The sequence below is a fragment of the Phenylobacterium sp. SCN 70-31 genome (genome assembly GCF_001724605.1).
GTDB lineage: Bacteria > Pseudomonadota > Alphaproteobacteria > Caulobacterales > Caulobacteraceae > Phenylobacterium.
In genome coordinates this window covers 223,802-279,018 of the sequence record NZ_MEEX01000004.1, presented here as the reverse complement: position 1 = coordinate 279,018, position 55,217 = coordinate 223,802, and the positions used below count along the sequence as shown (strand labels likewise).

General features: G+C 70.2%; 56 protein-coding genes (2 of these 56 running past the window's edge). 33 read left to right on the top strand and 23 right to left on the bottom strand.

Translation table 11 applies throughout. The annotated features are described in order from the left end of the window. Positions 1–769: the 5' portion of a crotonase/enoyl-CoA hydratase family protein gene (locus tag ABS78_RS03665; RefSeq protein ID WP_293375016.1), read on the bottom strand. Its footprint begins 110 nt before the window's first position; the window shows 769 of its 879 coding nt (coding positions 1–769); it begins with the start codon at positions 767–769; its stop codon lies off the left edge, out of view. A 172-nt stretch (positions 770–941) separates the two neighbouring features. Here ABS78_RS03665 and ABS78_RS03660 point away from each other — a divergent pair, with 172 nt between their 5' ends. From ABS78_RS03660 to ABS78_RS03650, 3 genes are all read left to right on the top strand, one after another. Further along, a complete protein-coding gene (locus ABS78_RS03660) occupies positions 942–2,483 on the top strand; it encodes an acyl-CoA synthetase (RefSeq protein ID WP_293375013.1) in 1,542 nt (513 codons plus the stop codon). A gap of 289 nt (positions 2,484–2,772) precedes the next feature. Beyond that, complete coding sequence (locus ABS78_RS03655; RefSeq protein WP_293375472.1) at positions 2,773–2,994, top strand: type II toxin-antitoxin system RelE/ParE family toxin; 222 nt, start codon at positions 2,773–2,775, stop codon at positions 2,992–2,994. A gap of 164 nt (positions 2,995–3,158) precedes the next feature. Next, on the top strand, positions 3,159–3,608 hold the full coding sequence (locus ABS78_RS03650) for a MaoC family dehydratase (RefSeq protein ID WP_293375010.1): 450 nt from the start codon (positions 3,159–3,161) through the stop codon (positions 3,606–3,608). 164 nt (positions 3,609–3,772) lie between these two features. Here ABS78_RS03650 and ABS78_RS03645 read toward each other — a convergent pair whose 3' ends face one another. Beyond that, entirely contained in the window at positions 3,773–4,600 is an 828-nt protein-coding gene (locus ABS78_RS03645) for a serine protease (protein WP_363082601.1), read from the bottom strand. Positions 4,601–4,784: 184 nt separating this feature from the next. On the opposite strand from ABS78_RS03645, the gene ABS78_RS03640 reads away from it, so the two are divergent. The 4 genes from ABS78_RS03640 (at position 4,785) to fixJ (ending at position 9,668) form a co-directional block, all read left to right on the top strand. After that, the gene (locus tag ABS78_RS03640) at positions 4,785–6,866 is read left to right on the top strand and encodes a S9 family peptidase (protein ID WP_293375004.1); all 2,082 of its coding nucleotides are present in this window, start codon (positions 4,785–4,787) and stop codon (positions 6,864–6,866) included. Continuing rightward, on the top strand, positions 6,863–7,408 hold the full coding sequence (locus tag ABS78_RS03635) for a GNAT family N-acetyltransferase (protein ID WP_293375001.1): 546 nt from the start codon (positions 6,863–6,865) through the stop codon (positions 7,406–7,408). Before ABS78_RS03640 ends, ABS78_RS03635 begins: the two co-directional genes overlap by 4 nt. 288 nt (positions 7,409–7,696) lie before the next feature. After that, the gene (locus tag ABS78_RS03630) at positions 7,697–9,091 is read left to right on the top strand and encodes a PAS domain S-box protein (RefSeq protein WP_293374998.1); all 1,395 of its coding nucleotides are present in this window, start codon (positions 7,697–7,699) and stop codon (positions 9,089–9,091) included. Beyond that, positions 9,048–9,668 (top strand): response regulator FixJ, encoded by a 621-nt coding sequence (gene fixJ, locus ABS78_RS03625; protein ID WP_293374995.1) that lies wholly within the window; start codon positions 9,048–9,050, stop codon positions 9,666–9,668. Before ABS78_RS03630 ends, fixJ begins: the two co-directional genes overlap by 44 nt. Before the next feature lie 22 nt (positions 9,669–9,690). Here the strand turns inward: fixJ and ABS78_RS03620 are convergent, their stop codons facing one another. The 4 genes from ABS78_RS03620 to ABS78_RS03605 form a co-directional block, all read right to left on the bottom strand. Continuing rightward, positions 9,691–10,413 (bottom strand): ATP-binding protein, encoded by a 723-nt coding sequence (locus ABS78_RS03620; protein ID WP_293374992.1) that lies wholly within the window; start codon positions 10,411–10,413, stop codon positions 9,691–9,693. 28 nt (positions 10,414–10,441) lie between these two features. After that, the gene (locus tag ABS78_RS03615; protein ID WP_293374989.1) at positions 10,442–11,143 is read right to left on the bottom strand and encodes a response regulator transcription factor; all 702 of its coding nucleotides are present in this window, start codon (positions 11,141–11,143) and stop codon (positions 10,442–10,444) included. Between the two features lie 33 nt (positions 11,144–11,176). After that, positions 11,177–11,593, bottom strand: a complete 417-nt coding sequence (locus ABS78_RS03610; protein WP_293374985.1) for a response regulator — start codon at positions 11,591–11,593, stop codon at positions 11,177–11,179. Between the two features lie 344 nt (positions 11,594–11,937). Further along, a complete protein-coding gene (locus ABS78_RS03605) occupies positions 11,938–12,867 on the bottom strand; it encodes a sulfurtransferase (RefSeq protein WP_293374982.1) in 930 nt (309 codons plus the stop codon). A 125-nt stretch (positions 12,868–12,992) separates the two neighbouring features. Between ABS78_RS03605 and ruvA the strand changes: the two genes are divergently transcribed. From ruvA to tilS, 10 genes are all read left to right on the top strand, one after another. Then, positions 12,993–13,607, top strand: a complete 615-nt coding sequence (gene ruvA / locus ABS78_RS03600; protein ID WP_293374979.1) for a Holliday junction branch migration protein RuvA — start codon at positions 12,993–12,995, stop codon at positions 13,605–13,607. A gap of 175 nt (positions 13,608–13,782) precedes the next feature. Beyond that, a complete protein-coding gene (ruvB, locus tag ABS78_RS03595) occupies positions 13,783–14,811 on the top strand; it encodes a Holliday junction branch migration DNA helicase RuvB (RefSeq protein ID WP_293374976.1) in 1,029 nt (342 codons plus the stop codon). Then, entirely contained in the window at positions 14,808–15,275 is a 468-nt protein-coding gene (gene ybgC, locus ABS78_RS03590; RefSeq protein ID WP_293374973.1) for a tol-pal system-associated acyl-CoA thioesterase, read from the top strand. Before ruvB ends, ybgC begins: the two co-directional genes overlap by 4 nt. A 62-nt stretch (positions 15,276–15,337) precedes the next feature. Then, on the top strand, positions 15,338–16,039 hold the full coding sequence (tolQ, locus tag ABS78_RS03585) for a protein TolQ (protein ID WP_293374970.1): 702 nt from the start codon (positions 15,338–15,340) through the stop codon (positions 16,037–16,039). Then, the gene (locus ABS78_RS03580; RefSeq protein ID WP_293374967.1) at positions 16,039–16,533 is read left to right on the top strand and encodes a biopolymer transporter ExbD; all 495 of its coding nucleotides are present in this window, start codon (positions 16,039–16,041) and stop codon (positions 16,531–16,533) included. The genes tolQ and ABS78_RS03580 overlap by 1 nt, the downstream gene beginning before the upstream one ends. Further along, a complete protein-coding gene (locus tag ABS78_RS03575; RefSeq protein ID WP_293374964.1) occupies positions 16,530–17,372 on the top strand; it encodes an energy transducer TonB in 843 nt (280 codons plus the stop codon). The genes ABS78_RS03580 and ABS78_RS03575 overlap by 4 nt, the downstream gene beginning before the upstream one ends. Before the next feature lie 23 nt (positions 17,373–17,395). Next, on the top strand, positions 17,396–18,676 hold the full coding sequence (gene tolB, locus ABS78_RS03570; protein ID WP_293375470.1) for a Tol-Pal system beta propeller repeat protein TolB: 1,281 nt from the start codon (positions 17,396–17,398) through the stop codon (positions 18,674–18,676). Between the two features lie 68 nt (positions 18,677–18,744). Then, positions 18,745–19,302: a peptidoglycan-associated lipoprotein Pal gene (gene pal / locus ABS78_RS03565; RefSeq protein ID WP_293374961.1), complete on the top strand. Its 558-nt coding sequence runs from the start codon at positions 18,745–18,747 to the stop codon at positions 19,300–19,302. Positions 19,303–19,308: 6 nt separating this feature from the next. Then, positions 19,309–20,175, top strand: coding sequence for a tol-pal system protein YbgF (gene ybgF / locus ABS78_RS03560; RefSeq protein ID WP_293374958.1), 867 nt, complete (start codon positions 19,309–19,311; stop codon positions 20,173–20,175). After that, positions 20,163–21,365 carry a tRNA lysidine(34) synthetase TilS gene (gene tilS, locus ABS78_RS03555; RefSeq protein WP_293374955.1) on the top strand — a complete coding sequence of 401 codons (1,203 nt, stop codon included), beginning with the start codon at positions 20,163–20,165 and terminating at the stop codon, positions 21,363–21,365. Before ybgF ends, tilS begins: the two co-directional genes overlap by 13 nt. On the opposite strand, the gene ABS78_RS03550 is transcribed toward tilS, so the two are convergent. The 4 genes from ABS78_RS03550 to ABS78_RS03535 all read right to left on the bottom strand — a co-directional run bounded on the left by ABS78_RS03550 (position 21,347) and on the right by ABS78_RS03535 (position 26,154). Then, positions 21,347–22,213 carry an alpha/beta fold hydrolase gene (locus tag ABS78_RS03550; protein ID WP_293374952.1) on the bottom strand — a complete coding sequence of 289 codons (867 nt, stop codon included), beginning with the start codon at positions 22,211–22,213 and terminating at the stop codon, positions 21,347–21,349. The two genes, tilS and ABS78_RS03550, sit on opposite strands and share 19 nt — an antisense overlap. Continuing rightward, complete coding sequence (locus ABS78_RS03545) at positions 22,214–23,065, bottom strand: M23 family metallopeptidase (RefSeq protein WP_293374949.1); 852 nt, start codon at positions 23,063–23,065, stop codon at positions 22,214–22,216. A gap of 175 nt (positions 23,066–23,240) precedes the next feature. Then, on the bottom strand, positions 23,241–24,839 hold the full coding sequence (locus ABS78_RS03540) for an EAL domain-containing protein (protein ID WP_293374946.1): 1,599 nt from the start codon (positions 24,837–24,839) through the stop codon (positions 23,241–23,243). Between the two features lie 223 nt (positions 24,840–25,062). Further along, the gene (locus tag ABS78_RS03535; RefSeq protein WP_293374943.1) at positions 25,063–26,154 is read right to left on the bottom strand and encodes a dienelactone hydrolase family protein; all 1,092 of its coding nucleotides are present in this window, start codon (positions 26,152–26,154) and stop codon (positions 25,063–25,065) included. 98 nt (positions 26,155–26,252) lie between these two features. On the opposite strand from ABS78_RS03535, the gene ABS78_RS03530 reads away from it, so the two are divergent. Beyond that, entirely contained in the window at positions 26,253–28,319 is a 2,067-nt protein-coding gene (locus ABS78_RS03530; protein WP_293374940.1) for an acylase, read from the top strand. 12 nt (positions 28,320–28,331) lie between these two features. Here the strand turns inward: ABS78_RS03530 and ABS78_RS03525 are convergent, their stop codons facing one another. Next, complete coding sequence (locus tag ABS78_RS03525) at positions 28,332–29,033, bottom strand: helix-turn-helix domain-containing protein (protein ID WP_293374937.1); 702 nt, start codon at positions 29,031–29,033, stop codon at positions 28,332–28,334. Between the two features lie 111 nt (positions 29,034–29,144). On the opposite strand from ABS78_RS03525, the gene ABS78_RS03520 reads away from it, so the two are divergent. The 6 genes from ABS78_RS03520 (at position 29,145) to ABS78_RS03495 (ending at position 35,081) form a co-directional block, all read left to right on the top strand. Beyond that, positions 29,145–30,275, top strand: coding sequence for an acyl-CoA dehydrogenase family protein (locus ABS78_RS03520; RefSeq protein WP_293374934.1), 1,131 nt, complete (start codon positions 29,145–29,147; stop codon positions 30,273–30,275). Between the two features lie 88 nt (positions 30,276–30,363). After that, positions 30,364–31,422: an alpha/beta hydrolase gene (locus ABS78_RS03515; RefSeq protein WP_293374931.1), complete on the top strand. Its 1,059-nt coding sequence runs from the start codon at positions 30,364–30,366 to the stop codon at positions 31,420–31,422. Positions 31,423–31,500: 78 nt separating this feature from the next. Continuing rightward, a complete protein-coding gene (locus ABS78_RS03510) occupies positions 31,501–31,743 on the top strand; it encodes an aa3-type cytochrome c oxidase subunit IV (protein ID WP_293374928.1) in 243 nt (80 codons plus the stop codon). A 199-nt stretch (positions 31,744–31,942) separates the two neighbouring features. Next, entirely contained in the window at positions 31,943–33,076 is a 1,134-nt protein-coding gene (locus ABS78_RS03505) for a Re/Si-specific NAD(P)(+) transhydrogenase subunit alpha (RefSeq protein ID WP_293374925.1), read from the top strand. A 12-nt stretch (positions 33,077–33,088) separates the two neighbouring features. Continuing rightward, positions 33,089–33,412, top strand: a complete 324-nt coding sequence (locus ABS78_RS03500; protein ID WP_293375468.1) for a proton-translocating transhydrogenase family protein — start codon at positions 33,089–33,091, stop codon at positions 33,410–33,412. 256 nt (positions 33,413–33,668) lie between these two features. After that, positions 33,669–35,081 (top strand): NAD(P)(+) transhydrogenase (Re/Si-specific) subunit beta, encoded by a 1,413-nt coding sequence (locus ABS78_RS03495; protein WP_293374922.1) that lies wholly within the window; start codon positions 33,669–33,671, stop codon positions 35,079–35,081. Positions 35,082–35,240: 159 nt separating this feature from the next. Here the strand turns inward: ABS78_RS03495 and ABS78_RS03490 are convergent, their stop codons facing one another. Together ABS78_RS03490 and ABS78_RS03485 are read right to left on the bottom strand one after the other, a co-directional pair. Then, entirely contained in the window at positions 35,241–36,614 is a 1,374-nt protein-coding gene (locus ABS78_RS03490; protein WP_293374919.1) for a calcium-binding protein, read from the bottom strand. Between the two features lie 25 nt (positions 36,615–36,639). Beyond that, entirely contained in the window at positions 36,640–37,005 is a 366-nt protein-coding gene (locus ABS78_RS03485) for a helix-turn-helix transcriptional regulator (RefSeq protein WP_293374916.1), read from the bottom strand. Positions 37,006–37,139: 134 nt separating this feature from the next. Here ABS78_RS03485 and ABS78_RS03480 point away from each other — a divergent pair, with 134 nt between their 5' ends. Next, on the top strand, positions 37,140–40,118 hold the full coding sequence (locus ABS78_RS03480) for an autotransporter outer membrane beta-barrel domain-containing protein (protein ID WP_293374913.1): 2,979 nt from the start codon (positions 37,140–37,142) through the stop codon (positions 40,116–40,118). 55 nt (positions 40,119–40,173) lie between these two features. Here the strand turns inward: ABS78_RS03480 and ABS78_RS03475 are convergent, their stop codons facing one another. Genes ABS78_RS03475 through ABS78_RS03465 form a run of 3 tightly spaced genes read right to left on the bottom strand, consistent with a single transcriptional unit; the run spans position 40,174 to position 42,441 of the window. After that, complete coding sequence (locus tag ABS78_RS03475) at positions 40,174–40,581, bottom strand: DUF2177 family protein (RefSeq protein WP_293374910.1); 408 nt, start codon at positions 40,579–40,581, stop codon at positions 40,174–40,176. A gap of 32 nt (positions 40,582–40,613) precedes the next feature. Further along, entirely contained in the window at positions 40,614–41,639 is a 1,026-nt protein-coding gene (locus ABS78_RS03470) for a cyclopropane-fatty-acyl-phospholipid synthase family protein (RefSeq protein ID WP_293374908.1), read from the bottom strand. 7 nt (positions 41,640–41,646) lie between these two features. Continuing rightward, on the bottom strand, positions 41,647–42,441 hold the full coding sequence (locus ABS78_RS03465) for a DUF1295 domain-containing protein (RefSeq protein ID WP_293374906.1): 795 nt from the start codon (positions 42,439–42,441) through the stop codon (positions 41,647–41,649). 142 nt (positions 42,442–42,583) lie between these two features. Between ABS78_RS03465 and ABS78_RS03460 the strand changes: the two genes are divergently transcribed. Further along, positions 42,584–43,921, top strand: a complete 1,338-nt coding sequence (locus ABS78_RS03460; protein WP_293375466.1) for an FAD-dependent oxidoreductase — start codon at positions 42,584–42,586, stop codon at positions 43,919–43,921. Between the two features lies 1 nt (position 43,922). Then, positions 43,923–44,714, top strand: a complete 792-nt coding sequence (locus ABS78_RS03455) for a DUF1365 family protein (RefSeq protein ID WP_293374904.1) — start codon at positions 43,923–43,925, stop codon at positions 44,712–44,714. A gap of 42 nt (positions 44,715–44,756) precedes the next feature. Here ABS78_RS03455 and ABS78_RS03450 read toward each other — a convergent pair whose 3' ends face one another. Further along, positions 44,757–45,524, bottom strand: coding sequence for a class I SAM-dependent methyltransferase (locus ABS78_RS03450; protein WP_293374902.1), 768 nt, complete (start codon positions 45,522–45,524; stop codon positions 44,757–44,759). Between the two features lie 97 nt (positions 45,525–45,621). On the opposite strand from ABS78_RS03450, the gene ABS78_RS03445 reads away from it, so the two are divergent. From ABS78_RS03445 to ABS78_RS03420, 6 genes are all read left to right on the top strand, one after another. Then, entirely contained in the window at positions 45,622–46,248 is a 627-nt protein-coding gene (locus tag ABS78_RS03445) for a LemA family protein (RefSeq protein ID WP_293374900.1), read from the top strand. Positions 46,249–46,354: 106 nt separating this feature from the next. After that, positions 46,355–47,197, top strand: coding sequence for a TPM domain-containing protein (locus ABS78_RS03440; RefSeq protein WP_293374898.1), 843 nt, complete (start codon positions 46,355–46,357; stop codon positions 47,195–47,197). A 15-nt stretch (positions 47,198–47,212) separates the two neighbouring features. Continuing rightward, positions 47,213–47,926, top strand: coding sequence for a TPM domain-containing protein (locus ABS78_RS03435; protein ID WP_293374896.1), 714 nt, complete (start codon positions 47,213–47,215; stop codon positions 47,924–47,926). Between the two features lie 105 nt (positions 47,927–48,031). Continuing rightward, positions 48,032–48,496, top strand: a complete 465-nt coding sequence (locus tag ABS78_RS03430; protein ID WP_293374894.1) for a (2Fe-2S)-binding protein — start codon at positions 48,032–48,034, stop codon at positions 48,494–48,496. A 3-nt stretch (positions 48,497–48,499) separates the two neighbouring features. Then, positions 48,500–50,746 carry a xanthine dehydrogenase family protein molybdopterin-binding subunit gene (locus ABS78_RS03425; RefSeq protein ID WP_293374892.1) on the top strand — a complete coding sequence of 749 codons (2,247 nt, stop codon included), beginning with the start codon at positions 48,500–48,502 and terminating at the stop codon, positions 50,744–50,746. 219 nt (positions 50,747–50,965) lie between these two features. Next, the gene (locus tag ABS78_RS03420; RefSeq protein WP_293374890.1) at positions 50,966–52,093 is read left to right on the top strand and encodes a trypsin-like serine protease; all 1,128 of its coding nucleotides are present in this window, start codon (positions 50,966–50,968) and stop codon (positions 52,091–52,093) included. Here ABS78_RS03420 and ABS78_RS03415 read toward each other — a convergent pair. The 6 genes from ABS78_RS03415 to leuB form a co-directional block, all read right to left on the bottom strand. Further along, positions 52,083–52,847, bottom strand: a complete 765-nt coding sequence (locus tag ABS78_RS03415; protein ID WP_293374889.1) for an SDR family oxidoreductase — start codon at positions 52,845–52,847, stop codon at positions 52,083–52,085. The two genes, ABS78_RS03420 and ABS78_RS03415, sit on opposite strands and share 11 nt — an antisense overlap. A gap of 91 nt (positions 52,848–52,938) precedes the next feature. Then, complete coding sequence (locus ABS78_RS03410; protein ID WP_293374887.1) at positions 52,939–53,211, bottom strand: DUF1080 domain-containing protein; 273 nt, start codon at positions 53,209–53,211, stop codon at positions 52,939–52,941. Continuing rightward, complete coding sequence (locus tag ABS78_RS03405) at positions 53,174–53,713, bottom strand: DUF1080 domain-containing protein (RefSeq protein ID WP_293374885.1); 540 nt, start codon at positions 53,711–53,713, stop codon at positions 53,174–53,176. The genes ABS78_RS03410 and ABS78_RS03405 overlap by 38 nt, the downstream gene beginning before the upstream one ends. A gap of 1 nt (position 53,714) precedes the next feature. Continuing rightward, positions 53,715–54,128 (bottom strand): EVE domain-containing protein, encoded by a 414-nt coding sequence (locus tag ABS78_RS03400; RefSeq protein WP_293374883.1) that lies wholly within the window; start codon positions 54,126–54,128, stop codon positions 53,715–53,717. Between the two features lie 71 nt (positions 54,129–54,199). Continuing rightward, positions 54,200–54,571 (bottom strand): hypothetical protein, encoded by a 372-nt coding sequence (locus ABS78_RS03395; RefSeq protein ID WP_293374881.1) that lies wholly within the window; start codon positions 54,569–54,571, stop codon positions 54,200–54,202. Between the two features lie 93 nt (positions 54,572–54,664). Beyond that, positions 54,665–55,217 carry the 3' portion of a 3-isopropylmalate dehydrogenase gene (gene leuB / locus ABS78_RS03390; protein WP_293374879.1) on the bottom strand. It continues 500 nt past the right edge of the window, so 553 of the gene's 1,053 nt are visible here — the last part of the coding sequence; its start codon lies off the right edge, out of view; it ends in the stop codon at positions 54,665–54,667.

Sequence of the window (55,217 nt, the reverse complement as noted above, 5' to 3'; positions counted from 1 at the left end):
TCGCATCGCCCGAGCGCCCGCGGGACTGGATGGCGCGGCTGTCGGCCCGGTGCGCCTCCATCGGGTGCGACGCGCCGGCCATGCGCCAGATGAGCTGGCGGGTGAGGGCCACCGAGACGGGCGCGGTGTTGTCGGCGATCTCCCGCGCCAGCGCACGCGCGGCGGGCAGCAGGTCGTCGGGCGCGTGGACGGAACGGACCAGCCCCTTCTCCAGGCCTTCCTGGGCCGGGAAGATGCGGCCGGTGTAGCACCACTCCAGCGCCGTCTGGACGCCGACCAGCTTGGGCAGGAACCACGAGGAGCAGGCCTCGGGATTGATGCCGCGGCGGGCGAAGACGAAGCCATAGCGGGCGTTGTCGGACGCCAGCCGGAAGTCCATGGCCAGCTGCATGGTGACGCCTACGCCCACGGCCGCCCCGTTGCAGGCCGAGATGACAGGCTTCAGGCTGTCGTAGATGCGCAGGGTGACCAGGCCGCCGCCGTCGCGGTGGACACCGGCTTCCTGGCGCGCCGCCTGATCCTCGCCGCCCCGCTTGTCGTAGTCGAAGGTGGCGCCGCCCGCCGAGAGATCGGCCCCGGCGCAGAACGCCCGGCCCGCGCCGGTCACGATCACCGCGCGAACCGCGTCGTCGCCGTCGGTCTCGTCGAACGCGGCGATCAGCTCCTTCATCATGGTGGTGTTGAAGGCGTTCAGCTTGTCGGGGCGGTTGAGCGTGATCGTAGCGATCCCGTCGTCCACCGAATAGAGCAGCGTCTCGAACGTGGGCATGGGCGGTTCCTTGTTTCCGTGGCCGCAGTTCGGAACCGTTGACGGTCGGGAGGTCAAGGGGGAGGCGTCATGACCTCGGATGCTCTCCGCTCCGCTTGACGCACCCGACGTCAACGGCCCGTTACTCTCGGACCAAGACGGCGGCAGCTCAGACCGCCAGGGGAGTGACGAGATGCATCCGGCGACCTACGCCAAGACCGACCCTGACCGCGCCGCCTACATCATGGCCGGGTCCGGCGAGACGGTGACCTATCGACAGCTCGACGAACGCTCGAACCAGGCCGCGCACCTGTTCCGCGCGCTGGGCCTGAAGCCCGGCGACGTCATCGCCGTGTTCATGGACAACAGTCCACGCTACTTCGAGATCGCCTGGGCGGCGCAGCGCAGCGGGCTCTACTACACCTGCATCTCGTCCAAGCTGACGGCGGGCGAGGTGGAGTACATCGTCGGCGACTGCGGCGCGCAGGTGCTGATCGCGTCGGCCGGCGTGGGCGCGGTCGTCGACGAACTGCCCGGCGTGTTGCCGAAGTCGGTGAAGCTCTACATGGCGGGCGAGACGCGTGCGCCCTACGAGAGCTTCGAGGCGGCGCGCTCGGCGTTTCCGACCACGCCCATCGCCGACGAAACGGCCGGGTCGGACATGCTCTACTCCTCGGGCACCACCGGGCGCCCGAAGGGCATCAAGCCGGCGCTGACGGGCGGCGCCATCGACGAGCCGACCGCGCTGGGGATGATGGCCCAGGGGTTGTTCGGTTTCCCGCCGGGCTGCACCTACATCTCGCCGGCGCCCCTCTACCACGCCGCGCCCCTGCGCTGGTGCATGAGCGTCCACAAGATGGGCGGCACGGTCGTGGTGATGGAGAAGTTCGATCCCGAGCAATGCCTGGCCCTGATCGAGGCGCACAAGGTCAATGTGGGCCAGTTCGTGCCCACCCACTTCGTCCGGATGCTGAAGCTGCCCGAAGAGGTGCGGGCGAAATACGACGTCAGTTCGATGGTCTCGGCCGTACACGCCGCCGCCCCGTGCCCGGTCCCCGTGAAGGAACAGATGATCGCGTGGTGGGGGCCGGTGATCTACGAGTACTACGCTGGCACCGAGGGCAACGGCTTCTGCTTCATCAGCGCCCAGGAATGGCTGACCCATAAGGGCTCGGTGGGCAAGGCGGTGATGGGCGAACTGCGCATCTGCGACGAGGACGGCGAGGCGCTGCCGCCGCGGAGCGAGGGCGTGGTGCACTTCGCCAACGGCCCGCCGCTCGCCTACCACAACGCGCCCGAGAAGATCGCCGAGGGCACCAACAAGCACGGATGGACCACTCTGGGCGACGTGGGCTGGGTGGACGAGGAGGGCTACCTCTATCTCACCGACCGCAAGAGCTTCATGATCATCTCGGGCGGGGTGAACATCTATCCGCAGGAGATCGAGAACCTGCTGATCGGCCACCCAAAGGTCGCCGACGTGGCGGTGGTGGGCGCCCCTCACGAGGAGATGGGAGAACAGGTGGTCGCCGTGATCCAGCCGGCGGACTGGGCCGAGGCGGGTGACGCCCTGCGCGACGAACTCCTCGCCTTCGCCCGCACCAACCTGAGCCACGTGAAGGCGCCACGGAAGCTGGACTTCATGCAGGAACTGCCGCGGCATCCGACCGGCAAGCTCTACAAGCGCCTCATCCGCGACGCCTACTGGGGCAAGGAGGGCTCGCGGATCGTGTGAGGTCGCGTTTTGTTCTGGCGAGACGGCATGCTAACCTGCCGGTATGACGCAGCGCCCGGTGAAGTCGGCCGCCCTCCCTCGCCACGAACGCGACTCGCTCGAGGCGTCTACCGCGCGCGGCTTGGCCGACGCCGATGCCGGACGCGTCGTGCCGCACAGCGAGGTGAAGTTGTGGCTGGAAAAGCTCGCGCGCGGGGAGCGTGCGCCCCGGCCCCGGTCGCGCTGAGGATTGGCGACCGTCACCTGGTCTGACACCGCGCTTCGCGGCGTCGAGGAAATCTACGACTGAATTGCTGTCGACAGGCCTCGCACCGCAGAGGCTTTCGCGCAGGAAATCCTGGACGCCGTCAACAGTCTTGAGACACTGCCCGAGCGTGGGCGTCCGGCGGGCCGGGGATTGCGCGAACTGACCTTCGTGCGCCCCTGCATCATCCGCTATCGCTACGACGCGGAAGGCGACGCCGTGACCATCATGGCGGTGTGGCACGGCGCTCGCGAGAGAGGCCGCTAGACATCCGGATCCCACATCCGCTGCGCCTCCGGACCCTGGCCAGGCTTGACGGCCGATCCGGGCCTGTCCGGCGATCGCCCGGTATTCTTCGGCCGCGTCCTTCTTGCCCCGATCCAAACAGATGTTAGACGACAGGCTCCAGTTGCAAGCGAGGGAGCGAACGCATGAACCCGGTCGAGATCAAGGACCTGCCCGGACTGGTGGGCCAGGAAGTGGGCGTGTCGGACTGGGTCGAGGTCACCCAGGAGCGCGTGAACCAGTTCGCCGAGGCCACCGGCGACCATCAGTGGATCCACGTGGATGTGGAGCGCGCCACCCGGGAGATCGGCGGCCCGATCGCCCACGGCTATCTGACCCTGTCGCTCATCCCGTTCCTCGGCGCGGGCATGCTGCCCGTGAAGGGCGTGACCCGCGGCATCAACTATGGTTCGGACAAGGTGCGTTTCACCAACATGGTGCGCGTGGGCAAGCGCGTGCGCATGCGCCAGAAGCTGATCGGCGCCGAAGCCAAGGCCGGCGGGATGCAGATCAAGAACGAGTGCACCATCGAGATTGAGGGCGAGGAGCGTCCCGCCTGCATCGCCGAGACGATCTCAGTTCTGTACGGCGGCTGATCGACCGACGGGCGGGCGTTCCGCTTGGGACGCCCGCGCGAGTGGGGCTCGGCCATGGCGCCGCGGCAGACACGGAATTGCGCGGCGCCTTCCGCGTCTTTCCGCGCGCTTTCGTGGTTCTGAAGATTCGGCCTCGCAGACGGGCGCCGGCAAGCCGGGGAAAACTACTCCTGCGCCTGGGCGGCCGCGGCGCGGGCGCCTGCGACCGGCGGCGCTTCGGCCACGATCGCAGGCGCGAGCGGCAGGGGCCCCTGAAGCAGGGCGATCGTCTCGCGGATGTAGCGGGCGTGGGTGACGATGCCGATCTCGAGCCGCTCGTTGTTCAGTTCGACCTGCTGGGTGAGCAGGCCTGCGATGAAGCCCGATCCCGGCGCAGCGTCCGAGATGGGCGTCAGGCCCGTGGCGTTCTGAGCGCGGCTGACGAAGACCGGGCCGCCGGAATTGCCGGGGAACACCGAGAAATCGAGGAGGAAGGTGGGGAAGGCCGCGGCCGGCCCCAGCGGGTAGGACGCCACCCGCCCCGAGCGCAGGATCGGGAAACCCGCCGAATTGGCCGAGAGGCCACGGGGGAAGCCCAGCGCCATCATCTCGTTGCCCGCGCCCACGCGCCAGGCTTCGAAGGTGTCGTCGCCGGCGAGGTAGTTCAGCGGAATGGCCGCACGGGCGAATTCGGGCGGCGCCTTGACCACCATGGCGGCGACGTCGCGGCTGGGATGCTGGGTCCAGAGTTCCGCCCCGTCCTTGTCGCGGATCTTCAGCGGCTTGGGGGCGTACGACCAGCTTCCGTCCGGATTGGAGAGGCGATAGCCGATGCGCGCTTCAGGCTGCTGCATCTTGTGAAGGACGTGGTTGGCAGTGACCAGCACCGTGCGCGGCGCGCCGTCGGGTCCGGGCGCCGAGATCAGGAACCCCGTGCCCACGGTCCGCGTGCCGTCGCCGAGCGGCTGCTCGAGCTGAACGGTCGCGTGGATCAACTCTACCGCAAGGTCCATGACCATTGCCGGCCCCTGATACTCGATGAAGCCCCTCGCGTCTTGATGCGCGAAGTGGATGCACAAACAGTGAATAGCCGAAGACCTCGCGCCAGCAAGGCGCCAATGAGTCTCACCCCGCCCGCCGCTCGAAATCGTGACCGGCCAGCTTGAGCCTGGCGCGGCGGCGGCGCATCTAGCCCACATGACCAAACCCGTCCCGCCCGTCGCGCCCAGGATCCCGCATCGCATCGAACAGCTCGGCCGCGTCCGCGTGGACGACTACGCCTGGATGAAGGACGAGAACTGGCAGCAGGTGCTGCGCGACCCCAAGGCCCTGCGCGCCGACATCCGCGCCCACCTCGAAGCCGAGAACGCCTACACCAAGGCGATGCTGGCGGGGACCGAGGCGCTGCAGGCCAGCCTGTTCGCCGAGATGAAGGGGCGCATCAAGGAGGACGACAGTTCAGTCCCGGCGCCCGACGGGCCGTTCGAGTACTACGTGCGCTACGACCTGGGCGCCGAGCATCCCATCCACGCCCGCCGTCCCCGGGGCGGCGGCCCCGAGACGGTGTTGCTGGATGAAGAGGCGCTGTCGAAGGATCACGCCTACTTCCAGGTGGGCGCCGCGCATCACAGCCCGGACCACGCCCTGTACGCCTGGGCGGCGGATACGCAGGGCTCGGAATACTACCGCATCCACGTGAAGGACCTGGCCAGCGGCGAGACCGTGGGCGCACCAGTCGAGAGCGCCTACGGCGACTTCTGCTTCTCGCCGGACTCGCAGTGGCTGTTCTGGATCTGGCGCGACGAGAACGCTCGCCCCGCGAAGGTCTTCCGGCGCGCGGCGAGAGGCGGTGAGGATGCGCTGGTCTACGAGGAGGCCGACGACGGCATGTTCCTGGGCGTGGGCGTCGCGGCCGACGACAGCCACATCCTGATCCACGTGGGCGATCAGGAGACCACCGAGCTCTGGCTGATCCCGGCCGCCGAGCCCACGGCCGCGCCGGTGGTGGCCGAGCCGCGGCAGGTGGGGGTGAAGTACGCCCTGGACCACTGGACCGACCGGTGGGTCATCCGCACAAACGCCGACGGCGCCGTGGATTTCAAGCTCTGCGTCTCGGACGCCGCGGTCCCGGCGCGCGCCTCGTGGCGCGACTGGATCGGGCATCGGCCGGGCCATTACCTGGCGGGTTTCGCGACCTATGCCGAGTTCCTCGTGCGGGCCGAGCGGGTGGAGGCGCTGGACCGTCTGGTGGTGACGGGGCGTGATGGGACCGAACACGTCGTGGCCTTCGACGAGGAGGCCTACGCCCTCAATCTGGAAGGCGGATACGAGTACGCGACCACGGCGACGCGCTTCGTCTACCAGTCGCCCACGACGCCCCGGCAGTGGTTCGACTACGACATGGCCACGCGCGAGCGGACGCTTCGCAAGACCCAGGAGGTGCCTTCGGGGCACGATCCGTCGCAGTATGTGGCGCGGCGGATCTTCGCCAAGGCGACCGACGGCGCCGAGGTGCCGATGACGCTGCTGATGCGCAAGGGGACGCCGCAGGACGGCTCGGCGCCGGTGCTGCTCTACGGCTACGGCAGCTACGGCCACGCCATGGAGCCCAGCTTCTCGATCCGCAATCTGAGCCTCGTGGACCGCGGCTGGATCTGGGCCACAGCCCACATCCGCGGCGGCTCGGACAAGGGCTGGGGCTGGTTCCTGGACGGGCGGAAGGAGAAGAAGACCAACACCTTCACCGACTTCATCGCCTGCGCCGAACACCTGATCGCCCAGGGATACGGGTCCAGGGGCCGGATCGCCGCCTATGGCGGCTCGGCCGGGGGAATGCTGATGGGCGCGGTCGCCAACCTGCGCCCGGACCTGTGGGGCGCGATCGTCGCCGCCGTGCCGTTCGTGGACGTGCTGAACACCATGAGCGACACTTCCCTGCCCCTCACGCCGCCCGAGTGGCCGGAGTGGGGCAATCCCATCGAGGACGCCCAGGCCTACGACCGCATCGCCGGCTACAGCCCCTACGACCAGGTCTCGGCGCAGGCCTATCCCCCGATCCTGGCGACGGGCGGTCTCTCGGACCCCAGGGTCACCTACTGGGAGCCGGCCAAGTGGGTGGCGAAGCTGCGCGAGCACGCCACGGGCGACGCGCCGATCCTGCTCAAGATCAACATGGAGGCCGGTCACGGCGGCGCGTCGGGCCGGTTCGACTTCCTGAAGGAAATCGCACTCGACTACGCCTTCGCCCTCTGGGCGGTGGAGGGAGACGGCAAGGTATGATCGTCCGAGCCGCGACACCGGACGACGCCGAGGCCATCGCGGCCATCTACGGGCATCACGTCCTGAACGGATTCGGAACGTTCGAGGAGACGCCCCCCTCGGCCGCAGAGATGGAGCGCCGCCGCCTCGGCATCGCCGCCCGCGGCCTACCCTATGTGGTCGCCGAAGGAGACGGCGCTGTCCTCGGATTCGCCTATGCCGGCCCATTCCGACCCAGGGCCGCGTATCGCTACACGGTGGAAGACAGCGTCTATGTGGCGCCTCGGGCCGTGGGCCGCGGCGTGGGCCGGGCCATGCTGGCCGCCGTGATCGACACCTGCGAGGGCATGGGCGTGCGCCAGATGGTGGCGGTCATCGGCGACAGCGGCAACGCGGCGTCCATCGGCCTGCATCGATCGCTGGGCTTCACGGACGCAGGCGTCGGACGGGCTCTCGGCTTCAAGCACGGACGATGGGTCGACATCGTCTGGATGCAGAAGGGCCTGAACGGCGGCGACACGGTCGCTCCGGCCGGTCCCGGCGTCGATCTGTCGGACAGATGACCGAAGTGTTCGCGTAGATGTTGAGATCGAATCTCTGAATTCGCCTTTGGCGCGAACAATCGAACGAACAGTCCCCTTATGTAATCCTACGTAATTGCTTCGCTTTCTCGTTTCCCGCACAACTGCGGACGCCGGTTCGGGGCCGGCAGGAATGTAGATCGTATGCCAGGGTTGTGGACGGGACATCGCACAGCCGGCGTGGCGAATTTGGGGTTTCCGCTGGGAGGTGTCCGGGGACAGCTTCTGGCGATCGGGGTTTCCGCGGCCTTGCTGGGCGCGCTTCATCTATTGAGCCCAACCCTCGGCCACTCGGTGCTTTCGCTCTGCGCGCCAGTGCTGCTGGCGTGCGGCGTCCTGGGCGGCGCGGGCGCGGCGCTGACCGCCACCGTCCTGCTGACCCCCGGCGCCTATATGATCGGCCGCGCCGCCGGCCTCCCCATGCCCGAGGTCGCCCTCGGCGCCGCAGCGCTGGCGGCGCTGGGCGCGGGGATGACGGCTTTCCTGCGCCGGCTCGCCGGAGAGAGACGGGCGGCCGCCGAGCTGATCGCCGACCAGGCCGAACGCGAGGCCCTGCTGCAGGCCAACCTGGAGATCGTGGCCGACGCGCTGGTGCTGACCGACGATCTCGGCGAGATTCAGAGCTTCAGCCAAACGGCGGAGCGGTTGTTCGGCTGGTCGGCGACCGAGATCGTCGGCCAGAAGGTGTCGCGCCTGGCCCCGCCGGACGAAGCGGGGCTGCTGACGGCCCTCCTCCAGGCCGACGAAAGCGGCGCCAGCGCGAGCTATCGACAGCTCACGGGACGGCGAAAGGACGGTGCGGACTTCCCCATGGAGGTTCGCGTGAGCGAGGTCGAGGTGGCCGGCCGGCGCCTGTTCACGATGCTGATCCACGACCTGACATCGGCGCACGACGCCGAACGGCGCGCCGACGAGCTGCGCACCCAGCTCACACAGGTCTGGTCCGCCAACTCGATGGGTGAAATGGCCTCGGTCCTGGCGCACGAACTCAACCAGCCCTTGTCGGCCGTGGCCAACTACCTGCGCGCCGCCCGCAACCTTATCGCGAGGCTGGAGCTGGACGACGACGACCTGATCGACGCCGTGGCCCGGGCCGGAGACCAGGCCGTCCGCGCGGGCGAGATCATCCGCACCATGCGCGACCTGGCGGCCCGTGGCGGCACCCTCCAGAAGCCCGAGAGCCTGTCGGCCATGATCGGCGAGGTGGACTTCATCATCACCCTGATGGCGCGCGAGGCCAACGCGCGGGTGACGTACGACCTGTCCAAGGGCGACGACGTGGTGATGGCCGACCGCATTCAGATTCAACAATTGCTCGTCAACCTCGCGCGCAACGCCATCGAAGCTGTCAACAAGTACCCGAACCGGGAAATCAAAATCTCGACGCGCCTCGATTCAGACAACGCCGTCATCACGACTGTCGAGGATAGCGGGCCTGGCATCGACGACGCGGTCGCCGATCGCCTATTCCAACCCCTGGCCAGCACAAAGCCCGAAGGGATGGGGCTAGGATTGTCGATTTCGAGTGCTATAGTCCAAAATCACAGAGGACGGATCTGGGCCGAGCCCAGCCGCCTGGGTGGCGCCGCTTTTAGTTTTCTACTGGCGCGGGTGGGGGGCGATGCTGACGTCAGCGGCCGATCGGACGGTCTACGTCGTCGATGACGACGACGCCGCGCGCGATTCCCTGGTCATGCTGCTGAAGTCCGACGGGATGCCCACGCGGAGTTTCGCGTCCGCCCACGATTTCCTGGCCATGTTCGATCCGGCGGCCCGCGGCTGCATCGTCACCGACCTGAAGATGCCGGGCATGGACGGGATCGAACTGATCCGGACGCTCAAGGGAATGGGCTCCCTTCTACCTGTGATAGTGATAACGGGGCATGCCGACGTAAGCCGCGCCGTGGATGCGATGAAGGCCGGGGCCAGCGACTTCCTGGAGAAGCCGTTCGAAGCCGAGCACCTGTTCCGGGCGGTGCGGGGCTGCCTGGAGGACAACGACGCCGCCGCCGACGCCGACGCGGCGCGCTCGCGCGTGCGGCGCCGGCTCGACAGCCTGACGGGTCGCGAGCGCCAGGTCCTGGATCTGATCCTTGAGGGCGCCAGCAACAAGGTGATCGCCGCCACCTTGGCCATCAGCCCGCGCACGGTGGAGATCTACCGCGCCAACGTCATGTCGAAGATGCGGGCCGACAGCCTCTCGGACCTGATCCGCACCACGATCGCCGCCGGCGCTTCGTGAGGCCGCAAGCCCTGGATCGTCTCTAGGCCAACGGGAGATAGAGCGTCGCGGTCGTTCCCCGACCCAGGGTGGACGCCAGGTCGAGGGCCCCGCCGCTGCGTCGGGCGAAGTCGGCGACTCCGGCCAGGCCCAACCCCCGCCCTCCGCGCCCCTTGCGGGTGGAGAAGCCGGGCCGGACGGCGTTGGCCAGCACCTCGGGAGTCATCCCCAGGCCCGGATCGCTTACAGAGAAGGCGGCGTAGAGGTTCGGCGCCAGGCCAAGCCGGCGCGCGCAGGCGTCCGTCGGGCGTCGCGGGTAGGCGGAGATCTGGATGACGCCGCCCCGCGGCATCGCGTGAGCGGCGTTCACGCAGAGATTCAGAAGAGCCGATTCAAGATCGGCGCGGTCGGCGCGGCAGGCGAGCGGCGCGGACATTCCCCGGGCCACGACCGTCACCGTTCCCGAGGTGGTCACGTTGGCCAGGCGCGCGGTCGTAACCAACGCCTCGGCGCAGTCCACCCCTTCCGCCGGCGCGGGCGCATCGCCGGACAAGTCCGCCAGCTTGCGCAGCAACACCCCGCCTCGTTCGGCGGCCGACTGGCTGATCCGCGCCAGTTCGTGCGTGTCCGTACCGGGCGGCGCCTGAAGCGCCAGGGCCTCCGCCGCCGCCAGGACCACATTCAACAGGTTGTTGAGGTCGTGGACGAGGACCTCGGCGCGCACGTCGGCCGCCTCCGCCTCGTCCAGCACCCGCATGGCGTCCATGTCCGCGCCCTCGGGACGTCGCGGCCCGTCAGGCCGCCATTCGCTGTTCGCCCGCCTTCGGATCACGGAGCATGTAGCCGCCGCCCCACACCGTCTCGATCAGGACCTCGCCGCCCGTCGCCGCCGCGATCTTCTTGCGCAGCTTGCAGATGAAGACATCGATGATCTTGGGCTCCGGCTCTGACGCGCCGTTGTAGAGATGGTTGAGGCAGGCCTCCTTGGTGAGGACCGTGTTCTTCCGCAGGGAGAGGACCTCCAGCATCTTGTACTCGCTGGGGGTCAGGTGGACCGGATAGCCGGCGACGGCGGCCTGGCGGGTGTCCAGGTTCAGCTCGATCGGGCCGGTGCGGATGACCGACGAGGTGTGGCCGCGCGAACGGCGCACCACCGCGGTGATGCGGGCCGACAGTTCGTCCTTGTGGTAGGGCTTGGTCATGTAGTCGTCCGCGCCGGCGGCCAGGGCCTCGACCTTCGCGGTGATCTCGGCGGCGCCCGACACCATGATGACCGGCGTGGCGTTCTTCTTCAGCCGCAGCGTGCGCAGGGCTTCGATCCCGGAGATGTCCTCCAGGTCGATGTCCATGAGGACGACGTCGTAGTCGTAGATCTCGGCAAGTTCGACGGCTTCCTCACCTGAGGCGGTGACGGCGACGTTGTGGCCGGCGCCGGACAGGATCAGCTCGGCGCTGCGGGCGGCGTTGGCGTTGTCTTCGACGATCAGGATATGCATGGCGCGGTGTCTCCGGTGTCGGTGTGGTTGTCGCTACGGTTGGATTGCGGGCGGGAGCTGAGCGCCCGCTTCGATGACGCCCTGGGAGACGCGGACCAGCTCGGCCATCCGAAACGGCTTGGCGAGCACGGCGTCGGCGCCGAGGTGGCGCGCCCAGGAGAGATAGTCGACGCCGCGCGTGCGGCCGGCGCCCGAGATGGCCACCACCTTCGGCGGACGGGCGCCCTGCTTGATCGCGCGGATGGCGCCGATGCCCTCCACGTCGGGCATGACGATGTCGGTCACCACGAGGTCGGGATGGTGGGTCTGGGCCATCGCAACGCCGGCGCGACCGTTCTCGGCCGAGACCGTCGCGAACCCCGCGCGGTCGAAGGCCATCGACATCAGGCGCAACAGCGCCGGATCGTCATCGATGATGAGCACCTTGCCGTTCAAGTCGTCCCCCAGCACGCCGTCTCCTGGCGCGTCTTTTCGACACGCCATCTCCGCTGTCCGGCGGCCCCTCGCCCCCGGACGTCCCATTGGTTAACGGCAAGGAACCACAGTGATTCGGGGGCTGGGAATTCGGGTTGATTGCTTAAGTAGATTCCCCGAGTGACAGCCTGTCGCGGCAATTGGCGGTTGTGCCGGCGCGACGCCTCTGCATCGGGCCCTGCAAGGGCCGGCGCCAGCCGCCGAAGAGGCGGGGAACGTCATGGAGATAGCAGATCGCCGACGTTTCGGCGACCCCCTGCGACTCTGTCGCTCGCCGGGGTGTCCGCTCTTGGGTGTCCGGGGGCCGGCGCCCAGCGGCCCTATTTTCCGGCTTCGACTTCGCCGCCCAGGCGCGACCACTCCTCGAACGAGCCGTCGTAGAGCAGGACGTCCAGGCCGACGGAGCGCGCCGCGAAGAGGGTGGCCGAAGCCTGCTGGCCCACATGGCAATAGGCGATGATCCTGTCGCCCGGCTTCACACCCGCCGCTTCGAAGCGCGCCGCGATCTCCGCCTCGGGCGCCAGCATCAGGTCCGGTGTCGTGACGCTCGAGAACGGCACGCTCCGGGCGCCGGCGATGTGGCCCGCCCGGTGCGGCTTTCCCGGTGGTCCGCCAGCCTTCTCGCCGGAATAGAACTCGGGCGCGCGGGCATCCACCACCACGTAACCGGGCGCGCGGACGTGGCGCTTCACATAGTCGGCGTCGACCACGATCGGACGGAACACGATAGGCGACAGCCGGCCGGGGACCACGGCGCGCGGTCGGGTGGAGAGGGGGCGCCCCTCGGCCTTCCAGGCCGGCAGGCCGCCTTCCAGCAGCCGGGTGCGCGGGCCCAGTCCCGCGGTGTCCAGCACGAAGACCGCCCGCGTCGCGGATTGGATGTCGCGTGTCGGATAAACGATGACCGTCGACGTGTCGGAAACGCCGAGCGCCTCGAGTTTCGCGCGCAGGGCCTCGGCCTCGGGCATCTCCAGGAACAGCGGATCGGATCCGGTGGGCGGGGCCGAGATATCGGCCAGGTTCAGGAGGCGCGCGCCCGGGATGTGACCGGCGTCATACGCCGCCGCATCGCCGATCTGGAGGATGACCAGGTCCGGCGCGTCCAGCCGGGCGGCCACCCAGGCGGTATCGACCACCATCTCCGCGCGCGGCGTCCCGGCTCCCGGCAGGCTGGCTCCCGCCGGTGCAGATCCTGCGGGCGCAGATCCCGCCAGGAGCAGGGCCATCGAGATCGCCGCAATCCAGCCCATCGCCCGTCTCTCCCGCGCTCTCGCCGATGTTACCCGCCGGAGCGCCGGCGCATAAGCCCCACATTGTTCCCCCGGACTCGCCCATCCGCTACTCAGGGCGAACACATGCCGAACGTGATTCGCACATGATCGGACGCCTGCGCGGGGCCGTCGCCGAGGTCGGCGAGGAGGAGGCGCTCATCGACGTGATGGGCGTCGGCTATGTGGTGCGCTGCGGGTCGCGGACGCTGTCGCGCCTGCCCGAGATCGGCGGCGAGACCCTGATCCATGTCGAGACCCAGTGGGCCGAGCAGACCGGTCTGACCCTTTACGGTTTCCTCGGCCGCGACGAGCGCCAGGCGTTCCTGATGCTGCGCGCCATCCAGGGCGTAGGCCCCAAGGCCGCGCTGGCGGTCCTGGACGTGCTGGCCCCCGCGGACCTGGCTTCGGCCGTGGCCCGCGACGACAAGGCCGCCGTCGCGCGGGCCAACGGGGTCGGGCCGAAGCTGGCGCTCCGGATCGTCACCGAGTTGAAAGGCAAGCCGCTGCACGACGGCCCGGTTGCGGCCTTCCACGCCCAGACGCCCGCCGCCGAACCCGCGCGACCGTCGGCCAGCGGTGAAGCGGTGGCCGCGCTGATGGGCCTGGGCGTCGCCGAACCCGCGGCCCGTCGCGTGGTGGAGGCCGCCGCCCTGCGCCTCGGCGAAGGCGCCGAGCCTCCGGCGCTCATCAAGGCCGCCCTGCAGGAGCTGGGGCGGTGAGGATCGGAACCGCAGGAAGCACGGAAGGCCACAGAAGGCGGAACGTCCTGGGACGTCCGCGTACGCGGTCGGCTCGCGGGATTCGGCCCACGACCCTCAAGGACCGGATCGCCCGTTGCGCGGGCGGGGCGCCCCCGTCCGTGTCTTCCTGGACTTCCGAACGCGGGCGTCGCCCATGACCCGCATCGTTTCGGGCGAACCCCAGCCGTTCGAAGGCTCGGACCGGGCGCTCCGGCCGCAGACGCTGGCCGAGTTCGTGGGCCAGAAGCAGGCCAAGGCGAACCTGACCGTCTTCATCGAGGCGGCCAAGAACCGCGCCGAGGCGCTGGACCACGTCCTGCTGTTCGGTCCGCCGGGCCTGGGCAAGACGACCCTGGCCCAGATCGTCGCGCGCGAACTGGGCGTGAACTTCCGGGCCACCTCGGGGCCCGTGCTGGCCAAGGCCGGGGACCTGGCGGCGATCCTGACCAACCTGGAGCCGCGCGACGTCCTGTTCATCGACGAAATCCACCGCCTGGCCGCCAATGTGGAAGAGATTCTCTATCCGGCCATGGAGGATCATGTCCTCGACCTGATGATCGGCGAGGGACCATCGGCGCGGTCCATCCGCATCGACCTGGCGCCCTTCACCCTGGTGGCGGCCACGACGCGCGCGGGCCTGCTCGCCACGCCGCTGCGGGATCGTTTCGGCATCCCGATCCGGCTGGAGTTCTACACCCACGACGAACTGCAGAGCGTGTTGCTGGGCGCCGCGGCCAAGATGGGGACCGATCTCTCGCCCGACGGCGCCCTCGAGATCGCCACCCGCTCCCGGGGAACGCCGCGCGTGGCCGGGCGGCTGCTGCGCCGGGTGCGCGACTTCGCCGCCGCCGACGGCGCCGATGTGATCGACCGCAAGGCCGCCGCCAGCGCCCTGGCCCGGCTGGACGTGGACGAGATGGGCCTGGACGCGCTGGATCGCCGCTACCTCCGCGCCCTGATCGAGAACTACGCGGGGGGGCCCGCGGGCGTGGAGACCCTGGCCTACGCCATCGCCGAAGCGCGCGATGCGGTGGAGGACGTGATCGAACCCTTCCTGCTGCAACAGGGCTTCATCCAGCGGACGCCGCGCGGCCGGATGGCCACCGCCCGCGCTTACGACCACCTGGGCCTTGCGGCGCCGAAAAGCGCAGGCCAGCCCCCGGCCGGGGACCTGTTCGAATGAGCGACACCAGCCGGGACCCCAGCGCCGGCTGGCTGGAGGGCCGCGAGCACTTCCTGCCGGTGCGGATCTACTACGAGGACACCGACTTCACCGGCATGGTCTACCACGCCAACTACCTGCGCTATTTCGAGCGCGGGCGGAGCGATTTCTTCCGCATGGTGGGCATCCGGCACGCCGAACTGCTGGAGCAGGAGCAGCCGACCGCCTTCACCATCGTGCGCATGGAGATCGACTACCGTCGCGCGGCGCGCGTCGACGATGCGCTCCTGGTGCGCACCACCTACGACGAAGTGCGCGGCCCGCGCCTGCTGGTCAGCCAGCAGATCGCCCGCGGCGACGAACTCATCGCCGAGGCGCACGTTCAGGCGGTGTGCATCGACCTTCGCGGCCGGGCGAGGAAGCCGCCGAAGGCCATGGTCGAGCAGCTTCGCCCCTACCTCACGCCCCCTAAGGCTACGCCATAAGATCGCCACCGACACCCGCCACCACGCCCGGACACGCCCCCCGGCGCCACCCAGGAGACCCGATGGACCCGGCCGCCATCACGCCCGAGAGCTTCGACTTCTTCTCCATCTTCATGAGTTCCGACTGGGTCGTGAAGCTGGTCATGATCGGCCTGGCGCTCGCCTCGCTGTGGTCGTGGTCCATCATCCTGGACAAGCTGTTCCGCTTCTCGAAGCTGAACCGTGAGGCGGACGCCTTCGAGGACTCGGTCGCTTCCGGCCGCAGCCTGGAGGATGTGGCCGCGGACGCCGGCGAGCGCCCCACCCACGCCCTGCCCCGGATGCTCCAGGGCGCCCTCAAGGAATGGCGTGACGCGCGCTCGAAGAGCGTCGCCAGCGAAGGGCAGACCGCCTTCCTGATCCAGCGCATCGACCGTCACCTGGACACCACGATCGCCCGTGAGGCCGCGCGCGTGGAAAGCGGCCTGGGCGTCCTGGCCATCGTCGCCACCGCCTCGCCGTTCATCGGCCTGTTCGGCACGGTGTGGGGGATCATGCGCGCCTTCCAGGCCATCGCGATCCAGAAGAACACCTCGCTCGCGATCGTGGCGCCCGCGATCGCGGAGGCGCTGTTCGCCACCGCCATCGGCCTGGCCGCGGCCATCCCGGCCTACATCGCCTACAACGCCTTCTCGACCGCCGCGGGCAAGTACGCCGCCCGGCTGGAGGGCTTCGCCGACGATCTGTCCACCGCCATCCAGCGTCGCCTGACGGAGCGCGGCTGATGGCGCTGTCGGCCAACGACGCCTTCGCCGCCACCGGGGGCGGCAAGCGCCGGCGCCGCTACGGCCGCGGACGGCGCGGCGCGCTCAGCGAGATCAACGTCACGCCGCTGGTGGACGTGATGCTCGTGCTGCTCATCATCTTCATGATCTCGGCGCCGCTGCTGACGGCGGGCGTTCCCATCGAACTGCCCAAGACCGAAGCGGGCGCGATGCAGGACGTGCCCGATCCGATCACCATCTCCATCCGCCCGGACGGCGAGATCTACATCGGCGAGACCGCCGTGCCGTTCGCCAACCTGTCGCCGAGGCTGACCGCCATGGCCGACAACACCACCCGACCGATCTACGTCCGCGCCGACGGGCGGGCCAGCTACGAGATGGTCGCGAGGGTGATGGCCTCCCTCTCCACCTCCGGCTTCTCCGCCATCAATCTGATCACCGACACCGGCGGCCCCTCGTCAGGTGGGGGGGCGCGGGAAGAGTCCGCGCCTTGAGCCGCACGGCGTCCAGACGGATCGAGGTTTCGCCCGCGGCCCTGGGGTCGGTCGGGCTGCACGTCGCGCTGGCCGCCGCCTTCATGATCAGCTGGGGGTCGCGCGACCTCAAGGTGGGCGCCGTCGTGCCGGTGACCATCGTCTCCAGCGCACCCGACCTCGACGCCCGACCCGCCATCCAGGCGCCCGAAACGGTGTCGGCCGCCACCGAGACGCCCGTTCCCGACGCCGCGCCCGACCCCGAGCCGCCGGCCCCCACACCGGCGCCCACGCCGCCCCAGCCTGCGCCGCCGCCGCCACCTGCGCCGACACCCGCGCCCAAGGCGGCGCCGACCCCCGCGCCCAAGACGCCGGCGCCAAAGACACCACCCGCCAGGCCCGCACCCAAGCAGAGCCAGTCCAGCCTGGACCTCGACAGCCTGTACGACAGCCTCCAGGCGCCGGCCCGAAACGCCCCCCGCCCCAGCGCCGCCCCCAAGGGACCGACCCGCGCCGAGACCGCCCCGGTCGCGCGCCAGACCACAGGGACGGGCCTGGCCGCCGGCGACGCCGTCACCGGCATGACCGAGGAGCTTCAGCGCCGCTGGAACCCCAACTGCGACGTCGAGGGCGGACGCGACGTCCAGCTCAAGGTCTTCTTCCAGCTCGGCGTCACCGGCCAGGTGGTGGGCGAGGTGACCTCGCAGATCACCAGCGCGCGCGGCCCGGTCGCCACAGCCGCCGCCGAGCGCGCCGTCCGCGCCGTCTACGCCGCCGCGCCGTTCCGGGGCCTTCCCCGGGAGTACTACGGTCAGCGGTTTTCCGTGAACTTCAACGCCCGAGAGGCCTGCGCCCGATGATCCGGACCCTTCCGCGCTTCCGCATGCTGATGATGGGGCTGCTCGCCGGCGCCGCCCTGGCCCTGACGGCCGCGCCCGCCAGCGCCCAGATCGAGATCAACGTCAACCGCGCCGACGTCCAGCCGCTGCCGGTGGCGATCCCGGCCTTTGGCGGCCAGCAGGGCGCCGAGATCGCAGACGTGATCTCGGCCAACCTCCAGCGATCGGGCCTGTTCCGGCCGCTGGACCCGGCGAGCTTCATCGAGCGCGACCTGTCGGCCAACGTCCAGCCGCGCTTTCCCGACTGGCGCACGATCAACGCCCAGGCCCTGGTGAACGGACAGGTGACGGTGGAGGGCGGACGCCTCCGCGTGGACTTCCGCCTCTGGGACGTCTTCCGCGGCGAACAGCTCCTCGGCCTGCAGTTCACCTCGAGCCCCGAGAACTGGCGGCGCGTCGCCCACAAGATCTCGGATGCGGTGTACGAGCGCCTGACCGGCGAGAAGGGGTACTTCGACACCCGCGTGGTCTTCGTGGCCGAAAGCGGCGCCCGCGGGCAGGTGACCAAGCGCCTGGCGATCATGGACCAGGACGGCGCCAACCCCAGCTACATCACCTCGGGCGACACGCTGGTGATGACGCCGCGGTTCTCGCCGACGAGCCAGGAAATCACCTACATGTCGCTGCGGCCGGATTCGGCCACGGTGTATCTGTTCAATCTGGAATCCGGCCGTCGCGAGAGCCTGGGCTCCTTCCAGGGCATGGCGTTCGCTCCGAGGTTCTCGCCCGACGGGGGACGCGTGGCGTTCTCGGTGGAGCGCGGCGGCAACAGCGACATCTTCGTCATGAACCTGTCCAGCCGGTCCAGTTCGCGGCTGACCTCGGATCCCGGCATCGACACCTCGGCGTCGTTCTCGCCGGACGGCGCGCGGATCGCCTTCAACTCGGACCGGTCGGGTTCGCCCCAGATCTATGTCATGGGCGCAGACGGCTCGGGCCAGCGGCGGGTCTCCTCGGGCGGCGGCAGCTACACCACGCCGGTGTGGAGTCCGACCGGCGAGTTCATCGCGTTCACCAAGCAGACCGGAGGCCAGTTCCACATCGGCGTCATGCGGCCGGACGGCACGGACGAACGCCTGCTCACGACCAGTTATATGGACGAAGGCCCCACCTGGGCGCCCAATGGGCGGGTCCTGATGTTCTCCCGCGAAACCCCTGGAGGGCCTCCGCGGTTATGGACTGTGGATGTGACGGGCCGAATCCTCCAGCCGGTGCCCTATCCGGGGGCCGGATCGGATCCGGCCTGGTCGCCTTTGCTTAACTAGTCTTGCGCCTCAATCTGGCCCGACACCTCACAATATTGATTCGCAACCTCGAAACCCAGGAGAACCCGATGGTCGTACGCTTCACCGGCAGCACCGCGATGCGCCTCGCCCTTGTCGCGACGGCCACCGTCTCGCTTGCAGCCTGCACGTCCAAGCCGAAGCCGACGTATCCGACCGAGGCCCCGCCGGCCGCCGGTCCCTCGCAGCCGCCGCCGTCCGCGCCCGGCCCGGTGACGGGCCAGGCGACCGCGCCGATCCCCGGCTCGGCCCAGGACTTCATCGTCAACGTGGGCGATCGCGTCTATTTCGACACCGACCGGCACGACGTCCGCGCCGACGCCGGCCCAATTCTCGACGCCCAGGCCGGATGGCTGCGGACCTACGGCTCGGTGCGGGTCCGCATCGAAGGCAACGCCGACGAACGCGGCACGCGCGAGTACAACCTGGCTCTCGGCGCTCGCCGCGCCAATGCGATCCGCGACTACCTGGTGAATCGCGGCGTCTCGTCGGATCGGATTTCGACGATCTCGTTCGGCAAGGAACAGCCGATCGACACCGGCACGGGCGAGGAAGCCTGGCAGAAGAACCGCAACGGCCGCACGTCCATCGTCTCGGGCGCGCGCTAGGTTCAGATGTTCCGCCGGCCGTTCCTGTTGGCCGCCGCTCTGGCCGTCCTCGTGACGGCCGGGCCGGCGGTGTCCCAGACTCCCCTCCCCCCGCAAGGGGCCGATCCGCTCGACGCCCGCGACGCGCGCCGCGTGGAGCGGATGGAGCGGGTGGTGCGCGAGTTGCGCTCCATCGTCTTCCAGCTCCGGGATTCCGGAAAGCCGGTCGTCGTCCAGCCGGCCGACACCGACGCCCGCATGGCCGAGATGGGCGAGCGGCTGGCCGACATGGAACAGACGCTTCGCGGCCTCAACAGCACGCTGGACAGCCTCACGCGCGACCTCGACCAGGCGCGGCGCGAGAACATCACCCTGAAAGGTCAGGTCGATCGCCTGAACGAACGTCTGACGGCCGCCGAGCAACCGGCGTCCGAGGCGACAAACGTCGGCAGCGGCGGACTCGGCAGCGGACCGGGAGGCGGCGCTGCGGTTCCGGTCCCGGCCGGCGACCCGGCCGCCGACTTCACCCAGGCCCGGCAACTGATGCTGGCGGGCGACTACGACGCGGCCGAAGCGGCCTTCGCGGCCTATGTCCAGAACCATCCCGACACCCAGAGGACCCCGGAAGCCAACTACTGGCTGGGCAAGACGCTGGGCGTGCGCGGGGCCTACAACGACGCGGCGCGGGCCTACATCGGCGCCATCCGCGGCTGGCCCCAGACGACCTGGGCGCCGGACGCAGTGGTCGAGCTGTCACGGACGCTGATCGCACTGAAGAAGCCGGCCGACGCCTGCCAGACCCTGGCCGAATTCTCCCGTCGCTATCCCAAGGCTCCGGCGCCGGTGGCCAGCCGCGCCGCCGCGGCCCGAACCCAGGCCAAGTGCGCGGCCTAGAGGCCGTCGCCGCCGGGGCGTTCGCCCGCCACCTGCGACCTGAAAGCTCGCGTCCCGTGGCCGTGGCGCTCTCGGGCGGAGGCGACTCCGTGGCGCTGACCCTGATCGCCGACCGCTGGGCGAAGGCGCTGGGGCGCGACCTGCTGATCTTCACGGCCGATCACGGCCTGCGACCCGAAAGCGTCGGCTGGACGGCGCGATGCGCGGCGCTGGCCCACCGCCTGGATCGCCCGTTCAAGGCGCTGCCGTGGGTTGGCGACAAGCCCACCCGGGGGATGCCGGCGGCGGCGCGGCGCGCCCGTCACGCCCTTCTGGCCGACGCTGCGCGCGACGCGGGGGCCGCGGTCGTGCTCATGGGCCATACCGCCGACGACGTGGCCGAGGCCGCCGTCATGCGGTCATGCGGCTCCACGGTCCCCGCCCCAAAGGCCTGGGCGCCGTCGCCGGCGTGGCCCCAGGGTCGTAGCGTTTTCCTGCTGCGGCCGCTGCTGGACGCCCGCCGGGAGGACATCCGGGCCTGGCTGACCGCCCAGGGCGAAACCTGGATCGACGACCCGGCCAATCAGGACCTCCGCTTCGCCCGGGCCCGCGCGCGGTGTGCGCGACCCACGCCAGCCCCCCGGCTCGAACCGCCGCCGCTGGCTCTGGCCGCGGCGGTGACCGAACACGCCGGCGTCCTCCGTATCCCGCGGAGCACCCTGCAAGACGCGTCGCCGGAGGATGTGGCGCGCCTGACGGGCCTGGCGGCGGTCTGCGCCGGCGGCGGGGACCGGGCGCCCGCCCGCGAACGTAGCCATCGTCTCGCTGTCAAGCTGCGTACCACCGGGCCCGTGCTGGCCACCCTCGCAGGCGCCCGGGTCGAGGCGGGCGAGTCCACGGTGGCCTTCATGCGCGAACCCGGAGAGTTTCGACGCGGGGGACTGGCCGCGATCCATGCGCCGGGGGTGTGGGACGGCCGCTTCGAGGTCGGCGGCGGGGGCGAGGTGCGACGCCTGCACGGCCTTGCGAACCGGTTGCCGCGCGATGAACAGGCGGCGCTCCGCAACATCCCGCCGGCGGCGCGCAGCGCCCTGCCGGCGCGTGTCGGTCCGGACGGCGCCGTGACCTGTCCCGCGCTGGCCGGAACCCCCAGCCTGGTGTGCGCACGGCTGCAAGCCGCCGCGGGAAGGGTTCAGCGCGAGCCGGCCTGAAGTGCGAACTCCACGCCGCGCACGACGGCGTCGGCATGGCGCGGCCCAAGGAGATTGGCGTGCGAGGCCGGCGCCACGTGCTCGATGTGGCCGCGGCGGGCATGCCTGGCGGCCTTTTCCTGGATGGCCTTCAGCGCCTCCCGCCCCCGATGAGGTCCGGCGGTCACCACGGCGACAGGCAGATCCCGGGGCAGGTCCGCGGCGCCGGCCATCCGCGAGGTTTCGGGCCAGGACATGACCTCGGCCGCGGCGGCGTGCGCATGCGAGGCCGAGGCGTGGATACGTCGCTTCTCGCCCGCCACGGGACGCGGCAGGCCGATCAGGTTGCCGTTGATGAGCGAGATAGGAACCATCACCCCGAACTTGGCGGCGTGGCTGGTCAGCTGCAGCAGGCGGCCAAATCCCCGGATCGCCTGAGGGCCGCCTGGAAGGCTGAAGACGTCCGGCGTGACGGCGTCCGCCAGCACCAGCCCGGCCACAGGAAACGTGCGTTCCAACACGAAGAGACGGACCATCAGACCGCCCATCGAATGGCCCGCCAGCACCACCGGCCCGGCTTCGCCCACAGCGGCCAACAGCGCTTCGAGATCGTCGTTGATCGCCCGTCCGTCGCGTGGCGCCGGGCCAGGGTCGGAGTGCCCCAGGCCCGCCCGGTCGTAGGCCAGGCTGCGCAGCCCCCTGACGGCCAGCTTCTCCTGCACGACCGCCCAGTCCGACGCGCACCCGAAGGCGCCGTGCTCGCAAACGATCAGGGGATGGGCGCCGCCCGTCGGCCCCGCGCGCACCACGCGCAGGCGGCGACCGCCGATGTCGACCAGTTCGCCGCGGCAGGAAGCCGGAAGCGTCACCTAGAGGGCCAGTTGCGCCCGCGGCCGGCCGTCTGCGCCGATGGAGAGCGACCGCAGGCCGTCGATCTTTTCGCCCTTGGCGGCGTCGCGCACCTGACCTTCGAGATTGCGCTCGGCGGCGGCTAGGTCCTGGGCGTCGGTGGTTTTGCGACGCACGATGATCGTCCCCGCCTCGCGCTGCTCCATCAGGTGGCGCTTGCTCTCCGGGATGGAGGACACCTGAGCCATGCGGACGCGGCCCGAATAGCGCTTGGCCTTGTCCAGCGGCAGGTCGCCGGCTTCGGCGAAGGCCTTGCCCAGGAACATGGCGGGGTTCAGCGGCCGGTCCTGGGCGTCGCGGATCTCGAAATGCAGGTGCGGGCCGGTGGACACGCCGGTCGAACCGATGCGGCCGATCGGCTGGCCGGCGGCGACCGCCAGACCCGGCTTCACGCCCGCCCCGATGGCGCCGAGATGGGCATAGAAGGTCGTCAGACCCTCGGCGTGGCGCACGGCGACATAGCGGCCGTAACCGCCCTTCTCACCCGCCTCGACCACGACGCCCTCGGCGGCCGCGATCACGGGCACGCCGGCGTCGGCCGAGATGTCCACGCCCTCGTGCAAGCGGCCCGAACCTTCCCAGGGAAGCTGGCGCAGGCCGAAGGGCGACACCACCGCATGGCCGGGAACGGGTTCGCGGAAGGCGATGAGGATGTCGTCCTCCGCCTCGGCGACGGCCGTGACGGGCGCATTGGTGAGGACGACGGGTTCCGGTTTCGCGACCGGCAGGGGCAGCAGTGACGCGTGCGCGACCGCCACGGCGCTGAGGCCCGCGGCCGCGACGATTCCGGTCTCGGCCAACCGGCGTTGCATCGGCTTTTTCCGGCGTTCGGCCAAGGCGTCGCGCTCCCACGAAAACCCCGCCGCCGTTCCCTCTGCGGGACCGGACGGCAGGCTGCCGGGCGTTCTAGGCAAAATCCGGGCCTGCGGCAAACCTGCGCGCCCAGGAGGCGAACCCGCGCGGGCCGACGGAAGCCGCGCCGGCCGGTTAGCGCCAGGATTCGACGGCGCCCTTGCGACGCACCGCGACGGGACCCAGCGGACGCTCCAGGCCCGGCAGGCGCGCCACAGGCTTACCGAACAGCCAGCCCTGGCCGTAATCCACGCCCAGGTCGCAGAGCCGTCGCGCGGCGTCCTCGGTCTCGACCATTTCGGCCACGGTCGTCATGCCCAGTTCCCGGCACAGCGACGCCATCCGGTTGAGGATGACGGCGTCGCGGGGTCGAGCGGCCAGCGACTGGACGAACCGGCCATCGAACTTCACCACATCGACCTCGATCTCGCGCAGGTAGTCCATGGACGCCGCGCCAGCGCCGAAGTCGTCGAGACAGACCAGATGGCCCCCGCGCCGCAGCTTCTGGATCAGGGTGTTGGCGCGGGCGAGGTCGGCGATCTTGTGGCTTTCCGTCAGCTCCAGGTGGAGCCTCGGCCGCACGCTGGGCGTGGCCTCGGTGACGGCCAGCAGATCTTCAACGAAGCCGGGAGACTGGAGCGAATAGGCGCTGATGTTGGCCGCCACGCGGATATCGGCCCGGACTTCGGCCAGCACGGCCGCCACCGTGCGGACCACGGTCATGTCGAACTCCAGCACCAGGCCCAGCTCTTCGGCGAGCTGGATAGTGGCCGCCGGGCCTCCGCCGCCCTCGAACCGGGTCAGGGCCTCGTAGTGGCGCACCTCGCGCGAGGTCAGGGCGACGACCGGTTGGTAGACCAGCTCGAAGCGGCCGGCGCGCAGCATCTCCTTGAACCGTTCGGATTCCGTGACCGTCTGGCGCAACGCCGCCTCGAAACTGCGGGCGGCCGCCTGCGGCCCTTCGTCGATGCAGCGGTCCAGGGCGTAGCGGATCGCCCGCAAGCTCTCACCGGGCGCATGGACGTCCAGCGTCAGCTCGCCGGACGAGACCTGCACCAGGGGTCCGGCATAGGCGCGCACCCGTTCCAGCAGCGCCGCATCGTCTCGCTGGGCGTCGCGCAGAACCGCGAAACGCTCGTCGCCCAGGGCCGCCGCCGGCAAGCCGCCGTACGACGCGGCCCGCAGGGTCCCGGCCAGCTTGCGCCGCGCCGCCTCGGCGTCCGGCGCGGTCATCGCCTCGAGCGCCTCGGCCAGACCGCCGAACTCCAGAAGGTCGACCCGGAGGGATGCGCCGCTGCGCTCGGCCTCGCGCAGCATGACCGCGGCGGCGGATTCGAAATCTTCGCGATTGGCCAGCCCGGTCTCGTCGACCGCAAGCCCGTTCACCGCCGGAGCGCAGAGGCTGAGCGCCGCCGCGGTGCAGCCCGGCCGCTGGGGCATCTGGAACAGCGAGAGGTTCACCGCCTGACCGCCGCCGGCACCGGCGCCGGCGCCGACCAGGGTGACCGTGAACGGGCCGCGCCGCTCGCCCGGCCGAAGGTCCGCCAGGGCGGCGTCCACCAGATCCACATCGCCGTCCGCCAGTAGTTCCTGCCAGAGGTGGCCCGCCAGCGCCTCGGCGGTGCGGCCCAGCAGACGCTGCACGGCGCCCGTCGCAAAGCCGACGCGCCCGCCGGGGCCGATCTCCAGGACCATGTCGGCGCTGGCGAAGACGAAGCCCACGAGCTGACCCATCGTGGGTCCGGCGGGGGCGGGGCGAGCCTTGGCCGAAGCGCTCACGGGCGTTGTCGAAGTGGGGGGTGCTGAGGAGGTTGAAGTCGGGGCGCTCACGGACGCCGTCTTCCTTGGTCTTGGGGAACCGCCGGCCGGTCCGCCAGCGATCACCTTGCCTCGCCCAGGTTGACCGACTGTTGATGCCGCGAACGCGCCGGCCCGTCCGCGGCGCGCGAACCGGTGTCTACCCCTCGCGTCCGGCTGCGGTGCGCGTCATCCAGGCCAGGATCTCGCCGTTCAGCTCGCGCGGGAACGCGTGGCTGAGGTCGTCGAGTTCGCGATAGGCCACATCGGCGCCGGCGCGCGCCAGGACGTCGGCGGCCTCGCGCGCCATCTCCAACGGGAACATCCAGTCTCGGGCGCCGTGGACGATGTGGATGGGCAGCCCTTCGATCCGCTCCCGGTCGGCGAAGGCGGCCATCATCGGGTGGAACGCCGCGGCGGCCGGCGCGAGATGGGTGAAGGGCGAAGCGGGCTCCAGCCCGCTGACATAGCTGAAGGTTCCCCCATCGCTCATGCCCGACAAAAGTATCCGGGCAGGGTCGACGGTCCATCGGGTCCGCACGACATCCAGGATGGCTGCGAGGTTCGGCGTGTCGGCGTCGTCGCCCTGCAACGCCCAGGTTCGGCCGACGGCGGTGGGCGCCACCAGGATCGCGCCCCAGGTCCGCGCCTCGCGCAGCCAGCTCCAGAGGAAGTCCCGGCCGTTTCCGCTCCCGCCGTGCAGGGCGAAGACCACCGGCCAGGCGCGGTCGGGCGACCAGGTCTCGGGGACATAGGCCGACCAGCCGCCCCGCGCGCCGGGCTCGCCGCCGCCATGCAGGACCCCGGTATCGGGCCTGGGCGGAGCCGCCATGAGCGCGGCCGACAGTCCGGCGTCGTCGCGCCGGGCGGGGTCCAGGAAGAAGCGGCTGACCGGCGGCAGGGCGCGCGCCAGCGGATACAACGCCTCCAGCGCGCGCGGCTGTTCCCGCAGCGCCCGGAAGACGGCGGTCATCCCGTCCTGGCTGTCGGGCGCGGCGCGCAGGCCGGCGTAGGCCGACAGCGCCGCGTCGGTCGCCGTCGCGAGGGCGGCGCGGACGTCGGCCAGGGCCTCGGGCCAGGCGTCCAGCCTCGGTCGGACGGCGGCCAGCGGCGCCTCGGGTTCGCCCAATGCGGCCAGGAGTTCGCCGTAGTGCGCGGGATCGAAGTGACGGGCCAGGAAGCCCAGGCGGTCCAGCGCCTGGAGCAGGGGCGGCAGGATCGCCACCATGTCGTCGAGATACCGCTCGTCCATCGCGCCACCATAATCCGCGCCGCCGCCCTGGCCACGGCCGATTGCCTCCGAGCGCCGGGTTCGCGAGAGTGACGGCGACGACAGGGGGGAGGCGGACCATGCGAGGGGCGGCGGTCGCACTGGCGATCTGGATCGGGCTGGACGGCGTGGCGGCGCACGCGGCCCCGGCGGACTGGGACGTTCGCATCCGGCGCGACGAATGGGGCGTGCCGCATATCAAGGGCGAGACCGACGCCGACGTCGCCTATGGCCTGGCCTGGGCCCATTCCGAGGACGACTTCGCGACGATGCAGGAGGCGGTCTTCACCGCGCGGGGTCGCCTGGCCGAACTCAAGGGCTCCGAAGGCCTGGAGAGCGACTATCTCGTCCACCTCCAGGACGTATGGGGGGCGGTCAACAAGGGCTACGCCGGTCTTCCGGCGTCGCTCCGGCGGGTGATGGAGGCCTACGCCGCGGGCCTCAACGACTACGCCGCGCGCCATCCCGACAAGGTCGCGCCGGGCCTGCTGCCGGTCACGGGGCGGGACCTCGTCGCCGGCACGACCTATCGCGGGCCGACATTCTACGGCGCCGACGCTGTCTTCCGTCAGACCATGCGGCCCAGCCCCCGAACCGAGTCCAGGCCGGACGCGGCGAAGACGGCGTCCCTGGACCTACCGATCGAGATCGGCTCGAACGGGGTCGCGGTGGCGCCCTCGCGCTCGGCCGACGGAGCCACGCGCCTGCTGGTCAATTCGCACCAGCCCTTCACCGGCCCGCTGGCCTGGTACGAAGCGGTGCTGGAGAGCAACGAGGGCTGGCACGTGGCCGGCGGATTCTTCCCCGGCTCACCGTTCATGCTGCACGGCCACAACGCCCACCTGGGCTGGGCCTCCACGGTCAACAACCCCGACCTGACCGACGTCTACCAACTGACCGTGAATCCCGCCGACCGGGACCAGTACCGGCTGGACGGACGATGGCGGCGCCTCGAAAGCCGCTGGGTCGAGATCCGGGTGAAGCGCCCCGACGGGACGTTCGAGACGGTGCGCCGCGAGGTGAGCCGTTCGGCGCATGGGCCGGTGGTGCGCTCGGACCGCGGCGTCTTCGCCATCCGCTTCTCCGGCCTGGGCGAGGTGCGCCAGAACGCCCAGTACTTCGCCATGAACAAGGCGCGGAACCTGGCGGAATGGAAGGCGGCGATGGCGATGGGCGTGCTGCCCTCGATCAACTACGTCTACGCCGACGCGAAGGGCAACGTGGGCTATGTCCACAACGCCCGCTATCCCGTGCGCAAGGCGGGGATCGACTGGTCGGGAACCGTGCCCGGCGACCGCTCAGACCTGATCTGGACCGCGCAGCTTCCCTTCTCGAAGATCCCGCAGGTCTGGAATCCGCAATCGGGCTGGACCTTCAACGCCAACAACACTCCCTTCCACGCCACCGACCCGGCCGACGACCTGAAGCCCGAGGCCTTCCCAGCGACCCTGGGCCTGCAGACCAACATGACCAACCGCGCCTGGCGGGCGCTGGAGACCTATGGGGCGGATACGTCGATCACCGAGGCCGAGTTCGACGCCTACAAGTACGATCTGGCCTACAGCGAGAAATCCGACCTGGCGAAGGGCTTGGCGCTGCTGCTCGCGATTCCGGCGGGCGACGACGCCGAACTGGCCGCCGCCCAGGCATTGTTCCGAGGGTGGGACCGGCGCACGAACGTCGATAGCCGCGCGGCGGCGCTGGGCGTGCTGACGGTGCTGCGCCTCCAGCAGTCGCCGGGCCAGCCGCCCCTGGAGGTCCTCAAGGCGGTGATGGCCGAGCTGAAGGCGAAGTTCGGCCGTATCGACCCGACGTGGGGCGAGGTGAACCGCATCCGCCGCGGCAAGGTCGACGTGGCGGTGGACGGCGGCCCCGACATCTTCCGCGCCATCTACGGGCGCCCCGACCCGGACGGGCGGCTGCGCGCGGTGGCCGGCGACACCTTGGTGATGTTCGTGACCTGGGACCGCGACGGAACGCTTTCGTCGCGCAGCGTCCACCAGTTCGGCACGGCCACCCTGGACGAGACCTCGCCCCACTACGCCGACCAGACGCCGGTCTTCGCCGCCATGAAGACCAAGCCGGTGAAATTCACCGAGGCGGACCTCGCCGGCCACATCCGACGCGACTACCGGCCGGGGGAGTGAACCCGGTCGACTTCAGGCCGCCGGGCGGAACGCCAGGGTCTTGAGGGCGGCCCGGTCCTCCATGCGCAGCGCCCGCTTCAGTTCGACGACGCGCATCCGTTCGCCCGAAAAGCCGATGTCGCCGGCGGCCAGGGCGTCCGCAAGTCCCCGGTGACCCATCCAGACCCGAACAAAGGCCTCGAGATCGGCGTTCACCACCACATCGACCTCGCGGCCGGGATCCTTGAGGCAAACTTCCACGTCGTCGGCGCGCAGGATCATCCACCAGTAGCGACGCGCCGCATGGACGCGAGGCAGCCCGCGAAACTCGAAGCGCAGCACCACGTCGCGGGGAGGCAGTTCCCGCGGGTCGATCTGGCGCTTCATGCCCCACATCAGGAGGGTGGGATCCAGGTCCTCGTGCGCGATCCGGCCCTGGCCGTGGCGCTGGCCCCAGTCCGACATCAGGGCGATGAGCTCGCTCATCTGCCGTCCAGCCGGCGTGAGGCTGTAGAGCTTGCCCTGGGCGAGCGGCTGGGTGGCGACGACGCCCGCGGCCTCCAGCTCGGCCAGCCGCTGAACCAGCAGAGCGCGCGACATCAGCGGCACGCCCATATGAATCTCGGTGAACCGGCGCGGTCCGAAGCAGAGTTCGCGGACGACCAGAGGCGTCCACCGTTGGGCGAAGATTTCGGCCGTCTTCGCGACGGGGCAGAACTGTCCATAGCCCTTCATGGCGGCATGATGAGCGCGCCAGACCGCTGTTCGACAAGTTCATTCTTCGAACTGGAGGCGAGGTGGCATCGTGGCCCATGAGGCCGTCCTCGAATTTGCGGAGGATGTCCGATGACCATCAACATGAAGGCCGAAGCGATGGACTGGGTGGGGCGCGCCGGAGAAATCGGACCGCAGATCGCCGCCCGCGGCGCGTCGGCCGATGCGGCCGACACCTTCGTGGCCGAAAACCTCTCACTCCTGAAGGCCGAGGGATTCCACTCCGCCGCCGTGCCGACCCAGCTGGGCGGTGGGGGCGCCAGCCACGCCGAGCTGTCGGCGGTGTTGCGGACGTTGGCCCGTCACTGCGGATCGACCGCGCTGGCCTTCGCCATGCACACCCACGCCGTGGCGTTGCCGGCGTGGCGGTGGCGACGGACGCCCGAAGCGGTCGAAGGCCTGCTGAAGCGCGTCGTGGCCGAGAAGCTCACCCTGGTGTCCTCCGGCGGCTCGGACTGGCTGGACGGCTCCTGCCGGGCGGTCCCTGTCGCGGGCGGCTTTCGTGTCAGTGGGCGCAAGATCTTCGCCAGCGGCTGCGAGCAGGGCGACCTGCTCGTGACCATGGCGGTGCTGGACACGCCCGAAGGGCCAACGGTGCTGCACCTGGCCATCCCCATGAAGGCGGAAGGCGTGGCGATCCTCGACACCTGGCGAACGCTGGGGATGCGCGGCACGGGCTCGCAGGACCTGGAGCTCACGGACGTCTTCGTGCCCGAGGCCGCCGTGACCGTCCGGCGTCCGGCCGGCAAGTGGGCCCCGCTGATGCACATGGTGACCCTCATCGCTTTCCCGCTGATCTACAGTGTCTATGTGGGCCTGGCCGAGGCGGCGCGAGACAGGGCGTTGGAGCTGGTCCGACCGCGCGCCAAGGCGTCCGACGACACTGTCGCGGCGCTTGGCGAGGTCGAGACCCATCTGACGGCGGCGCGCCTTGCTCTGACGGACATGCTGGCGTGCGCGGCTTCGGACGAACCCGGGCCGCAGGCGACGAACCGGATCATGATCGGCCGCACGCTGACCGCCCGGGCGGCGGTCGCGACGGTGGATCGGGCGATGGCGGCGGCCGGCGGCGCCGGTTTCTATCGCGCAGCCGGCCTGGAGCGCATCTGGCGCGACGTCCAGGCGGCGCGACACCACCCGCTGCAGGAGCCGGCGCAGGCGCGGCTGGCCGGTCGCCTCGCCCTGGGACTGGACATCGACTGACCGTGGCGGCGCGGCGTTTTCGCCGAAGAAGAGGTACGGCTTGCCATTTCCCGAACGGCCGTTAGACCGCTGGACGATGGCAGACGACGTGACGAAGATCCCTGCGCCGGAGACCGGCGCGGCGGCGAAGGCCGGCCCCGGGGAAACCTATGACGACCGGCCTTTCCATTCGGACGGCCTGCCGCCGGAAGTCCGTGCGCCCCTGGCGCCCTTCAACGGCGAGGAGCCGCCGACCCCCGCCTGGTTCCGATGGGCCGTCGCCCAGGAACCCGAGCGTGCGTTCGTGGAATCGCTGGGGACGAAGCTGGAAGCGCTGTCCTGGGGCGAGCGGGGCAAGCCGGGCCTGCTGCTGGTCCACGGCAACAGCGCGCACGCCGAATGGTGGAGCCCGCTCGCGCCGTACCTGGCCAAGGAATACCGGGTCACGTCCATGTCGCTGGCCGGCATGGGCAATTCGGATTGGCGCGACTCCTACCGCTTCAAGGATTTCGCCGCCGACGCCGAGGCGGTCAGCCGGGCGACCGGCCTCTACGACGGCGGGCGCAAGCCCATCTACATCGGCCACTCCTTCGGCGGCGGGCAGGTCTTCTACGCCGCGGCGCGCCATCCCGAGCACATGCACGCCGCCATCCTCGTGGACACCGGCTTCGGCGGACCACCGCCTGAAGTGCTGGAGGAGCGGAAGAAGCGCGCCGAGCTGCTGGCCAACAACCCCAGCCCCGACCGTCCCAGCCGGGTCTATCCGAGCCTGGCCGCCGCCCTCGCCCGCTTCCGGCTGATGCCGCCGCAGCCGGCCGAGAACTACTATGTGCTGGATTTCATCGCCCGCCGCTCGCTGAAGCGCGCGCCGCTGCCCGAGGGCGGCGAGGGGTGGTGCTGGAAGTTCGACCCCAACATGTGGGAGAAGCTGGACCGCTCGGACGGAATGACGCACGACGGCGCGCCGCCTGACCTCAAGGTCCCGATGATCCACCTGTATGGCGACAGGAGCCTGATCATCGAACGGCGGGGTTCCGGCGAGCCGGGCTTCCTCTCCCGGATCGTCCGCGAGATCGAGATTCCGGATTCGCACCACCACGTGATGATCGACCAGCCCCTGGCCCTCGTGGCGGCGCTCCGGACCCTTCTGGCCACCTGGCCGCATTGAACGCTTCGCCACATTGAACCGCAGGGACGGTTCGTGTATCGCCCCTGCACACTAAGCAGCTTCGAGAGTGACATCCCGATGGCCGGAGACGGTTCCGACTACCACCGCGGCGCGATGGACATCGCCGAGCAGACCTCCACCTACAATCTGGTGATGGCCCTGACCAAGTGGGGGTCGCTCTACACCGCCGCCGGCGTCTTCTTCTTCACGCTGCTGTTCTGCACGCAGACGGGCTTCATCGGCTCGCTGGTCTCAGCCGCCGTGCTGATCGCGGCGGGCACGTTCCTCCTCCGCAGCAAGCCGGACGCCGCCGCGCACTGACGCGCCGAACGCCCGATCCCGACCGGCCTCCGCGAAGGCGGAGGCCTTGTCATGTCCGGAGCCGGTCACCCGGGCGCCAGAAAGCCTTCAAACGATTGTTTGAAATCTGCGGGACGCCGGCTGGACAAGCCGCGACAACGCCCCCTATGGTCCGCCGCTGCCGCGCCGAGGGCGCGCTTGCGAGGGGGAACTTGCGCACATGGCCGTCATCGCCGTCACCAAGGAGCGCAGGGCCGGCGAGACGCGGGTGGCCGTCACCCCCGAGACGGTGAAGAAACTCATCGGCGCAGGGTTCTCGATAGTGGTCGAGGCCGGCGCGGGAGCCGGCGCCTCGATCCCGGATTCCGACTATGAGGCCGCCGGCGCCACGCTCGCCAAGACGGCCGCGGACGCCGCCGGCCGGGCCGACGTGCTGTTCAAGGTCCGTGGCCCCGAGGCCGACGAGATCAAGGCGCTGAAGTCTGGCGCCTACGTCGTGGCGCTGCTGAACCCGCACAACGACAAGGCGACGCTCGAGGCGCTGGCCAAGCAGGGCGCGAGCGCCTTCGCCATGGAGTTCGTGCCGCGGATCACCCGCGCCCAGGTCATGGACGCGCTGTCGTCGCAGGCCAACCTCGCCGGCTACCGCGCCGTGATCGAGGCGTCCGAGGCCTATGGTCGGGCGCTGCCTATGATGATGACGCCCGCGGGCACCATCGCGCCGGCCAAGGTCTTCATCATGGGCGTGGGCGTCGCGGGCCTCCAGGCCATCGCCACCGCCCGCCGCCTGGGCGCCGTGGTGACCGCCACCGACGTACGGCCCGCGACCAAGGAACAGGTGGAGAGCCTGGGCGCCAAGTTCATCGCCGTCGAGGACGAAGAGTTCCAGAACGCCCAGACGGCCGGCGGCTACGCCAAGGAGATGAGCGCCGAGTATCAGGCCAAGCAGGCCGAGCTCATCACGGGCCACATCGCCAAGCAGGACGTGGTGATCACCACCGCGCTCATCCCCGGCCGGCCGGCGCCTCGGCTGGTGACCGCCGCCCAGGTGGCGTCGATGAAGCCGGGCTCGGTGCTGGTGGACCTGGCCGTCGAGCAGGGCGGCAACGTCGAGGGCGCCAAGCTGGGCGAGACCGTCGTCACCGCGAACGGGGCGAAGATCATGGGTCACGCCAATCTGCCGGGCCGGATCGCCGCCGACTCCTCGGCCCTCTACGCCCGCAACCTCGTGGCCTTCGCCGACCTGTTCAGGACCAAGGAAGGCGCCTTCGCGCCCGATCTCGAGGACGAGATCCTGAAGGCCAGCCTCGTCACCCACGGCGGCGCCGTGGTCCATCCCTCGCTCAAGGCCTAGTCCGGAGACACAATCATGGACGTCGATCCGACCGTCTTCCGCCTGGCGATCTTCGTGCTGGCGATCTTCGTGGGCTACTACGTGGTGTGGAGCGTGACGCCGGCGCTGCACACGCCGCTGATGGCCGTCACCAACGCCATCTCCTCGGTGATCATCGTGGGCGCGCTGCTGGCCGCCGCGGCCAGCGGCTCTGGCGGCGACCTGACGCAGAACGTCCTGGTCTCGAAGGGCGCCGGCGCAGTCGCCGCCGCGCTCGCGGCGGTCAACATCTTCGGCGGCTTCCTCGTCACCCAGCGGATGCTGGCCATGTACAAGAAGAAGGACAAGGGCAAGTGAGCGGCCTTCCGCTTCTTCCAGACCTTCTGATGACCATAGGAGCGGCGCTTGTCGCTGTCGCTCTGATCTGGAACCAGGGCGACCTGAAGCGGAAGCTCCCCCTGTTGCTCTCGACCGTCGGAATTGCACTCATCGTCGGCGCAAGCGTCGCTGACGAGCCTTCCCCATACCTGATCGGCGGCCTCGCTGTGGCCGCAGCTTATTTTATTGGCCGATGCGCCATTGCCTATGCACGGGCCAGAGGGGGCCGCGCCTGATGAACGCCAATATCGCAGCCATCCTGTACCTCGTCTCCGGGGTGCTGTTCATCCTGGCCCTGCGCGGCCTGAGTTCGCCGACCACCAGCCAGGCCGGCAACCGCAACGGCATGATCGGCATGGCGATCGCCGTCGGCACCACGTTATGGCTGCTGGGTCCCAGGCTGGACGCCCTGACGGTCGGCCTGATCCTGGGCGGCGTCGTGGTCGGCGGCGGGATCGGCGCGGTGATCGCCCGTCGCGTGGCCATGACCTCGATGCCGCAGCTCGTGGCCGCCTTCCACAGCCTGGTGGGCATGGCCGCCTGCCTCGTGGCGGTGGCGGCGATCTACACGCCCGACGCCTATGGCATCGGCCAGCCGGGCGCCATCCATCTGGTCTCGCTGGTCGAGCTGAGCCTCGGCCTGGCCATCGGCGCCATCACCTTCTCGGGCTCGGTGATCGCCTTCGCCAAGCTGAACGGCAACATGAGCGGCGCGCCGATCCTGCTGCCGGCCCGCCATCTGCTGAACATCCTGATCGCCCTGGCCATCGTGGCTCTGGTGGTGGTGCTGGTGATGAGCGGCGGCCAGGCCATCTGGGCGTTCTGGGCGATCTTCGCGCTCAGCCTGCTGATCGGCGTGACCCTGATCGTCCCGATCGGCGGCGCCGACATGCCGGTCGTGGTCTCGATGCTGAACAGCTATTCGGGCTGGGCGGCCGCGGCCCTGGGCTTCACCCTGGAGAACGTGACGCTGATCATCACCGGCGCCCTGGTGGGCAGTTCCGGCGCGATCCTCAGCTACATCATGTGCAAGGGGATGAACCGCAGCTTCATCTCGGTGATCCTGGGGGGCTTCGGCGCCGACGACGGCGCGGCGGCCGAGGGCGGCCGGGTCGAGACGCGCCCCGTGAAGCAGGGCTCGGCCGAGGACGCGGCCTTCATCATGAAGAACGCCTCCAAGGTCATCATCGTCCCCGGCTACGGCATGGCGGTGGCCCAGGCCCAGCATGCGCTGCGCGAAATGGCCGACAAGCTGAAGGAGGAAGGCGTCGAGGTGAAGTACGCCATCCACCCGGTCGCCGGCCGGATGCCCGGACACATGAACGTCCTGCTCGCCGAGGCCAACGTGCCCTACGACGAGGTCTTCGAGCTGGAGGACATCAACTCCGAGTTCGCCACCGCCGACGTGGCCTTCGTCATCGGCGCGAACGACGTCACCAATCCGGCCGCCAAGACCGACCCCAAATCGGCCATCTACGGCATGCCGATCCTGGATGTGGAGAACGCCCGCACCGTGCTGTTCGTGAAGCGCGGCATGGCGGCGGGCTACGCGGGCGTGGAGAACGAGCTGTTCTTCCGCGACAACACCATGATGCTGTTCGCCGACGCCAAGAAGATGGTCGAAGGCATCGTGAAGGGGCTGCACTGACGACCCCTGCGCTTCCGCGGTTCTGAAGGTTCGGGACCGCGGAAGGAGACCGGCAGGCGCGGAAGGCGAAGCCGCCGGTTTCCGCCCTTCCGCATTTTCCGGCGCCCGAACGAAGAGCGCCCTGCGCCTAAGATCCGCGCCGATCCGCCGAGGTCGGGTTCAGGCGAACGGATCGGGCGGGACGAAGCCCTGACCGACCACACCGATCGGGGGCCCGACGCCCGGCCCTGCGACGCCCGACGCCTCTGCGCCGGGCCCCTCTGCGCTGGCCCCTGGGCCGCGCACGTGGATCAGGATGTAGCCGTCCGCCACCCCGTCGCCGTCCAGATCCAGCTCCATCCGTGTCCAGTCCGCAGGCGTCACGGCGACCCCGTCGCCGCCGCCCGGCGGCGTCGCCCCATCGAACGGCGGGTTCATCTGGCCCGTCAGGCCCTCCGATCCGCTGCGGTCCCCGTCCGGTGTCGGACGCAGCGGCTTCGACGCCGGATCGTAGGGCGGCGGCCTGATGGCGTGACCGGTGAACGAGAAGATCCGGTCCCCTTCGTCCGCGGCGAAGTCGGCGATCGTCCCCAGCAGGAGATCGCCACGTCCCATCACCACCGGGGCCTTGATCACGAACGTGTCGGCCCCGGCGCCGCCGATCGCCACCGTGCCGCCGTCCAGTTCCAGGCGGTCGTCGCCGGCGCCGCCGTCCAGCGTATCCTGCCCCCCGCCCCCGCTGAGGGTGTCGTTCCCCGCACCACCGAGAATATGCTCGTTCGCCGCCGTGCCCTGGATGCTGTCGTCGCCGTCTCCGCCCCGCAGGGTGAAGACCTCGCCCGGTTCGCGCTGTGAGGCGAGGGTCAGGTCAGGCTCTGCGGCGGCCGCAGGAGCCATCTCCGCCTGCGGCGCGGCTGGAGCCTCGACCTGTGTATCCGGCGTCAGGATAGCCGCGGGTTCGGGCGCCGTCTGCGTCGAGGCGACCAGCGTCGTCGCGCGTTCGGGCGCGGATTGCGGCGCAGCGGCCTGGGCGACGGCTTCGCGGGTATGGCCGACGGCGTCCTCCTCGACAGGCGGCGGCGTATCCGCCTGGGGCGGAAGGTCGATGGCCGGCGCCGCCTGGGCCGTATCGCCGATGCCGGCGGTCTCATAGAAGAACGCCGTCGCCGCCAGAAGCGCCAGGAAGGTCTGGCCCTGGCGGGCCGTGAGACCGAACGGAAGGATGGTGGCCGACTGCGGCGCCACGGCGTCTTCCGTGGCCAGCAGGCGATCGCGCAGGGCCGTGTGCAGGTCGGCGCTCTCGCCCACCGTGTCGTCGACGGCCGAATGCACCACGAACCGGCCGCCGATGCGGGCCACGTGGATCAGCACATCGCCGGACTCGTCGGTCACCACGCACCAGGGATCGCCATCGTCTGTGGCGCCGAACACCACCTCGACGTTCACGCCCGCCGCCGCGAGCTGGTCGGCGAGGGCCTCCAGACGCGCGCGTTCCGCCGCGGACCAGTCGCCGCTGTCGCGCATGCGGGCGATGAAGGGAACGACCTGACCCATCGGCTGAGAAAGCCTCTCCAGACGGTTAGACCGCGGCCCGACCCGGCTGAATCCGCAGCGCCGGGGACTGGCTCATGGACTGGCCCGCAGCGTCGGCGCCGAAGAGCAGCCGGTACAACTCGGGTTCGTAATAGCGAAGCAGGGTCTTGGCGAAATCGCCGGGCTCCAGGCCCAGCGCCTCGGCCCAGGCGCCCTGGGTCTCGATCGGAAGCCGGCCCAGCCCGCTCTCGACCTGCGAGACGAAGGTATAATACCGCAGGCCGACCCGCTCGGCCAGTTCCGCCTGGGTAAGGCCCGCGGCCTCCCGGGCGGTCTTCAGCCAGCGGCCGGCCTGCTGGCGCAGGGCCTTGGTGTGGGCGGCCTTGGCAGGATCGGCGGCGGGTCTCGGCATCAGGAACTCCGGGGCGTCGCGACACCCTTGCAGGACAGCGCTCGGCCCGATAATACAGTAATTACGCAACAACCTCGTACGCGACGTGTAGCCGCTCGTCACGGACTACCACGCACCCCCCTTCCAGGAAAGCCATGAAGCGCCTCCTCCTCTCCGCGGCCGTCCTGCCGCTTCTTCAGGCCGCGGCCCACGCCGAGACCAAGATCTCGACGGCGACGACCGCCCCGGTCCGGACCTCGACCATCGCCGACGGCCAGCCCGACCACATCACCATCGAGGCGGCGGGCTCGATCGCACCCACGGCGTCGGGCGCCGCGGTCACGGTCGACAGCTCCAACGCCGTGATCAACGCGGGCGCGATCAAGTTCGACGACGTCAGCAACGCCACCGGCATCCTGATCGCGCCCGGCGTGGCCATGGCGGTCGTCAACGCCGGCACGATCAGTCTCCTGGAAGACTACACCGCCACGGACACGGACGGCGACGGCGACCTGGACGGGCCGTTCGCCCAGGGTGGCGGGCGCTTCGGCATCCGCGCGACCGGCGGCCCGTCGGTCATCGGCGACATCGTCAACAACGGCGCCATCTCGATCGAAGGCAACGACTCCGGCGCCATCTCGGTGGAGATGCGACTGGTCGGCGACCTGAGCAGTTCGGGCGCGATCACCGTCGTCGGCGACCGCGGCGTGGGTATCCGCGCGGACTCGGTCTCGGGCGACGTGAAGGTCACCGGCGCCATCTCCGTCCAGGGCGAAGGCAGCGTCGGCGTACAGACCGGACCGGTGGACGGCGCCCTGGTCATCCAGAACACCCTGATCGCCACCGGCTATCGCAGCACCGAACGGGCGACCGAGGCCGTGCGCGCCAAACTGGACGCCGACGATCTCAAGCAGGGCGGCTCGGCGCTGCGCATCACCGGCAGCGTCGCGCGCGGCGTCCTCCTCGACCGACCGCCGACGGACACCGACGCCGACAACGCCGACGAGGACAACGACGGCGTGGCCGACGCCGCCGAAGGTACGGCGTCGGTGGTGTCGTTCGGGGCGGCCCCGGCCATCGACATCGGCGGCGCCGCGCCAATCACCCTGGGCGCGGTCGGAACCGGCGACCTGGCCTACGGCTTCGTGAACCGGGGCGCCGTGGCGGGCGCGGGTGTCAACGACGGCGTCAGCGCCACGGCCCTGCGCATCGGCTCGGGCGTGACGGTCCAGGGCGGAGTCCACAACGTCGCCGGCGCCACGATGTCGTCCCAGGCCTATTCGGCCCAGGCGACCACGGTGCTGATCGCGCAAGGCGCCGATGTCGCGACCCTGCGCAACGGCGGCGCCATCACGGCGGCGCAGTCCGGCGGCCTGCACGACGCCCGGGCCCTCGTCGATCTCTCGGGCTCGCTGCGCCTGATCGAGACCTCGGGAACCCTCAGCGCCGTGGTGACGCCGGCGAGCGGGGTGACCCAGACGGGCCGCGCGATCGCGGCGGATCTCACGGTCAACACCACCGGAGTCACGCTGCGCCAGCAGAAGATCAACACCACCGACGCCCCGGCGATCGTGGGCGAGGTGCTGTTCGGCGCGGGCGACGACCGGCTGGAGCTTCTGGCCGGGACTCTGAGGGGCGAGATGAACTTCGGCGCCGGCGCCGACACCCTCGTCATCGACGGCGGCGCAACCGCGACGGGCCGTATCGTGGACGCCGACGGACGCCTCACGGTGGACGTGCGCGAAGGGCGCCTGGCGGTGGCCAACACCGACACCCTGACCCTCACGTCGCTGGCGCTGGGCGCGAAGGCGGTGCTCGCGGTCTCCCTCGACCCCGACAACGCGACGCCGCGGTTCAACGTCACCGGCGGCGCCAGCCTTGCGACCGGCGCTCAGGTTGACGTCACCCTGACCGGGCTTTCCCGCGGCGAGCGCTCGTACCAGCTGGTGCAGGCCGGGAGCCTCACGGTCGACGGAGCCGGGCTCTCGCTGGCCGGCGCGCCCTGGCTCTATCAGGCCAATCTGAGGGCCGATACGTCCGCGGGCGCGCTGTTCGTGGACCTGCGGCCGAAGACGGCGGTGGAACTCGGGCTCAACAGGTCGGGCGCAGAGGCGTATGGGGCCGTCTTCGACGCCCTCGACCGCAACGCCGCCGTCGAGTCCGCCTTCTTGGGCGCGGCCAGTCAGGCGGGCTTCGACGCCCTTTACGAGCAGATGCTGCCGGACCATTCCGGCGGCGTGATGATGTCGGCCGCCCAGGTCTCGTCGGCGGTCTCGTCGGCCGTGGCCCACGCCGGCGGCTCGGACACGAGCGGCGCCGGGCTCTGGGCCCAGGAAGTCGTATTCCACATCCGCCGCGACGCCCGGGACGCCGCCGGCTTCAAGAGCCAGGGCTTCGGGTTCGCCGCCGGCGCCGATGTCGACACCGGTTCGGGCGCGATCGGCGCCAACGTCAGCTTCGTCAGCGCCGACGTCAGGGACCGCGGGGCCGCAGCCGGCGAGGAGATCACCATGAGCGTCCTGGGCGCCGGCCTCTACTGGCGCCTGGACAGCGGTCCGCTTCAGGCGGCCGTGCGTGGAGGCCTGGGATACGTCTTCCTCGACGGCGACCGCCGCCTGGTGGCGCCGGATGTCGAACTGCGGACGAAGGCCGACTGGAACGCCTGGATGGCCGAAGCCTATGCGGCGGTGTCCTACGAGGTCGGCGTGGGGGCCTTCTACGCCCGGCCCGAGCTGTCGCTCAGCTACATGCGGCTGGCCGAGGACGGCTATGCCGAGGCGGGCGGCGGCGCGGGTTTCGACCTTTCGGTCGACAAGCGGACCAGCGACATGCTGACCGGCGAAGCCCTGCTGGCCCTGGGCTGGCGGTTCGGCGACGAGGTCTACTTCGCCCCCGAACTCAAGGTGGGCTACCCCGCCCGTCTCGCGGGCGGGCCGGGCAAGACGACGGCCCGCTTCGAGGGCGGTCCCGACTTCACCCTCACGCCGGAGGACGCCTTCGACGGCGGGGTGGTGGCCCGGGCCGGCTTCCGGGGCGGCGGCTCGCGCTTCGCCTATGCGGTGAACGGCGGCGCCACCGTGGACAGCGAGTACACGGCCTACGACGTCCGCGCGACCGTCCGCTTCCAGTTCTGACGCCCGTCCGGGCCGGTGGCCACGTCGCCGGGCCGAGCCGGACCGGCCGGTCTGGCTAGGCGGCCGGCGCCATCCGCCGCCACACCCAGCCGCCGACGGTGGCCCCGAAGGCGGTGATGAGCGTCCCCCAGGCGATGTCGATCACCGTGATGTGGGTCGACCAGACCTTCAGTGTGGCCTGGTTGGTGAGGTCGTAGGTGGCGTAGCAGAGCGCGCCCAGGATCCCGCCCGTGATCGTCGTCTTGATCAGCGGCTTGTCGCGGTTGGGCCAGAGGGCGAGCGCCATCACGCCGGCGATGTACGCGAAGTAGAAGACCGCCGCCGGTCCCAGCCGCGCGCTGGGCAGGGCCACCGGCTCCAGCGTCGGGAAGTACACCTTCGGCCCGAACTGCGTCAGCCAGACATAGTCCACCGCCGCGAAGGCCAGGCCCATGGCCAGGTAGGTGGCGATCAGCCGGATCATCGCATGTCTCCTCGGGTCCCCCTTGCGGCGCCCTAAGCCGGCCGGAGCCGGTAGTGGCTGACGCCCCATTCCTGCCCGCCACGATGGCCGAACAGGCCCGCCGTGGCGAGGAAGAACAGCCGCCAGCGCCGATGCCAGAGCGTCGCCTGACTTCCATAGACGTCGGCCAGCACGGGCCGGATCGCCGCGATGTTGCGGTCGTAGTTCTCCAGCCAGTGCAGGGCGGTCTTCTGATAGTGGGTCCCGTTCCAGCGCCAGTCGTCCTCGAGAACGAACAGGTCGGGGAACTGCGCGATCAGGCCGTGGCTGGGCATCACGCCGCCCGAGAAGAAGTGCTTCGCGATCCAGTCCGCCTCGTCGTCCACGTCGAAACGATAGGGCGTGGTCCGGTGGGTGAACACATGGATGAACAGCCGGCCGTCCGGCTTCAGCCATGTCTTCACGCGGGACAGCAGCGCGCGCCAGTTGGCCATGTGCTCGAACATCTCCACCGAGACCACGCGGTCGAAGGCGCCCGGCGCCTCGAAGTGGTTCATGTCGCAGGTGATGACCTCCAGATTCGACAGCCCCCGCTCGCGGGCGCGGTCCATGATGAAGGCTTTCTGGCTGGCCGAGTTTGAGACGGCGGTGATGCGGGCGCCGGGATAGGTCCTGGCCATCCAGAGACTCAGCGATCCCCAGCCGCAACCCAGCTCCAGGATATGCTGGCCATCGCGCAGGTCGGCGTGGGCGGCCGTTTCGGCCAGGCCATGCTCCTCCGCCTGGGCCAGGGTGTCGCCGGCGTGCCGGTAGAGGGCCGAGGAGTATTTGAGCTGCGGTCCCAGACACCTCAGGAAGAAGTCCGCCGGCACCTCGTAGTGCTGGGCGTTGGCCGCGTCGGCGTGCTCGGCGATCGGCCGCTCGGCCATTTCGCGCGCGAAGACGGCGTCGGCGTCCGAGCCGGCGGCGGAAAGCTGGCGACGGGCGTTCGCGACCAGCAGCTCGATGGCCGTGCGGCGGACGGCGTCGGGCAGGGGTGCGCCCTCGAAGGTGTCGATGACGGCGGCGGTCAGACTCATGCGGAACTCAGGCTTTCTTGGGCGGAAGAGGGAAGAAGACGGAGACGCGCCGCTGATAGTCCCGGAAGGCGTCCCCGCGCGACCTCAACATGGCGTCCTCCAGCGGCGGGACGCCCGAGACATGGCGAAGCAGCCCGTACATGACGGCCGGCGCGACCAGGGTCAGGAAGGTGACGGGACGGGCGGGATCGAGCGCCATGACCGGATAGGCGCACCAGCCGAGCCACTGGAAGAAGTAGTTGGGGTGTCGCGACCACGCCCACAGGCCGGTCTCGATGACTCGCCCCTTGCTGGCCGGATCGGCGCGGAAGCGCTTCATCTGGGCGTCGGCCAGGGTCTCGCCGGCCAGCGCCATCACGAACAGCCCGCCCGCCAGCGCGTCCCGGATGTCCAGAGCCGCCTCGGGTCGGCGCGCGGCGACCACCACGGACAGGGCCAGCAGCGCCGAGGCCGGCGCCTGGGGCAGGCTGACCCACAGCATCCGCAAGGGATAGGTCCCCGGGTCGCCGGCGCGGAATGCGGCGTAGCGGGGATCCTCGGGGTGGCCGGCCACCCTCGGCGCCAGGTAACCGCCCAGTCGCAGACCCCAGGCCAGCATGAAGGCTGCGACCAGCGCCTGGCGGGCGAACGCCCCGACGCCGTCCAGGGGCCAGAGCGCCGCCACCGCGAGCACGCCGCCGGTTCCGAAGCTCCAAAACACATCGGTCCAGCCGCCGTTTCGGACGGCCAGTCCAAACGCCCAGGCGGCGAACATGACGGCGAGCATGGCGCCCAGCGCCCCAAGGACGATCTCGAAAAGCATGCGTTGCACTCCCGTCGCCATACGACCACGATCGGGCGGAAGACGCATCCGGCGCTGTGATGACGCCGTAGCGTTTGCTAAGCAGGCCGGCGTGGGATGGCGCGTCGCCCGCGACGTGCAGACAAGGGTTGATTCCGTGGACATGAGTGGTGGCGAGCGCCTGAGCGTGGCCGTAGTGGGCGCAGGCGTCGGCGGGCTGGCCGCCGCCTGGCTCCTCTCGGGCCGGCACGACGTCACCCTGTTCGAGGCCGATCCGCGGCTGGGCGGCCACGCCAACACCGTCGAGGCGCCCGGCCTCAAGGGCCCGGTTCCGGTCGATACCGGCTTCATCGTCTACAACGAGGCGAACTACCCCAACTTCACCGCCCTCCTCGCGCATCTGGGCGTCCCCAGCCTGAACGCCGACATGAGTCTCTCGGTGTCGCTGGACGACGGGGCGTTCGAATATTCGAGCTACGGCGCCCGCGGCGTCTTCGCCCAGAAACGCAACCTGTTCTCGGCCCGCTTCTGGGGCATGCTGCGCGACATCACCCGCTTCTACCGCCACGCGCCGAAGGATCTCGCCAACCTGGAGACGCCGCTCACCTCGCTCGAGGCCTATCTCGAGGAGAAGGGCTACTGCCAGGCGTTCCGCGACGATCACCTCCTGCCCCAGGCCGCGGCCATCTGGTCGACGCCGCTGAAGGAGATCGGCCAGTATCCGGCCGCCTCGCTGATCCGCTTCTTCCTGAACCACGGCATGATGAGCATCCTGGGCCGCGGCCTCTGGCGCACGGTCGAGGGCGGGAGCCGGGCCTATGTCGAGCGACTGAGCCAGGAATTCCGCGGCGCCGTGCGCAAGGGCGTCCGCGTGGCGGGCGTCCGCCGCGACGCAGGCGGCGCCGAGGTGCGGCTGGCCAGCGGCGCGCGCGAGCGCTTCGACCACGTGATCCTCGCTACTCATGGCGACACCGCCCTGAGCCTGCTGGACGACCCGACGCCCGAGGAGACGCGCCTGCTCTCCTGCTTCCGCTACAGCCGCAATCTGGTGGCGCTCCACACCGACCCGGTGCTGATGCCCAAGCGCCGCCGGGCCTGGTCGAGCTGGAACCACATCGGCCGCCGCAACGCGCCGGACGAAGGCGCCGTCAGCTACTGGATGAACCGGCTGCAGGGCCTGAAGGACGCCCCGGACCTGTTCGTGACGCTCAATCCCTGCAAGGAGATCGATGCGGCCCGGCTCATTCGCACCGAAGTCTACGAGCATCCCCTCTTCGACGCCGCCGCCATCGCTGCGCAGGGTGAGATCTGGGACATCCAGGGCGTGCGCCGCACCTGGTTCTGCGGATCCTACCTGGGCCACGGCTTCCACGAGGATTCGCTGCAATCGGGCCTCGCCGTGGCCGAGCAGCTCGGCGGCGTGCGCCGGCCGTGGACCGTGCCGGACGAGAACGGCCGCATCCACGTGAGGGCGCCGGCCTTCGCGGACCAGGCCGCCTGACATGGACGGCTGCGGCCTCTACGCGGGGGTCGTGACCCACGCTCGGCTGAAGCCGCGGCGCCATACGCTGCGATACCGCATCTTCATGCTGCTGCTGGACCTGGATCGACTGGATGCGGTGGACCGGCGCCTGAAGCTGTTCTCGCTGAGGCGGCTCAACCTCGTGGGTTTCGACCCCCGCCGCCACGGCGACGGCTCCGACACGCCGCTGAAGGACCAGGTGGAGGCCCGCCTCGCGGCGGCTGGCGTCGCGCACGGCGGACCTGTCCGGATGCTGGCCATGCCGCGCATCCTGGGGACGGGGTTCAATCCTCTGACCGTCTACTTCTGCCACCTGCCGGACGGCGCACTCTCGGCCATCCTCTACGAGGTGAACAACACCTTCGGCGAGCGGCACAGCTACCTGATCCCTGTGCAGCACACCGGGCCGATCGTGACGCAGGCCTGCGACAAGGGCTTCTACGTCTCGCCGTTCATGGACATGGACCTCAGCTACGCCTTCCGCGTCCGACCGCCGAGCGGAGTCGATGGCGAGCCCGTGCAGGTGCTGGTGGACGTGGACGACGCCGAGGGCCGGGTGCTGAGCACCGGCTTCGTGGCCGCGCGCCAGCCATTGACCGACCGCAATCTCCTCCGCGCCTGGCTGACCCACCCCTGGATGACCGTCGGCGTGCTGGGCGCCATCCACTGGGAGGCGCTGTTCATCTGGTTGAAGGGCGAGAAGATCCGCCAGCGACCGCCGGCGCCGGCCCGGGCGGTGACGGTGGTGACCCCGGCGAAGCTGGCCGCCTGACCCGCTCGACCCCCGCGGACGGCAGGCCGACCCGGCCGCCGTCTATCCCCTCCGGAACACCCAGATGTCGCCCACGCCGCCCAGCGGGACCGGAGACCGGTCGGCCGTGAGGCCGGCGACCTCGGCGAAGGGCGCGGGATCGGCCATCCAGTAGGTCAGCCGCTCGGGGCTGCGCGCCACGACGCGTCCGGCCGCATCGACGACCTCGTACTCCAGCACCTGCTCCAGCTTCCCCAGGTCGTCGCGGAAGCTGCGCTCGCGCACATAGAGTCGCAGGCGGCGGCCGGTCTCCACAGGCACGTCGAGGACCGGAAGTTCCGGCCGGCTCGGGCCCGGCATGGCCATGATCTCGCGCCGGGGCAGATGGACCGCCGCCAGACCGCTCGGGGCGAGGTGCCACGCCATCGAGGCGAAGGCGTTCCGCCACGCCGCGCCCGCCGGGATGTGCGCCAGGGTAAAAAAGGGGCAGATCACCAGATCGAAGGTCCGCCCCAGCTTCAACGCCGTCATGTCGCCGCGCACCAACCGGCAGCGGGCGGCGGCGTCCTCCGGCAGCGCGGCTCGCCGCATCTCGGCCTGGGCCAGCATGGCCGGCGCGATGTCCACCCCGGTGACGTCGAACCCCCGGAGCGCGAGACCGCAGGTGAGCCGACCCGAACCGGCGCCCAGTTCCAGGATCGACCCGCCGGCCGGCGCGAGGGCCGCATAGATATCAACGTCGCCCGCGAGCCGCGCGTCGGCGGCGGTCACGGCGTCGTAGTGGGCGGCGCTGAGGCTACCTGGCGCGTAGTAGGGCTTGGCCTTGGCCATGATGCGCTTTTGCCGTCCCCGTTGCGCGCGATCAATGCGCAGGCCACATAATCGACGGCTCGAAAGGCGCTGCATTCGCCTGCACATGGGGACACCGATGAAAACCCTCACCCGACACCTGGCGCGGCTGGCGCTGATCGTCGCCCTGCCGCTGGCGCTCGCCGCCTGCGGCGTCAACACCATCCCGACCCAGGAAGAAGCGGCCAAGGCGCAGTGGGCCGAGGTGCAGAACCAGTACCAGCGCCGCGCCGACCTGATCCCCAACCTGGTGGCCACGGTGAAGGGCTACGCCGCCCAGGAGGCCAACGTCCTGATCGCGGTGACCGAAGCCCGCGCCAGCGCGACCCAGGTGCGCTCCGACGCCGGCATCACCACCGACCCCGCGGCCTTCCAGCGGTACGCCACGGCGCAGAACAACCTGTCACTGGCGCTGGCGCCTCTGCGGGTGTTGCAGGAGGCCTATCCGGACCTGAAGTCGAACGAGAACTTCCTGGCGCTGCAGAGCCAGCTCGAAGGCACCGAGAACCGCGTCGCCATCGCCCGGCGCGACTACAACGAGGCCGTGCGCGTCTACAACACGACGCTCAGGACCTTCCCGCAGATCATCTGGGCGAAGACGTTCCACGGCGGATCGAAGCCGATGCAGCTCTTCGAGGCTACGGCCACCGCACAGTCCGCGCCGACGGTCGACTTCGGCGCGCCCGGCTCACCCCCGCCGAAGTAGGGCGATGCGCCGGATCGCGGAAAAGAGCCTGTTACGCGAAACGGGCGATATGGGGCGCCGCGCCGGCGCCTGGGGTTCGCGACTCGTCGGCGCCGGAGTGATGGAGATGGACGTCCGGAGCGCGCTCGCCCTTCCGCGGAGGTTCGCGTTTTCCGCGGCGCTCGTCGCGCTCCTGCTCCTGATTCCCGTCCTGGCGTTCGCGGCGCCCAACTTCCCGCCGCTGACCGGCCGGGTCGTGGACGAGGCGAAGCTCCTCTCGCCGGCGACCGAGACGAAGCTGAGCGACGAGTTGGCCGCCCTGGAGGCCCAGACGGGCCATCAGGTCGTGGTCGCCACCGTGCCCGACCTCCAGGGCTACGAGATCGAGGAGTACGGCTACCAGCTCCTGCGCGCCTGGGGGATCGGCCGGGCCAAGGAGGACGACGGCGTCATCCTGCTGGTGGCGCCCGCCGAGCGAAAGGTGCGGATCGAAGTGGGCTATGGCCTCGAGCCCGTGCTCACCGACGCCCTTTCCAGCGTCATCATCCGCCGCGAGATCCTGCCCGCCTTCAAGGCCGGCGATTTCGAGAAGGGGATCGTCGACGGCGCGGGCGCCATCGTGCGCCAGATCGGCCTGCCTTCGGACGAGGCGCAAGCGGCCGTCGCCCAGGCCGCCGCGGAACAGCAGGCCGCCGGGGACGAGGGCGGCGGCGGCCTGGTCGTGGCGCTGTTCGTCATCTTTGTCGTCTTCTGGCTGCTCAGCGGCGTGATGCGCGCGTTCGGCGGGCGCAAGCGGTTCGGCGGCCATGGCCTCTGGTGGCTGCTGCCGCTGATCCTGTCCAACTCCAGCCATCGCGGCGGCCGGGGAAGCGGCTGGAGCGGCGGAGGAGGCGGCGGCTGGAGCGGCGGCGGCGGATTCTCGGGCGGCGGCGGCTCCGGCGGCGGCGGCGGCGCCTCGGGAAGCTGGTAGAGGAATGCTGGCGACATGGCCGTGAAGCCCCTGAGCCCCGAGGACCTCGCCGCGATCGAAGCCGCCGTGCGCGCCGCCGAGGCCCGCACCACCGGCGAGATCTACTGCGTCGTCGCCGAGGAGAGCGCGGACTACCACGCCACGCCCCTGGCCTGGGCGGCCGGCGTGGCGCTCCTGGCGCCCGCGATCCTGCTGCTGGCCGGCGTCCAGGTGACGGCGCCCGACATCTCGACCTTCGGCGGCTGGACCGCCGCACAGGTCGAGGACGTGGGCGAAGCCACGGCGCGGGCCGCCCTGATCGGAACGCTGGCGCTGCAGGCCGCACTCTTCTTCACGACCCTGTTCGTCGTGGCCATACCCCCCATCCGGCGCGCGCTGACGCCTCGCGGCATGAAGCGCGACCGCGTCCGCCAGCGGGCCGAGGAACAGTTCCTGTCCAAGAACCTTCACGCCACCCGCGAACGCACCGGCGTGCTGATCTATGTGTCGTTGGCCGAGCACATGGCCGAGCTGATCGCGGACGAGGGCATCGACGCGCAGGTCGATGCGAGCGCGTGGGAGCGCGCCATGTCGGCCCTCACCGACGGCCTGAAGCGGGGCCAGCCCGGGGCCGGCTTCGCCGCCGCGGTTGACCTGTGCGGCAAGGTTCTGGCCGAACGGTTTCCGGCCCACCCGGACGACAATCCCAACGAGCTGTCCGACGCCGTCGTGGTCCTTCCCAGCGCATAGGATCGCGGCGCAGCGGCGAAGGTTACGGGCCTGTCATCATTCCCGCGCTTTGCCGCATCCGAAACCGGCGTTAGCATTTACGGGATAAGCGGGAGACGACGCGCCATGGCCTATACCCTGAACGTGAACGGGAAGGCGCTGCGCGCCGACGTGGACGGCGACACACCGCTGCTCTGGGTGCTGCGCGACACCCTGGGACTGGTGGGAACGAAGTACGGTTGCGGCGTCGCCGCCTGTGGCGCCTGTACCGTGCATATCGACGGACAGGCCATGCGCGCCTGCCAGATCCCGGTCGAAGCCGTCGGCAAGGCGAAGGTCTCCACGATCGAAGGCATGGCGGTCCACCGTGTCGGCAAAAAGGTCCAGGCGGCCTGGACCGAACTGGACGTGGCCCAGTGCGGATACTGCCAGGCGGGCCAGATCATGTCGGCCACCGCGCTGCTGGCCGCGACGCCGAAGCCCACGGACGCCCAGATCGACGAGGCGATGGAGGGCAACCTCTGCCGCTGCGCCACCTACGTCCGCATCCGCGCGGCCATCAAGCGCGCCTCCGGCCAGAAGGAAGCCTGAGCCATGACCTATCATGACAAGCACCTTCCCCAATCCGGCCAGCAGACGGGCGCCAGCCGTCGCGACGTGCTGGTCTCGGTCAGCGCCGCCGGCCTGACGCTCGGCTTCGTCGTCGCGGGCAAGGCCCAGGCCCAGACCGACGCCCAGGACGACGCGATCCGCCCGCTGAACGCCTATGTGACCGTGGCGCCGGACGGGAAGGTCACCATCCTGGCCAAGGCGCCCGACGTCGGCCAGGGCGTGAAGACCATGTTGCCCATGCTGATCGCCGAGGAGCTGGACGTCCCGTGGGAGGACGTCCGCGTCGAGATGGCCCCCAACGATCCCAAGACCTACGGCCGCCAGTTCGCCGGCGGATCGATGGCCACCCCGATGCATTGGGACGAGCATCGACGGGTCGGCGCCGTGGCCCGCGCCATGCTGATCCAGGCCGCGGCCACCGCGTGGAACTGCGGGCCGGGCGACTGCGTCACCGAACCTGGCGCGGTGATCCACAAGCCGACCGGCAAGAAGCGCACCTACGGTTCGCTTGCGCTGGCCTGCGCGACGGTCACGCCGCCCGATCCCAAGACCCTGACGCTGAAGGAGCCCAAGGACTACCGGATCGTGGGCCGGCCTCTGGCGCAGTACGACACGGCGAAGATCGTCACCGGCCAGCCTCTGTTCGGCATCGACCAGCGTCGGCCGGGCATGCTGTTCGCAACCTACGTCAAGGCGCCGGTCTTCGGCGCCAAGGTGGCCAGCGCCGATCTCGAAGCGGCCAGGGCCGTCAAGGGCGTGAAGGCGGCCTTCATCGTCGAGGGACATCCCGACGCCTTCGCCCCCGGCCCCGGCAACATCGGCCAGGGCCTCATGCCGGGCGTGGCGGTCGTGGCCGACACTTGGTGGGCGGCGAAGAAGGGCCGGGACCGGCTCAACGTGAGCTGGGCCGACCATCCGACCTCGCAGCAGTCGTCCAAGGGTTATGCCGATAAGGCCGCCACGCTCAACGCCGGAAAGCCCCAGCGCAACCTCCGCAATGACGGGGACGTCGACGCCGCCCTCAAGGGCGCAGCCAAGACGGTCGAAGCAGCCTACGCTTATCCGTTCCTCAGCCACGCCAACCTCGAACCGCAGAACTGCACGGCCGAGTTCAAGGACGGTAAGCTGGAGGTCTGGGCGCCGACCCAGAATCCGGAGCCGGGCCGTCAGCTCTGCGCCAAGACGCTGGGCCTGGCGCCCGAGGACATCACCGTCCACATGGTGCGCGGCGGCGGCGGTTTCGGCCGGCGGCTGGCCAACGACTACATGGTCGAGGCCGCGTGGATCTCACGCGAGGTGGGCGCCCCGGTGCAGGTGCTGTGGACCCGCGAAGACGACATGCAGCACGACCACTACCGCCCGGCCGGGTTCCACTACCTGAAGGGCGGGCTGGACGCGCAGGGGAATCTGGTCGCGCTCGCCGACCACTTCGTCACCTTCTCCAACAAGGACGCCATCGCCCCCAGCGCGGGCATGTCGGCGGCCGAGTTCCCGTCGCGCTTCGTCCCGAACCTCCGCTTCGACGTCAGCATGATCCCGTTGGGCGTCCCCACAGGCCCGCTGCGGGCGCCCGGGTCGAACGCCCTGGCCTTCGTCTTCCAGTCCTTCATCGACGAGTTGGCGCACGCAGCAGGCGCCGACCCCCTGGAATTCCAGATCAAGCTGCTGGGCGACCAGGAGGTGGTGGGGCAGGCTCCGGCCGCCTATGGCGCGGGCCGCATGGTCGGCGTCCTGCGCGCGGTGCGCGACATGTCGCCGTGGGCCAGCCGCAGTACGCTGCCCAAGGGCGAGGGGCTGGGCGTAGGCTGCTACTACAGCCACCTCGGCTACTTCGCCGAGGTCTGTCACGTAGGCGTCTCGGCGGAGGGCGGCGTGAAGGTGAAAAAGGTCTGGGTGGCCGCCGACGTGGGCCGCCAGATCATCAACCCCCACGGCGCGTTGAACCAGGTCCAGGGCTCGGTGCTGGACGGCCTGTCCGAGGCCCTGCACCAGCAGATCACCGTGGCGAACGGCGCCGTGGAACAGAGCAACTTCGGCGACTATCCGCTGATGCGGATCTCCGAGGCCTGCCCGGTGGAGGTCAAGTTCCTGAAGACCGACTTCAACCCCACCGGCCTGGGCGAACCGGCCCTGCCGCCCGCGATCCCGGCGCTGACCAACGCCATCTTCGCGGCCACCGGCAAGCGCATCCGCAGCCTGCCGCTCACGCCGGACATGCTGAAGGCCTGACGGGAACAGAAGGGGCGCGCCCCACGCGCTTCGGCGCCGAGAGGCCGGACGCAGGGCGATCGGACCGGTGCGCGGATTCCGCACGCCGTGCGCGTTTGTGCGCGCGTCGGCGGCGCCGGTAGGCCGAGGCGCGCACCAGATCAACTTTTTGGTGCATTCGGCCACGAAGTATTGCAGCGTTCCTGGAACGGCGATTCCGCCGTGCGGGAGAGGCGAGACATGTCGATGCGCAATCGGGTCGTGGCCGCTGCGGCGGCGCTGGCTTGCGTTCCCGCCGTTGCAAGCTCTGCCTTAATATCGGGCGAGTTCAATGGCGTGACCTGGACCGCGGCCAACACCATCGTCGGTCTGGGTTCGTCGGCCACGGCGCTGGGCGGCGGGGATCCGATCTACGGCCCCATTCGCCCGCAGCACAACGGCGTCGTCTCGATCATTTCCACCTATGCGGGAGTCGGCTCGTTCATCTGCACCGGGTCCCTGCTCTCGGACAGACGGTCCGTCGTCACGGCCGGTCACTGCGTGACCGACGGCGACGACCTGCGCAGGCCCGACCAGACCACAGTCTTCTTCTATGGCGGCGACAACCCCGACGCCGTACTGCACGCCAACGCCGATGCGACCGCCGTGGCCGTGACCGACTACTTCGTCAATCCGGACTACACCGGCGAGGTCATCGACCAGAACGACGTGGCCGTGCTGCGGCTGGCCGAATTCGCTCCCGGTTACGCCACGGCTTACGACATCTACGACGGCGGCGACCTCACGGGTCAGGGCTTCAACGTCGCGGGCGTGGGCCGCCGCTCCGACACCGGCGGCGAGGTCGGGCACAACCTGGGCTCCGGCATCCTCCGTCAGGGCGACAACGCGTACGCCTTCCGCCTGGGCGACGACGACTTCGGCGGCTTCTGGGACGGCTTCTTCGGGACCGCCGACGTCACCTTCTCCTACCTGTCCGACTTCGACAGCGGCCTGGCCCTCAACGACACCTCGTGCCGCGTCGCCGCCGCCTTCGGCCTGGGCGGCGCCAAGTATTGCGGCCTGGGCGTCGGCGGCCTCGAGGTGGGCACGGCGCCCGGCGACTCGGGCGGGCCGCAGTTCATCGACGGCCGCATCGCCTCCATCAGCTCCTACGGACTCAGTTTCGGCTCGGCCTTCGGCGATGTGGACGATGTCCTGAACAGCACCTTCGGCGAATTCAACGGCCTGGTGCCTCTGTTCCTCCACGCCGACTTCATCCGCAGCGCCATGGTGCCCGAGCCTTCGGCCTGGGCGCTCATGATCGGCGGATTCGGGCTCGCCGGCGCCGGCCTGCGCCGACGCCGGGGGCGCGCGGGAGCTATCCCCTGAACCGCCGGTTCAGCTTGCGCATGCCGCCGATCCAGCGGCCGTAGTCGTCGGTCTTGTTGCGCATGTACTGCAGCACCTCCGGATGCGGCAGGATCAGGAACTCTTCGGCGCCGATGGCGCGGACAACCGCGTCGGCGACGGTCTCGGGCTCCATCATGCCGTCGATCGAGGCGACGCCGTCGGGATTGTCGGCGGTCATGGCCGTACGCACCGCCTGCGGGCAGAGGACCGAGACCTTGATGCCCTCGTCGCCGTGGGTGATCGCCAGCCACTCCGCCAGGCCCACCGCGGCGTGCTTGGTCACCGCGTAGGGCGCAGAGCCGATCTGTGACAGCAGCCCCGCCGCCGAGGCCGTATTGACCAGGTATCCGCCGCCCCGCGCCGCCATCCGGGGCACGAGATGACGCGCGGCCCACACGTGGGCCATGACGTTGATGTCCCAGATACGCTGCCAGTCGTCGTTGGCCGCCTCGGCGCCGCCGCCCACCCCGATGCCGGCGTTCGAACAGAACAGGTCGATGGGGCCCACCTCGGCCTCGGTGGTCTCGATCAGGGCCTGGATGTCGGCTTCGTTCGAGACATCGGTGCGAATGGCGCGACCGCCGCACATCTTCGCCGTCTCCTCCGCGCCGGCCAGGTCGCGGTCGGCGCAGACGACGGCCTTGGCGCCCGCCTGCGCGAACTTCACCGCCATGGCCCGGCCGATGCCGCTCGCCGCGCCGGTGACGACGACCACCTTGTCTTTCAGTTCCATGAGCGTCCCTCCTTGATCTGTCGGACGCCCGCGTAAGCCATAGAGGGCCGGCCTGCTAGAGGTCGATCCGCGCCGAAGTAAGCTCGCCGGCTCAGTCGAGAGGCCGGACCCAGATGTTGCGGAAGCTCACGGGACCGCCGCCGGCATGGGCCTGGAGCTTGATGGGCGAACGGCCGTGCGGGACGTATTGCGGCGGGCCGATGAACCGCGTCGGCCCCTTCAGTTCCGTGTCGTTCTGCACCAGCACGCCGTTGTGGAACGCCGTGACGCGGGCCGGCGCCTCCAGACGACCGTCGGCGGCGAAGCGCGGCGCCGTCCAGACCACGTCATAGACCTGCCACCGGCCAAGGCGGTCGACCCGCATTCGCCAGCGGCGGCGCCTGTTTGTACACGCTGGCGGCCTGGCCGTTGACGTAGGTGGGGTTCTCGAACGGATCGAGGATCTGAAGTTCGTACCCCGCATCACCCGGTCCGGTCGAGGCCAGGAACAGGCCGCTGTTGCCGCGGAGCTGGCCCGTCCCGGTCACCCCCTCGGGCACGCGCCACTCGATGTGAAGCTGATAGCTGCCGAAGCGCCGCTTGGTCTCGATGTTTCCCGCGGCGAGACGGACCTCCAGAGTCCCCTCCACGATCGTCCAGCCGGCCGGGCCCTGGTCGCGGACGCTCACCCATTCGTCCAGGTTCGCGCCGTCGAACAGGACGACGGCGTCCGAGGGCGGCGCGCCCGGGGCGTCTCCCGGCGTGACGATCGCCGGGACGGGCGCGTGGACCTCGGTATCCTCCGGTCGCGGCTGGGCGCACACCGACGTGGCGCAAAAGGCCGCGAGGACCGCGACCGAGGTCAGGACAGTCCGGCGCCGACCCATCCTATTCCCCCGCCATCCTCTGGATCTCGGCCCACTCTTCGGGGGAAACCGGCGACACCGAGAGCCGGCTCTGGCGCAGCATCGCCATGCCGGCCAGCGCCGGGTTGGCCTTCATGTCCGCCAGGGTGACCTCACGCCGCAACGGACGCACGGGCTTCAGCTCCACGGCCACGAACCGGCCGGCGGGATCGCTGGCGTCCGGAAAGGCCTCCCGGACCACCTCGGCCACGCCAACCACGGCCTTACCCTCCTGGGAGTGGTAGTAGAGCACCGGGTCCCCCACCTTCATGGCCTTCAGGTGCAGGGCGGCGGCGTTGTTGCGGACGCCGTCCCAGACGGTCCTGCCGTCCCGCTGGAGGTCGGCGAAAGCGTAGGCGTCGGGCTCGGACTTCACGAGCCAATGGGATGCGGCCACGAGGCGGTCTCCGGCTTTGATCGACCGCACGATGGCGGTGGCCCGGGGCGCGCGTCAACGGCGCGGGTCGATCACGCGGCGCGGGAGGCCGCGTAGAGGTCGCGCACCTCGCCCAGGCCCGACAGGATCTTCAGGCGCTCGCGCTTGTCGGGCTTGCGGCTGACCATGAAGCGCCAGGCGCGGACATGCACCAAGACGGCCTCGCGGTCGTAGGCGTCGGTGGCCAGGAAGTCGTCGATCAGGCCCTTCAGGCTCGCCACCACCTCGCCGGCGCCGTCGCGGCCGACGTCCGGGTAGCTTTCCGCCACGGTGCGAAGCACATCCAGATCGGTGCGGTCGAGCGTGCGCCCCAGAGCCGACGCCAGACCTTCGGCCAGCGCCAGGACATCGGCGTCGCCGGCGCGGCGATGGACCGGCTTCGGTGTCTCGTTGTCGTCGCGCACGGCGGACTGCCCGTCGAACTTCCGGTCCGGAACGCGACCGTGGGCGACCGTATAGGCGAGGCCCCTTAACGAGGGCCTACGCGCAGCTCGACGTCAGAGCGCAGCCAGCACAGCGTCGCCCATCTGCACCGTCGTCAGGGCGCCGCCCAGGTCGCGGGTGCGGGCGCCGCCGGCGAGCGCCGCCTCGACCGCCGCGAACAGGCGGTCGGCCTCGGCCGCCCGGTCGAGGGACCAGCGCAGGGCCATCTCGAACGACAGGATCGCCGCCAGCGGGTTCGCGACGCCCTGGCCCGCGATGTCGGGCGCCGAGCCATGGATGGGCTCGTAGAGGCCCGGCGTTCCCGCCACCCCCAGCGCCGCCGACGGCAGCATGCCCAGCGAGCCGGTGAGCTGGGCCGCCGCGTCCGACAGGATGTCGCCGAACAGGTTGTCGGTCAGCAGGACGTCGAACTGCTTGGGCGCCTTGACGATCTGCATCGCGGCGTTGTCGGCCAGGATGTGTTCGAGCTGGACGTCGGCGTACTCCCGGCGGTGCAGGTCGGTGACCACCTCGCGCCAGAGCAGGCCGGAATCCATGACGTTGGACTTCTCGGCGCTGTGCACCTTGTTGCGCCGTCCCCGGGCCAGTTCGAAGGCCACCCGGGCC

What these genes read in the sequence shown, in the direction of transcription:
- ABS78_RS03660 (WP_293375013.1), top strand. Translation starts at nt 942, where the DNA reads ATGCATCCGGCGACCTACGCCAAGACCGACCCTGACCGCGCCGCCTAC.
- ABS78_RS03650 (WP_293375010.1), top strand. Translation starts at nt 3,159, where the DNA reads ATGAACCCGGTCGAGATCAAGGACCTGCCCGGACTGGTGGGCCAGGAA.
- ABS78_RS03645 (WP_363082601.1), bottom strand. Translation starts at nt 4,600, where the DNA reads ATGGACCTTGCGGTAGAGTTGATCCACGCGACCGTTCAGCTCGAGCAG.
- ABS78_RS03640 (WP_293375004.1), top strand. Translation starts at nt 4,785, where the DNA reads ATGACCAAACCCGTCCCGCCCGTCGCGCCCAGGATCCCGCATCGCATC.
- ABS78_RS03635 (WP_293375001.1), top strand. Translation starts at nt 6,863, where the DNA reads ATGATCGTCCGAGCCGCGACACCGGACGACGCCGAGGCCATCGCGGCC.
- fixJ (WP_293374995.1), top strand. Translation starts at nt 9,048, where the DNA reads ATGCTGACGTCAGCGGCCGATCGGACGGTCTACGTCGTCGATGACGAC.
- ABS78_RS03620 (WP_293374992.1), bottom strand. Translation starts at nt 10,413, where the DNA reads ATGGACGCCATGCGGGTGCTGGACGAGGCGGAGGCGGCCGACGTGCGC.
- ABS78_RS03615 (WP_293374989.1), bottom strand. Translation starts at nt 11,143, where the DNA reads ATGCATATCCTGATCGTCGAAGACAACGCCAACGCCGCCCGCAGCGCC.
- ABS78_RS03605 (WP_293374982.1), bottom strand. Translation starts at nt 12,867, where the DNA reads ATGGGCTGGATTGCGGCGATCTCGATGGCCCTGCTCCTGGCGGGATCT.
- ruvA (WP_293374979.1), top strand. Translation starts at nt 12,993, where the DNA reads ATGATCGGACGCCTGCGCGGGGCCGTCGCCGAGGTCGGCGAGGAGGAG.
- ruvB (WP_293374976.1), top strand. Translation starts at nt 13,783, where the DNA reads ATGACCCGCATCGTTTCGGGCGAACCCCAGCCGTTCGAAGGCTCGGAC.
- ybgC (WP_293374973.1), top strand. Translation starts at nt 14,808, where the DNA reads ATGAGCGACACCAGCCGGGACCCCAGCGCCGGCTGGCTGGAGGGCCGC.
- tolQ (WP_293374970.1), top strand. Translation starts at nt 15,338, where the DNA reads ATGGACCCGGCCGCCATCACGCCCGAGAGCTTCGACTTCTTCTCCATC.
- ABS78_RS03580 (WP_293374967.1), top strand. Translation starts at nt 16,039, where the DNA reads ATGGCGCTGTCGGCCAACGACGCCTTCGCCGCCACCGGGGGCGGCAAG.
- tolB (WP_293375470.1), top strand. Translation starts at nt 17,396, where the DNA reads ATGCTGATGATGGGGCTGCTCGCCGGCGCCGCCCTGGCCCTGACGGCC.
- pal (WP_293374961.1), top strand. Translation starts at nt 18,745, where the DNA reads ATGGTCGTACGCTTCACCGGCAGCACCGCGATGCGCCTCGCCCTTGTC.
- ybgF (WP_293374958.1), top strand. Translation starts at nt 19,309, where the DNA reads ATGTTCCGCCGGCCGTTCCTGTTGGCCGCCGCTCTGGCCGTCCTCGTG.
- ABS78_RS03545 (WP_293374949.1), bottom strand. Translation starts at nt 23,065, where the DNA reads ATGCAACGCCGGTTGGCCGAGACCGGAATCGTCGCGGCCGCGGGCCTC.
- ABS78_RS03540 (WP_293374946.1), bottom strand. Translation starts at nt 24,839, where the DNA reads ATGGGTCAGCTCGTGGGCTTCGTCTTCGCCAGCGCCGACATGGTCCTG.
- ABS78_RS03535 (WP_293374943.1), bottom strand. Translation starts at nt 26,154, where the DNA reads ATGGACGAGCGGTATCTCGACGACATGGTGGCGATCCTGCCGCCCCTG.
- ABS78_RS03530 (WP_293374940.1), top strand. Translation starts at nt 26,253, where the DNA reads ATGCGAGGGGCGGCGGTCGCACTGGCGATCTGGATCGGGCTGGACGGC.
- ABS78_RS03525 (WP_293374937.1), bottom strand. Translation starts at nt 29,033, where the DNA reads ATGAAGGGCTATGGACAGTTCTGCCCCGTCGCGAAGACGGCCGAAATC.
- ABS78_RS03520 (WP_293374934.1), top strand. Translation starts at nt 29,145, where the DNA reads ATGACCATCAACATGAAGGCCGAAGCGATGGACTGGGTGGGGCGCGCC.
- ABS78_RS03510 (WP_293374928.1), top strand. Translation starts at nt 31,501, where the DNA reads ATGGCCGGAGACGGTTCCGACTACCACCGCGGCGCGATGGACATCGCC.
- ABS78_RS03505 (WP_293374925.1), top strand. Translation starts at nt 31,943, where the DNA reads ATGGCCGTCATCGCCGTCACCAAGGAGCGCAGGGCCGGCGAGACGCGG.
- ABS78_RS03495 (WP_293374922.1), top strand. Translation starts at nt 33,669, where the DNA reads ATGAACGCCAATATCGCAGCCATCCTGTACCTCGTCTCCGGGGTGCTG.
- ABS78_RS03490 (WP_293374919.1), bottom strand. Translation starts at nt 36,614, where the DNA reads ATGGGTCAGGTCGTTCCCTTCATCGCCCGCATGCGCGACAGCGGCGAC.
- ABS78_RS03485 (WP_293374916.1), bottom strand. Translation starts at nt 37,005, where the DNA reads ATGCCGAGACCCGCCGCCGATCCTGCCAAGGCCGCCCACACCAAGGCC.
- ABS78_RS03480 (WP_293374913.1), top strand. Translation starts at nt 37,140, where the DNA reads ATGAAGCGCCTCCTCCTCTCCGCGGCCGTCCTGCCGCTTCTTCAGGCC.
- ABS78_RS03475 (WP_293374910.1), bottom strand. Translation starts at nt 40,581, where the DNA reads ATGATCCGGCTGATCGCCACCTACCTGGCCATGGGCCTGGCCTTCGCG.
- ABS78_RS03470 (WP_293374908.1), bottom strand. Translation starts at nt 41,639, where the DNA reads ATGAGTCTGACCGCCGCCGTCATCGACACCTTCGAGGGCGCACCCCTG.
- ABS78_RS03465 (WP_293374906.1), bottom strand. Translation starts at nt 42,441, where the DNA reads ATGCTTTTCGAGATCGTCCTTGGGGCGCTGGGCGCCATGCTCGCCGTC.
- ABS78_RS03460 (WP_293375466.1), top strand. Translation starts at nt 42,584, where the DNA reads ATGAGTGGTGGCGAGCGCCTGAGCGTGGCCGTAGTGGGCGCAGGCGTC.
- ABS78_RS03455 (WP_293374904.1), top strand. Translation starts at nt 43,923, where the DNA reads ATGGACGGCTGCGGCCTCTACGCGGGGGTCGTGACCCACGCTCGGCTG.
- ABS78_RS03450 (WP_293374902.1), bottom strand. Translation starts at nt 45,524, where the DNA reads ATGGCCAAGGCCAAGCCCTACTACGCGCCAGGTAGCCTCAGCGCCGCC.
- ABS78_RS03445 (WP_293374900.1), top strand. Translation starts at nt 45,622, where the DNA reads ATGAAAACCCTCACCCGACACCTGGCGCGGCTGGCGCTGATCGTCGCC.
- ABS78_RS03440 (WP_293374898.1), top strand. Translation starts at nt 46,355, where the DNA reads ATGGACGTCCGGAGCGCGCTCGCCCTTCCGCGGAGGTTCGCGTTTTCC.
- ABS78_RS03435 (WP_293374896.1), top strand. Translation starts at nt 47,213, where the DNA reads ATGGCCGTGAAGCCCCTGAGCCCCGAGGACCTCGCCGCGATCGAAGCC.
- ABS78_RS03430 (WP_293374894.1), top strand. Translation starts at nt 48,032, where the DNA reads ATGGCCTATACCCTGAACGTGAACGGGAAGGCGCTGCGCGCCGACGTG.
- ABS78_RS03425 (WP_293374892.1), top strand. Translation starts at nt 48,500, where the DNA reads ATGACCTATCATGACAAGCACCTTCCCCAATCCGGCCAGCAGACGGGC.
- ABS78_RS03420 (WP_293374890.1), top strand. Translation starts at nt 50,966, where the DNA reads ATGTCGATGCGCAATCGGGTCGTGGCCGCTGCGGCGGCGCTGGCTTGC.
- ABS78_RS03415 (WP_293374889.1), bottom strand. Translation starts at nt 52,847, where the DNA reads ATGGAACTGAAAGACAAGGTGGTCGTCGTCACCGGCGCGGCGAGCGGC.
- ABS78_RS03410 (WP_293374887.1), bottom strand. Translation starts at nt 53,211, where the DNA reads ATGCGGGTCGACCGCCTTGGCCGGTGGCAGGTCTATGACGTGGTCTGG.
- ABS78_RS03405 (WP_293374885.1), bottom strand. Translation starts at nt 53,713, where the DNA reads ATGGGTCGGCGCCGGACTGTCCTGACCTCGGTCGCGGTCCTCGCGGCC.